The 56,929-nt window shown below is 69.7% G+C and carries 52 protein-coding genes (2 of these 52 only partly in view); 35 read left to right on the top strand and 17 right to left on the bottom strand.

Going from position 1 to position 56,929, the window contains the following annotated elements; all coding sequences use genetic code 11:
• From O7605_RS22060 to O7605_RS22105, 10 genes are all read left to right on the top strand, one after another.
• Positions 1 to 396, top strand: the final stretch of a protein-coding gene (locus tag O7605_RS22060; protein WP_269740912.1) for an ABC transporter substrate-binding protein. 882 nt of this gene lie to the left of the window's left edge; the window shows 396 of its 1,278 coding nt (coding positions 883-1,278); its start codon lies off the left edge, out of view; it ends in the stop codon at positions 394 to 396.
• On the top strand, positions 393 to 1,343 hold the full coding sequence (locus O7605_RS22065) for a carbohydrate ABC transporter permease (RefSeq protein ID WP_269740913.1): 951 nt from the start codon (positions 393 to 395) through the stop codon (positions 1,341 to 1,343). The genes O7605_RS22060 and O7605_RS22065 overlap by 4 nt, the downstream gene beginning before the upstream one ends.
• Positions 1,340 to 2,218, top strand: a complete 879-nt coding sequence (locus O7605_RS22070; protein ID WP_269740914.1) for a carbohydrate ABC transporter permease — start codon at positions 1,340 to 1,342, stop codon at positions 2,216 to 2,218. The genes O7605_RS22065 and O7605_RS22070 overlap by 4 nt, the downstream gene beginning before the upstream one ends.
• A 47-nt stretch (positions 2,219 to 2,265) precedes the next feature.
• On the top strand, positions 2,266 to 3,792 hold the full coding sequence (arfA, locus tag O7605_RS22075) for an arabinosylfuranosidase ArfA (protein WP_269740915.1): 1,527 nt from the start codon (positions 2,266 to 2,268) through the stop codon (positions 3,790 to 3,792).
• 342 nt (positions 3,793 to 4,134) lie between these two features.
• Positions 4,135 to 5,676 carry a family 43 glycosylhydrolase gene (locus O7605_RS22080; RefSeq protein ID WP_269740916.1) on the top strand — a complete coding sequence of 514 codons (1,542 nt, stop codon included), beginning with the start codon at positions 4,135 to 4,137 and terminating at the stop codon, positions 5,674 to 5,676.
• A gap of 69 nt (positions 5,677 to 5,745) precedes the next feature.
• On the top strand, positions 5,746 to 7,140 hold the full coding sequence (locus O7605_RS22085; protein ID WP_269740917.1) for a glycoside hydrolase family 43 protein: 1,395 nt from the start codon (positions 5,746 to 5,748) through the stop codon (positions 7,138 to 7,140).
• Positions 7,141 to 7,172: 32 nt separating this feature from the next.
• The gene (locus O7605_RS22090) at positions 7,173 to 8,672 is read left to right on the top strand and encodes a family 43 glycosylhydrolase (protein ID WP_269740918.1); all 1,500 of its coding nucleotides are present in this window, start codon (positions 7,173 to 7,175) and stop codon (positions 8,670 to 8,672) included.
• A 145-nt stretch (positions 8,673 to 8,817) separates the two neighbouring features.
• Positions 8,818 to 10,329 carry a family 43 glycosylhydrolase gene (locus O7605_RS22095; RefSeq protein ID WP_269740919.1) on the top strand — a complete coding sequence of 504 codons (1,512 nt, stop codon included), beginning with the start codon at positions 8,818 to 8,820 and terminating at the stop codon, positions 10,327 to 10,329.
• 57 nt (positions 10,330 to 10,386) lie between these two features.
• On the top strand, positions 10,387 to 12,054 hold the full coding sequence (locus O7605_RS22100) for an RICIN domain-containing protein (RefSeq protein WP_269740920.1): 1,668 nt from the start codon (positions 10,387 to 10,389) through the stop codon (positions 12,052 to 12,054).
• A gap of 436 nt (positions 12,055 to 12,490) precedes the next feature.
• Positions 12,491 to 13,513, top strand: coding sequence for a LacI family DNA-binding transcriptional regulator (locus tag O7605_RS22105; RefSeq protein WP_269740921.1), 1,023 nt, complete (start codon positions 12,491 to 12,493; stop codon positions 13,511 to 13,513).
• A 725-nt stretch (positions 13,514 to 14,238) separates the two neighbouring features.
• Here O7605_RS22105 and O7605_RS32205 read toward each other — a convergent pair.
• Positions 14,239 to 14,796, bottom strand: coding sequence for a site-specific integrase (locus O7605_RS32205; protein ID WP_443083960.1), 558 nt, complete (start codon positions 14,794 to 14,796; stop codon positions 14,239 to 14,241).
• Between the two features lie 63 nt (positions 14,797 to 14,859).
• Positions 14,860 to 15,228, bottom strand: a complete 369-nt coding sequence (locus O7605_RS32210) for a phage integrase central domain-containing protein (protein WP_443084000.1) — start codon at positions 15,226 to 15,228, stop codon at positions 14,860 to 14,862.
• Positions 15,229 to 15,789: 561 nt separating this feature from the next.
• Between O7605_RS32210 and O7605_RS22115 the strand changes: the two genes are divergently transcribed.
• On the top strand, positions 15,790 to 16,269 hold the full coding sequence (locus tag O7605_RS22115; RefSeq protein ID WP_269740922.1) for a YfbM family protein: 480 nt from the start codon (positions 15,790 to 15,792) through the stop codon (positions 16,267 to 16,269).
• 854 nt (positions 16,270 to 17,123) lie between these two features.
• Here the strand turns inward: O7605_RS22115 and O7605_RS22120 are convergent.
• Positions 17,124 to 17,939: a tetratricopeptide repeat protein gene (locus tag O7605_RS22120; RefSeq protein WP_269740923.1), complete on the bottom strand. Its 816-nt coding sequence runs from the start codon at positions 17,937 to 17,939 to the stop codon at positions 17,124 to 17,126.
• Positions 17,940 to 18,060: 121 nt separating this feature from the next.
• Here O7605_RS22120 and O7605_RS22125 point away from each other — a divergent pair, with 121 nt between their 5' ends.
• From O7605_RS22125 to O7605_RS22135, 3 genes are all read left to right on the top strand, one after another.
• Entirely contained in the window at positions 18,061 to 18,282 is a 222-nt protein-coding gene (locus O7605_RS22125) for a hypothetical protein (protein WP_269740924.1), read from the top strand.
• Between the two features lie 97 nt (positions 18,283 to 18,379).
• Positions 18,380 to 18,892, top strand: a complete 513-nt coding sequence (locus O7605_RS22130; protein WP_269740925.1) for an HAD domain-containing protein — start codon at positions 18,380 to 18,382, stop codon at positions 18,890 to 18,892.
• Positions 18,893 to 19,025: 133 nt separating this feature from the next.
• On the top strand, positions 19,026 to 19,553 hold the full coding sequence (locus O7605_RS22135; protein ID WP_269740926.1) for a hypothetical protein: 528 nt from the start codon (positions 19,026 to 19,028) through the stop codon (positions 19,551 to 19,553).
• 63 nt (positions 19,554 to 19,616) lie between these two features.
• Here the strand turns inward: O7605_RS22135 and O7605_RS22140 are convergent, their stop codons facing one another.
• Positions 19,617 to 20,096 carry a barstar family protein gene (locus O7605_RS22140; RefSeq protein ID WP_269740927.1) on the bottom strand — a complete coding sequence of 160 codons (480 nt, stop codon included), beginning with the start codon at positions 20,094 to 20,096 and terminating at the stop codon, positions 19,617 to 19,619.
• 118 nt (positions 20,097 to 20,214) lie between these two features.
• On the opposite strand from O7605_RS22140, the gene O7605_RS22145 reads away from it, so the two are divergent.
• Positions 20,215 to 20,571: a hypothetical protein gene (locus O7605_RS22145; RefSeq protein WP_269740928.1), complete on the top strand. Its 357-nt coding sequence runs from the start codon at positions 20,215 to 20,217 to the stop codon at positions 20,569 to 20,571.
• A gap of 181 nt (positions 20,572 to 20,752) precedes the next feature.
• On the opposite strand, the gene O7605_RS22150 is transcribed toward O7605_RS22145, so the two are convergent.
• Together O7605_RS22150 and O7605_RS22155 are read right to left on the bottom strand one after the other, a co-directional pair.
• A complete protein-coding gene (locus O7605_RS22150) occupies positions 20,753 to 20,962 on the bottom strand; it encodes a hypothetical protein (RefSeq protein WP_269740929.1) in 210 nt (69 codons plus the stop codon).
• A gap of 29 nt (positions 20,963 to 20,991) precedes the next feature.
• Positions 20,992 to 22,122 carry a PucR family transcriptional regulator gene (locus O7605_RS22155; protein WP_269740930.1) on the bottom strand — a complete coding sequence of 377 codons (1,131 nt, stop codon included), beginning with the start codon at positions 22,120 to 22,122 and terminating at the stop codon, positions 20,992 to 20,994.
• A 126-nt stretch (positions 22,123 to 22,248) separates the two neighbouring features.
• Here O7605_RS22155 and O7605_RS22160 point away from each other — a divergent pair, with 126 nt between their 5' ends.
• The 6 genes from O7605_RS22160 (at position 22,249) to O7605_RS22185 (ending at position 28,894) form a co-directional block, all read left to right on the top strand.
• Positions 22,249 to 23,592, top strand: a complete 1,344-nt coding sequence (locus O7605_RS22160; protein ID WP_269740931.1) for a flavin-containing monooxygenase — start codon at positions 22,249 to 22,251, stop codon at positions 23,590 to 23,592.
• Positions 23,589 to 24,416: an SDR family NAD(P)-dependent oxidoreductase gene (locus O7605_RS22165; protein ID WP_232511420.1), complete on the top strand. Its 828-nt coding sequence runs from the start codon at positions 23,589 to 23,591 to the stop codon at positions 24,414 to 24,416. The genes O7605_RS22160 and O7605_RS22165 overlap by 4 nt, the downstream gene beginning before the upstream one ends.
• Positions 24,413 to 25,756 (top strand): MFS transporter, encoded by a 1,344-nt coding sequence (locus O7605_RS22170; RefSeq protein ID WP_269740932.1) that lies wholly within the window; start codon positions 24,413 to 24,415, stop codon positions 25,754 to 25,756. The genes O7605_RS22165 and O7605_RS22170 overlap by 4 nt, the downstream gene beginning before the upstream one ends.
• 368 nt (positions 25,757 to 26,124) lie before the next feature.
• Positions 26,125 to 27,024, top strand: a complete 900-nt coding sequence (locus O7605_RS22175; protein WP_269740933.1) for a hypothetical protein — start codon at positions 26,125 to 26,127, stop codon at positions 27,022 to 27,024.
• Positions 27,021 to 28,370, top strand: coding sequence for a methyltransferase (locus O7605_RS22180; protein WP_269740934.1), 1,350 nt, complete (start codon positions 27,021 to 27,023; stop codon positions 28,368 to 28,370). Before O7605_RS22175 ends, O7605_RS22180 begins: the two co-directional genes overlap by 4 nt.
• Positions 28,265 to 28,894, top strand: coding sequence for a TetR/AcrR family transcriptional regulator (locus tag O7605_RS22185; protein ID WP_269740935.1), 630 nt, complete (start codon positions 28,265 to 28,267; stop codon positions 28,892 to 28,894). Before O7605_RS22180 ends, O7605_RS22185 begins: the two co-directional genes overlap by 106 nt.
• 188 nt (positions 28,895 to 29,082) lie before the next feature.
• Here the strand turns inward: O7605_RS22185 and O7605_RS22190 are convergent, their stop codons facing one another.
• Positions 29,083 to 30,543: an SDR family NAD(P)-dependent oxidoreductase gene (locus O7605_RS22190; RefSeq protein WP_269740936.1), complete on the bottom strand. Its 1,461-nt coding sequence runs from the start codon at positions 30,541 to 30,543 to the stop codon at positions 29,083 to 29,085.
• A 563-nt stretch (positions 30,544 to 31,106) separates the two neighbouring features.
• Entirely contained in the window at positions 31,107 to 32,231 is a 1,125-nt protein-coding gene (locus O7605_RS22195) for a LacI family DNA-binding transcriptional regulator (RefSeq protein WP_332317144.1), read from the bottom strand.
• 163 nt (positions 32,232 to 32,394) lie between these two features.
• Between O7605_RS22195 and O7605_RS22200 the strand changes: the two genes are divergently transcribed.
• On the top strand, positions 32,395 to 33,363 hold the full coding sequence (locus tag O7605_RS22200) for a glycoside hydrolase family 6 protein (RefSeq protein WP_269740937.1): 969 nt from the start codon (positions 32,395 to 32,397) through the stop codon (positions 33,361 to 33,363).
• Between the two features lie 374 nt (positions 33,364 to 33,737).
• Here O7605_RS22200 and O7605_RS22205 read toward each other — a convergent pair whose 3' ends face one another.
• The 4 genes from O7605_RS22205 to O7605_RS22220 are packed head-to-tail and all read right to left on the bottom strand — an operon-like array spanning position 33,738 to position 39,001.
• Positions 33,738 to 34,499, bottom strand: a complete 762-nt coding sequence (locus tag O7605_RS22205; protein WP_269740938.1) for an ABC transporter permease — start codon at positions 34,497 to 34,499, stop codon at positions 33,738 to 33,740.
• Positions 34,483 to 35,490 (bottom strand): ATP-binding cassette domain-containing protein, encoded by a 1,008-nt coding sequence (locus tag O7605_RS22210; protein WP_269742721.1) that lies wholly within the window; start codon positions 35,488 to 35,490, stop codon positions 34,483 to 34,485. The genes O7605_RS22205 and O7605_RS22210 overlap by 17 nt, the downstream gene beginning before the upstream one ends.
• 2 nt (positions 35,491 to 35,492) lie before the next feature.
• A complete protein-coding gene (locus tag O7605_RS22215) occupies positions 35,493 to 37,232 on the bottom strand; it encodes a condensation domain-containing protein (RefSeq protein WP_269740939.1) in 1,740 nt (579 codons plus the stop codon).
• Entirely contained in the window at positions 37,229 to 39,001 is a 1,773-nt protein-coding gene (locus O7605_RS22220; protein WP_269740940.1) for a condensation domain-containing protein, read from the bottom strand. Before O7605_RS22220 ends, O7605_RS22215 begins: the two co-directional genes overlap by 4 nt.
• A gap of 331 nt (positions 39,002 to 39,332) precedes the next feature.
• Between O7605_RS22220 and O7605_RS22225 the strand changes: the two genes are divergently transcribed.
• The 9 genes from O7605_RS22225 (at position 39,333) to O7605_RS22265 (ending at position 49,532) form a co-directional block, all read left to right on the top strand.
• Complete coding sequence (locus O7605_RS22225; protein WP_269740941.1) at positions 39,333 to 40,292, top strand: 3-oxoacyl-[acyl-carrier-protein] synthase III C-terminal domain-containing protein; 960 nt, start codon at positions 39,333 to 39,335, stop codon at positions 40,290 to 40,292.
• Between the two features lie 11 nt (positions 40,293 to 40,303).
• Positions 40,304 to 41,695 (top strand): ATP-binding protein, encoded by a 1,392-nt coding sequence (locus O7605_RS22230; RefSeq protein ID WP_269740942.1) that lies wholly within the window; start codon positions 40,304 to 40,306, stop codon positions 41,693 to 41,695.
• Positions 41,688 to 43,067 (top strand): alanine racemase, encoded by a 1,380-nt coding sequence (locus O7605_RS22235; RefSeq protein ID WP_269740943.1) that lies wholly within the window; start codon positions 41,688 to 41,690, stop codon positions 43,065 to 43,067. Before O7605_RS22230 ends, O7605_RS22235 begins: the two co-directional genes overlap by 8 nt.
• A 91-nt stretch (positions 43,068 to 43,158) precedes the next feature.
• Positions 43,159 to 43,416 (top strand): acyl carrier protein, encoded by a 258-nt coding sequence (locus O7605_RS22240; protein ID WP_269740944.1) that lies wholly within the window; start codon positions 43,159 to 43,161, stop codon positions 43,414 to 43,416.
• 37 nt (positions 43,417 to 43,453) lie between these two features.
• The gene (locus O7605_RS22245) at positions 43,454 to 44,302 is read left to right on the top strand and encodes a hypothetical protein (RefSeq protein WP_269740945.1); all 849 of its coding nucleotides are present in this window, start codon (positions 43,454 to 43,456) and stop codon (positions 44,300 to 44,302) included.
• A complete protein-coding gene (locus O7605_RS22250; protein ID WP_269740946.1) occupies positions 44,299 to 44,901 on the top strand; it encodes a hypothetical protein in 603 nt (200 codons plus the stop codon). The genes O7605_RS22245 and O7605_RS22250 overlap by 4 nt, the downstream gene beginning before the upstream one ends.
• Positions 44,894 to 46,126, top strand: a complete 1,233-nt coding sequence (locus tag O7605_RS22255) for an acyl-CoA dehydrogenase family protein (protein ID WP_269740947.1) — start codon at positions 44,894 to 44,896, stop codon at positions 46,124 to 46,126. The genes O7605_RS22250 and O7605_RS22255 overlap by 8 nt, the downstream gene beginning before the upstream one ends.
• Positions 46,110 to 46,478 carry a holo-ACP synthase gene (locus tag O7605_RS22260; RefSeq protein WP_269740948.1) on the top strand — a complete coding sequence of 123 codons (369 nt, stop codon included), beginning with the start codon at positions 46,110 to 46,112 and terminating at the stop codon, positions 46,476 to 46,478. Before O7605_RS22255 ends, O7605_RS22260 begins: the two co-directional genes overlap by 17 nt.
• A gap of 57 nt (positions 46,479 to 46,535) precedes the next feature.
• Positions 46,536 to 49,532 (top strand): helix-turn-helix transcriptional regulator, encoded by a 2,997-nt coding sequence (locus tag O7605_RS22265; protein ID WP_269740949.1) that lies wholly within the window; start codon positions 46,536 to 46,538, stop codon positions 49,530 to 49,532.
• A 309-nt stretch (positions 49,533 to 49,841) separates the two neighbouring features.
• Here the strand turns inward: O7605_RS22265 and mhpA are convergent, their stop codons facing one another.
• Entirely contained in the window at positions 49,842 to 51,341 is a 1,500-nt protein-coding gene (mhpA, locus tag O7605_RS22270; RefSeq protein WP_269740950.1) for a bifunctional 3-(3-hydroxy-phenyl)propionate/3-hydroxycinnamic acid hydroxylase MhpA, read from the bottom strand.
• A complete protein-coding gene (locus O7605_RS22275; RefSeq protein WP_269740951.1) occupies positions 51,338 to 51,691 on the bottom strand; it encodes a DoxX family protein in 354 nt (117 codons plus the stop codon). Before O7605_RS22275 ends, mhpA begins: the two co-directional genes overlap by 4 nt.
• A 151-nt stretch (positions 51,692 to 51,842) precedes the next feature.
• Between O7605_RS22275 and O7605_RS22280 the strand changes: the two genes are divergently transcribed.
• From O7605_RS22280 to O7605_RS22295, 4 genes are all read left to right on the top strand, one after another.
• Complete coding sequence (locus O7605_RS22280) at positions 51,843 to 52,916, top strand: L,D-transpeptidase family protein (RefSeq protein ID WP_269740952.1); 1,074 nt, start codon at positions 51,843 to 51,845, stop codon at positions 52,914 to 52,916.
• A gap of 274 nt (positions 52,917 to 53,190) precedes the next feature.
• Positions 53,191 to 53,898 (top strand): AzlC family ABC transporter permease, encoded by a 708-nt coding sequence (locus O7605_RS22285; protein ID WP_269740953.1) that lies wholly within the window; start codon positions 53,191 to 53,193, stop codon positions 53,896 to 53,898.
• Positions 53,898 to 54,197 (top strand): AzlD domain-containing protein, encoded by a 300-nt coding sequence (locus tag O7605_RS22290; RefSeq protein ID WP_269740954.1) that lies wholly within the window; start codon positions 53,898 to 53,900, stop codon positions 54,195 to 54,197. The genes O7605_RS22285 and O7605_RS22290 overlap by 1 nt, the downstream gene beginning before the upstream one ends.
• A 112-nt stretch (positions 54,198 to 54,309) precedes the next feature.
• A complete protein-coding gene (locus tag O7605_RS22295) occupies positions 54,310 to 55,050 on the top strand; it encodes an alanyl-tRNA editing protein (protein WP_269740955.1) in 741 nt (246 codons plus the stop codon).
• A 34-nt stretch (positions 55,051 to 55,084) separates the two neighbouring features.
• Here the strand turns inward: O7605_RS22295 and O7605_RS22300 are convergent, their stop codons facing one another.
• The 3 genes in view from O7605_RS22300 to O7605_RS22310 are tightly spaced (at most 37 nt apart) and all read right to left on the bottom strand, a layout consistent with a single transcriptional unit that may run on beyond the window.
• On the bottom strand, positions 55,085 to 55,690 hold the full coding sequence (locus tag O7605_RS22300) for an O-methyltransferase (protein ID WP_269740956.1): 606 nt from the start codon (positions 55,688 to 55,690) through the stop codon (positions 55,085 to 55,087).
• A gap of 37 nt (positions 55,691 to 55,727) precedes the next feature.
• A complete protein-coding gene (locus O7605_RS22305; RefSeq protein ID WP_269740957.1) occupies positions 55,728 to 56,306 on the bottom strand; it encodes a dihydrofolate reductase family protein in 579 nt (192 codons plus the stop codon).
• Positions 56,303 to 56,929, bottom strand: the 3' portion of a protein-coding gene (locus tag O7605_RS22310) for an RNA polymerase sigma factor (protein ID WP_269740958.1). It continues 573 nt past the right edge of the window; only the last 627 of its 1,200 coding nucleotides appear in the window; its start codon lies beyond the right edge, outside the window; its stop codon occupies positions 56,303 to 56,305. Before O7605_RS22310 ends, O7605_RS22305 begins: the two co-directional genes overlap by 4 nt.

Raw genomic sequence — 56,929 nt, forward strand, 5'->3', positions numbered from 1 at the left:
GGCTCCTCGTTCGCGGTGACCGACCAGACGAAGCACCCCGAGCAGGCCACCACGGTCGCCATGGAGATCTTCGGAGCCGACAAGGACGCCTGGAGAATCGGCATTGACGAGGCATTCCTCTTTCCAACCGCGACGTCGATCCTCAACTGGGACTACTTCCGCACGAAGGAGTACGACTTCTTCGGCGGACAAAAGGTCAACGAGGTGTTCGTGCCGGCGTACAACGGCATCGAAGAGTTCGAGTGGAGCCCGTTCAACAGCTACAGCTTCAACCAGCTGACCACCGCTGTGGGACAGGCGGTGGAGAAGAAGACATCGTGGCCCGCGGCGCTGGACACCGTCCAGCAGAACATCACGGCGTACGCCTCGAACCAGGGCTTCAAGGTTTCACAATGACCCGGACCCGACCTGTTCCCGCGGCTGCCACCACGGTGGCCGCGGGGCCTGCTGTGCCCGGCGGTGACGGGCGGCTCGCAGCCGGGAAGCGTCGCTTCGATCGGCAGGCGGTCGTCGGATGGTTGTTCGTCGCGCCGTTCGCGGTGCTGCTTGTCGTCTTCCTGCTGCTGCCGATGGGATACGCGTTCAAACTCAGCCTGTACCGCTCCACCCTGGTGGAGGGTGAGGTGTTCGCGGCGTTCGACAACTACCGGCAGGCCTTCGGTGACCCCGAGTTCCGGTCGGGTGTGGTGCGGGTGTTCGTCTTCGGGCTCGTGCAGACGCCGGTGATGATCGGTATCGCCCTCGTGCTCGCCCTGTTGGTCGACGGCGCCAGTTCGCGCTTCGCGCGTACGCTGCGGCTGGCGGCGTTCGTCCCGTACGCCGTGCCGGTGGTCGTCGGCACCCTGATGTGGGGTTTTCTCTACAGCCAGAACACCGGCCCGTTCCGGTTCACCGGGATCGACTTCCTGGCCGGTGACACCGTCCTGGCGTCACTGGGCAACCTCGTCATCTGGCAGTGGGCCGGCTACAACATGATCGTGCTGTACGCCGCCCTTCAGGGCATCCCGCGAGAGGTGTACGAGTCCGCCAGGATCGATGGTGCGGGGGCGGTCCAGATCGCGCTGCGGATCAAGACTCCGATGATCTCCGCAGCCCTGGTGCTGTGCACCGTCTTCACGATCATCGGCACTCTGCAGTTCTTCACCGAGCCGCTCATCCTGCAACCACTCAACCCGGGGGCGATCACCAACAGCTACACACCCAACGTCTACGCCTACAACCAGGCGTTCTCGTACCAGCAGTACAACTACTCGGCGGCGATATCTTTCCTGCTCGGCGCGGTGGTCTTCGTCGGTTCGTACATCTTCCTGTTCGCCACGCGGAAGAGGAGTTCGCTGCGATGAGCACCCCGGCCGCCACGACCAGCCAGCCGGCGCGGCGCAGCGGCGGCAGCATCGCCGCCCACGCGGTGATGGCGCTGTTCGTCATCTACTTCCTGCTGCCGTTCTGGTGGCTGCTCGTCGCGGCGACCAAGGACAACGACGGGCTGTTCGGCTCGGACCCCCTCTGGTTCGCCGACCTGCACCTGCTCGACAACCTTCGGCTGCTGTTCACCCAGGACGACGGCCTCTACCTGCGCTGGCTGGGCAACTCGGCCCTGTACGCCGTCACCAGCGGCATCGGGGCCACCGTGATCGCTGCCCTGGCCGGCTACGCCTTCGCCAAACTGCGCTTTCCCGGCCGTAATGCGCTGTTCGCGCTGCTGCTCGGACTCATCATGGTGCCGGCCACGGCCCTGGTCCTGCCGACGTACCTGCTGATGGCCGAGGCTGGGCTCATCGATTCGGTATGGGCGGTGATCCTGCCCTCGTTGCTCAACCCGTTCGGGGTGTACCTGTTGCGGGTCTACGTCCATGACTCGGTGCCCGACGAGATGCTCGAGGCCGCGCGCATCGACGGCGCGGGGGAGTTCCGGGTCTTCCGCAGCGTGGCGCTGCCCGCCATGCGTCCGGCTCTGGTCACCGTCCTGCTGTTCACCATGGTGGCCAGTTGGAACAACTTCTTCCTGCCGCTGGTGATGCTCAGCGACCAGAATCTCTACCCGCTCACCGTTGGCCTGCGGTCCTGGTACCTCTCGGCGACCATCGGCAACGGTGGCCCCGCTTTGTTCAACGTCATCGTCGTCGGCTCGCTGGCGGCGATCATCCCACTGATCGCTGCCTTCCTGCTGCTGCAACGGTACTGGCGCGGTGGCCTGACCATCGGCGCCCTCAAGTGACTGATCCGTGCGGACACCGCTACACCTTGACCCCTCAGGAGAAGGACGTGCACCTCGCTCACGTCACGCTTGATCCCGTCGCCGTGGTCGCTCCGGTCAACCGCCGTACCTTCGGAACGTTCGTCGAACACATGGGACGATGCGTCTACACCGGCTTGTACGAGCCCGGCCATCCGTCCGCCGACGAGGACGGGTTCCGCACCGACGTCCTGGCCCTGACCCGCGAGCTCGGTGTCACGCTGGTCCGTTACCCGGGCGGCAACTTCGTCTCCGGGTACCGGTGGGAGGACGGCATCGGGCCGAGGGAGCAGCGCCCGCGCCGGCGTGACCTCGCCTGGCGCAGCATCGAGACCAACGAGGTCGGCATCGATGAGTTCGCGCGGTGGGCCGCCAAGGCCGACATCGAGATCATGTACGCGCTGAACCTGGGTACCCGGGGCGTGCAGGAGGCCCTTGACGTCCACGAGTACCTCAACCAACCTGCCGGCACCCACCTGGCGGACCTGCGTCGGACCAACGGCGCCGAAAAGCCGTACGGAGTGCGGATGTGGTGTCTGGGCAATGAACTCGACGGCCCGTGGCAGCTCGGATACACGAGCGCCGACGCGTACGGGCAACTCGCCGCGGCCACCGCCCGGGCGCTGCGTGCGGCCGAGCCGGGTCTGGAGCTGATCGTCTGTGGCAGTTCCAGCTCCGCCATGCCGACGTTCGGCGCATGGGAAGCCACAGTTCTCGAACACACCTACGACCTGGTGGACTACGTCTCCTGCCACGCCTACTACGAGGAACACGACGGCGACCTCGGCTCCTTCCTCGCCTGCGCGGCCGACATGGACCACTTCATCGACAGCGTCGTAGCCACCGCCGACAGCATCGGTGCCCGACTGCGCAGTAAGAAGAAGATCCAACTGTCCTTCGACGAGTGGAACGTCTGGTACCTCTCCCGCTTCCAGAACCAGCCACCCACCGACGGTTGGCAGGTCGCTCCCCGGGTCATCGAGGACGAGTACAACGTCGCCGACGCGGTCGTCGTCGGCAACCTGCTCATCTCCCTGCTACGCCACAGCGACCGGGTCACCGCGGCCTGCCAGGCCCAGTTGGTCAACGTGATCGCCCCGATCCGCACCGAACCGCGCGGGCCCGCCTGGCGACAGACCACCTTCCACCCGTTCGCCCGCACGGCGGCACTTGCCCGCGGCGATGTCCTGCGCACGGTGGTCGACAGCCCGTCCTACCAGACGGCGCGCTACGGCGAAGCGGCGGTGCTCGACGCGGTCGCCACCCACGACCCGGCTACGGGCGACGTCGCGATCTTCGTCGTCAATCGCGACGACACCCGACCGGTGCAGCTCACCATCGACCTGACTCGCTTCGGCCTCACGGTGCGAAGCGCAGAGGCCTCGACACTCTCGGACGACGACATCCGCGCCACCAACACCGCCGATCAGCAGGACCGGATCATCCTGCGACCGAACCGGCAACTCACCCCGAACACCAGTGGGGCACAGATTGTCCTGCCGCCGGTGTCGTGGACGGCCGTGCGCCTGTCCACGCAGCCGCGCCCCGTGGGCTGAAACTTAGCAGCTCGCCTGCACAGTGCCCGACGTCCGGCTCCAGCGAGACCGAGGACGCGGGTGAGACTTCCGCCGGCTGTGCGCCCTGGCCGGAGTGCCCTCGCGGTGCCGGACCGTGCTTCTCGGTGAAATTGCATACTCCTCAAAAATTCGATTGATTCGATGGCGCAACGCTTGACGAACGTCGATGTTAACGCGAACATCTATTTGTGACATCGTAGCAACACATTCGTCATACGTATGTGCTCATACGTAAACATCGATTCTGTCCGGGCGCGACAAGCGGTCGATTGTTCCGTCGGGTCAACGGGCGACACGACCCGGCAGTCAAAGGAGGTTGTGATGACGAAACGTGATGAGTTGTCGCCGGTGGGTGCACGGTGGCGTGGTTGGTGGTCTGGCTTCGTGGTGGCTGTCGCGGCGGTGCTGCTGGCCGGTTCGGGGGTGTTCGGGTTGCCGTCGGCGTCGGCGGCGACGGTGGACACGTCGGCGTCGTATGTGTTCGTGAATCGGCACAGTGGTAAGGCGATGGATCTGTATGACTGGTCGACGGCGGAGAACGCGCCGGTGAATCAGTGGGCGCGCAATGATCTCGCGGTGCAGCAGTGGCAGTTTGTGGATGCCGGTGGCGGTTTCTACAAGGTGCGGTCGCGGCACAGTGGGAAGGTGCTGGAGTTGCCGAACGGTAGCGACGGTACGCAGTTGGTGCAGTCGACGGATCGGTCGTCGGCGACGCAGCAGTTCCGGTTGCAGGATTCCGCGGGTGGGTTCGTGCGGTTCGTGAACCGGCAGTGGAGCAAGGTCATTGATGTGTGGGAGTGGTCGACGGCGGATGGGGGTCGGTTGGCGGGTTACTCCGACCTCGACGGTGCCAACCAGCAGTGGCAGTTGATCCGGCTGGGCGGCGCGACACCCACCACCCCACCCGGCGGCAGTCGGACGTTCACCAACCCGATCAAGCGGAACGGCCCCGACCCCTGGCTCCAGGTGCACAACGGCGTCTACTACCTCGCCACGACGACGTGGAACTCGACGATCACCATGCGTCGCTCCACCACCCTCGCCGGGCTGGCCACCGCCCAGGATCAAGTGATCTTCAATCTGGCCGGCCGACCGAACGGCTGCTGCAACATGTGGGCCCCGGAATTCCACCTGATCAACGGGCCGAACGGGCCACGCTGGTACTTCTACTACACCGCCGGGCAGAACGTGCCCGACTTCAACCCCACCCAGCGGCTGCACGTGCTGGAGAGTGCCGGCACCGACCCGATGGGTCCGTACACGTTCAAGGCCGATCTCGGCACCGACTGGCAGCTCGACGCGAGCATTCTGACGGTGAACAACCGGCTCTACCTGATGGGTACGTACAACGCCGGTGGCAACTACGGGCAGAGCCTGTTCATCACGCCGATGAGCAATCCGTGGACGCTCAGCGGCAGCCGGGTCCGGCTGAGTTCCCCGACCCTGTCCTGGGAGCGGCAGACCCACCCGGTCAACGAAGGCCCGGAGCCGCTCTACCGCAACGGCCGCACGATGATCGTCTACTCGGCGAGCGCCTGCTGGGGACCCGACTACAAGCTCGGCCTGCTTACCTTCACCGGCAGCGATCCGCTCAACCCGGCGCACTGGACCAAGGCAGCCAGTCCCGTCTTCCAGCGCAACGACGCCAACGGCGTCTTCGCCCCCGGGCACAACGGGTTCTTCAAGTCGCCCGACGGCACCGAGGACTGGATCGTCTACCACGCCAATGATTCCGCCGGCGGCGGATGTGACATGAACCGATCCACCCGGGCTCAGAAGTTCACCTGGAACGCCGACGGCACCCCGAACTTCGGCACGCCCGCCCGGCTCGGGGTGACCCTCACCGCTCCCTCCGGCGAATGAAGCCTGCCCAACCGTCCCGTTCCCAATCTGCAACCAGGCCCGCACGCCGGGCCGGAAATGAATGATCCGATGGTCTCTCGACGCACCCTGCTTGTCGCCGGCGCGTCCGTGGCGGCGGCCGCCGGCACGGCTCCGCTGTCCCGTGTCGCGCCTGCCCAGGCGGCGCCCGTGTACGGCGGCTACGTGATGGGCTATTTCACCGAGTCACCCAACTCGGTGGCCAACAACTACGGTCTGCACCTGGCCATCAGCACCGATGGTCTCAACTGGACTCCGCTGAACCAGAACAACCCGGTCGTCACCCCCACCGCCGGCACCGGCGGCCTGCGTGACCCGTTCATCATGCGCAAGCAGGACAACACCTTCGTCGTGCTCGCCACCGACCTCAAGGGCACCGACTTCACCCAGCAGAACCAGTACATCCACATCTGGGACTCCCCGGACCTGCGCAGCTTCACCGGCTACCGCCGGGTGCGGTTGCACAACATGCCCACCCACACCTGGGCGCCGGAGGCATTCTGGGACGCCTCACGTGGCCAGTACGGCATCCTGTACTCGGCCAGGAACAACAACCGGGACGCCTTCTACGTCAACTACACCAACGACTTCCGTACGGTCAGCGCGCACCAGCTCTACTTCGACCCGGGCTTCGACGTGCTGGACGCCACCATGCACGTCGGCAGCGGGACGAACTACCTGTACTACAAGTGTTTCACCGACGGCCGGCTCTACGGCGCCCGGTCGAGCAGTCTCGCTCCGCGCAGCTTCGACCGGGGCACGTACACCAGCGGCGTGATCAACGGTGGCATCGAGGCACCGATCGTGGTCAAGGCCAACGACCGGAACGAGTGGTTCCTCTGGGGCGACTCGTTCTCGCCGAACAACGGCGAACTGTACGTGTGGCGCAGCGGCGACATCAACAGCAACAGCTGGACCCCGCTGGGCAAGGAGCGCTACACCCAGCCGCTCAACGCCAAGCATCCCACGATCGCGCCGATCACCGCCGCCGAACATGCGGCGATGCTGTCCCGGTGGGGAGCGCCGTCCTGGAACCGGATCAAGTCGTACAACTTCCCCGACCACCTGATCCGGCACGCCGACGACGCCGCCCGGATCGATCCCTACCCGTTCGACCCCTACGCCGACGCCCAGTGGCGGCTGCGGCCCGGCCTGGCGAACTCCTCAGGCCTGTCGTTCGAGTCGGTGAACTACCCCGGCCGGTACCTGCGGCACAGCAACTACGTCCTCGTCCTGGCCGCTAACGACGGCTCCTCCGGGTTCGCCGGTGACGCCACGTTCTACCGGACCGCCGGGCTCGCCGACGGTGGGTGGACCTCGTTCCGGTCGCACAACTTCGCCAACTACTACATCCGGCACGCCAACTACGTCCTGCGGATCGATCCGCTGAGCGCCTCGTCGAGCGCCGTCGACCGGGCGGACGCCACCTTCCAGGTCGGCTACTGAACCGCGCCACTTCCACCACCAAGGAGGTTTCGATGACAGGGACGGATCAGGTGCCGCGGGTGAGGTCGCGGCGCTGGCGGACGGGAGCGGTCGTGGGCGCGACGTCGCTGCTGCTCGGCACGGGAGTGCTCTACGGGTTGCCGTCGGCGTCGGCGGCGACGGTGGACACGTCGGCGTCGTATGTGTTCGTGAATCGGCACAGTGGTAAGGCGATGGATTTGTATGACTGGTCGACGGCGGAGAACGCGCCGGTGAATCAGTGGGCGCGCAATGATCTCGCGGTGCAGCAGTGGCAGTTCGTGGATGCCGGTGGTGGTTTCTACAAGGTGCGGTCGCGGCACAGTGGGAAGGTGCTGGAGTTGCCGAGTGGCAGTGACGGTACGCAGTTGGTGCAGTCGACGGATCGGTCGTCGGCGACGCAGCAGTTCCGGTTGCAGGATTCCGCGGGTGGGTTCGTGCGGTTCGTGAACCGGCAGTGGAGCAAGGTCATTGATGTGTGGGAGTGGTCGACGGCGGATGGGGGTCGGTTGGCTGGTTACTCCGACCTCGACGGTGCCAACCAGCAGTGGCAGTTGATCCGGCTGGGCGGCGCGACACCCACCACCCCACCCGGCCCCACCACGCCGCCCCCGCCGACCGGCACCCCTCCGCCGGCCTATCCGCAGCCCGGCAGGGTCGCCGGGGACATCGGCGTCCACGACCCGACCGTGGTCAAACGACCCGACGGCACCTACCTGCTCGCGCACACCGGTGACAACGTCGCGTTGAAGACCTCCACGGACCGGGTCACCTACCGCAACGCGGGCGCGGTCTTCCCCGGGGGCGCGCCGTGGACCACCACGTACACCGACGGTGCGCGTAACCTGTGGGCTCCGGACCTGTCCTACCGCAACGGGCGTTACTACCTGTACTACTCGGCGTCGACCTTCGGCTCCAACCGTTCGGCGATCTTCCTGGCCACCAGCACCACCGGGGCCTCCGGAAGCTGGACCAACGACGGGCTGGTCATCGAGTCGCGGACCTCGGACAACTTCAACGCCATCGATCCGAATCTGACCGTTGACGACCAGGGCCGCTGGTGGTTGAGCTTCGGCTCGTTCTGGTCCGGCATCAAGATGATCCAGATCGATCCGGCCACCGGTCGCCGGCTCGGCAACGCCATGCACAGTCTCGCCAACTACGGCCCCGGCATCGAAGCGCCCGTCCTGGTCAAGCGGGGATCGTGGTACTACCTGTACGTCTCGTTCGACCGCTGCTGCCAGGGCGCCAGCAGCACGTACCGGATCATGGTGGGCCGTTCGGCGAGCCCCACCGGGCCATTCGTCGACCGCGCCGGCCGGGACATGCTCGCCGGGGGAGGCACCCAGATCCTGGCCTCGCACGGCGCCATCCACGGCCCCGGCCACCAGGCGTTCCTCGCCGACACCGACGGCGACCACCTGTTCTACCACTACTACGCCGACAACGGTCGGTCGCTGCTCGGCATCAACCGCATCGGCTACGACGCCGCAGCCTGGCCCTACGTGTACTGAGTCGGCTGCCCGTGGACGGGCGGGCGGGGCGCCCGCCCGTCCACGGACTGGCTCGCACCCTGGACGCCGGGTGCGGGCACGCCGATCGAGGTGCCCGCAGGCACACCTCCACGTTCCGACCACGAACTCGCACCCAGGAGGGCGCATGCTGCATCCGCACTTTCTCCATCCGGCCGACCACCGGGCGGTCAGTCCGGCGCTGGCCGACGGACCTTCCCGCCGGCGCCTGCGGTGGATGCTGGCCGCGGTGCTCGCGATACTCGCCATGTCGGCCGGCCTGCCGGCGGCCAGGCCGGCACAGGCCGCACCCGCGGTGACCTACACCAACCCGCTGGCAAATCAGCGGGCCGATCCGCACATCGTCAAGCACACCGACGGCTACTACTACATGACCGCGACGGTGCCGCAGTACGACCGGATCGTGCTCCGCCGGGCGACAACCCTGCAAGGACTGGCCACCGCCACCGAGTCGACGATCTGGCGCCGGCACACCAGTGGAGAGATGGGTGCCCACATCTGGGCTCCGGAGATCCACTTCATAAACAACAGGTGGTACGTCTACTTCGCCGCCGGACGGACCGACGACGTGTGGCGGATCCGGATGTACGTGCTGGAGAACGCGAGCGCGAACCCGCTGTCCGGCTCCTGGACCGAACGCGGCCGGATCAGCACGCCGTGGGACACGTTCAGCCTGGACGCCTCGACCTTCATGGTCAACGGAGTGCGATACCTGACCTGGGCGCAGCAGGAGCCCGGCATCTCCACCAACTCCAACGTCTACCTCGCCCGGATGGGGACCAACCCGTGGCAGATCACCGGTGCGGTGACCAGGCTGGTGGTGCCGACGTACGACTGGGAAACCCGCGGTTACCGGGTGGCCGAGGGCCCGGCAGTGATCCAGCGCAACGGGCGGGTCTTCATGACGTACTCCGCCAGCGCCACAGACGCCAACTACTGCCTCGGCCTGCTGAGCGCGTCCGCCACCGCCAACCTGCTCGACGCCGCCTCCTGGCGCAAGAGCCCGACCCCGGTGTTCGCCAGCAACACGGCCACCGGCCAGTACGGCCCCGGACACAACTCCTTCACCGTCTCCGAGGACGGGCAGAGCGACATTCTGGTCTACCACGATCGCAACTACCGGGACATCGCCGGTGACCCGCTCAACGACCCGAACCGCCGGACCCGGATTCAGAAGCTGTACTGGAACGCCGACGGCACCCCGAACTTCGGCATCCCGGTGCCCGACGGGCCCACCCCGGTGCGGCTACGCTCGCACGACCTCACCGCCAGCTACGTCCGGCACTACGACTATCGGGCCCGGGTCGAGCCGGACGTGACCAACCTGGCCGACTCCCAGTTCCGTATCGTCACCGGGCTCGCCGGCGCGGGGACCGTGTCGCTGGAGTCGACGAACTTCCCCGGCCACTTCCTGCGTCACCGTGACTTCGCCCTCTACGTCGAACGGGACGACGGGTCGACCCTGTTCGACTCGGACGCGAGCTTCCACCGGCGGGCCGGCCTCGCCGACAGCGCAGGGCTCTCCCTGGAGTCGCAGAACTTCCCGGGACGGTACGTGCGCCACCGCAGCGGTCTGCTCCACGTGGAGACGGTCAGCTCGAGCGCGGACCTTTCCTCCGCCACCTTTCACCTGGAGTAGCCCGGCGCGAGCCCACCACGACCACCCTGCCGTCACCGATCTTTTGGAGGTTCAACGATGCGCAACCCCGCACTGACATCACCCCCCGACCGGCGAGGTCGCCGAACCCGGCGTGCCGGCCTGGTGCTGACCCTGGTGGCGGCGCTGGCCGGCGCGACAGGTGTCGCCGTGGTGGCCGCGCCGTCGGCGCAGGCGGCCACCATCGACACCAGTGCCTACTACGTACTGGTCAACCGGAACAGCGGCAAGGTCCTCGACGTCCGGGACACCTCCGTCGACGACGGTGCGGCGATTCAGCAGTGGTCCCGCAACGACGGTGAGTGGCAACAGTTCCAGTTCGTCTCCTCCGGCAGCGGCTACTACCGTCTGAAGGCGCGCCACAGTGGCAAGGTGGTGGACCTGTGGGAGTGGAACGTCGCCGATGGCGCGGAGTACCGGCAGTGGCCCGACCTCAACGCCACCAACCAGCAGTTCCAGGTCCTCGACTCCGACGGGGGCTACATACGGCTGATCAACAGGCACTCCGCCAAGGCACTGGAGGTCTGGGAGTGGTCGACCGCCGACGGTGCCCGGATCAGTCAGTACGCCGATCTCAACGGCGCCAACCAGCAGTGGCAGATGGTCCGGGTCGGCAGCGGCGGCACGCCGACCACGCCGCCACCGAGCACCGGTTGCGGTAGCGGCTCGTTCCAGGCCGAGGCCGTGCTGAACGGAAGCACCTGGACGTCCCGCAACGGGTCGTCGACCGTGTACTCGGGCTCGAACATGCTGTCGGCGATGCAGGCTGCGGTGAATTCGCTGCCGGCGGGACGAACCACCAAGCAGCGGGTGGTGGTTCGGGGCTCTGGTTCGATGAGCGCGGGATCGCGGTTGTCGCTGCCGTCGTACACGACACTGGCGGTGTGCGGCACGATCAACGTGACCGGTTCAGGATCGGGTGACTACGCACCGGTCTACTCCCGGGGAACCACCGACATCGAGGTGCAGAACCTGACCCTTACCGGATCGCCGCTGTACGGGATTTTCATGCGCAACGTGAACAACCTGACCCTCGGGCAGATCGACATGCGGCTCTCGGGCGGGCTGGGAGTACGGGTCGACAACCACGGCGGCGACCGGGCGGTCAAGGTGCGCAATGTACGGATCGACAACGTGTACGTCTCCGGGACCGGCGCCCACGGGGTGGAGACGTACGGCGTGGACGGTCTGACCGTCGGCACGGTCACCGCGCGAGACACCGGCTACTCCGGACTGCTGCTCAATGACACCATCAACGCCACGGTGGGCACAGTCGACGCACAGGGTGCCGGGACCGGCACCGGGTACGCGGCGTTCCGGATGGCCAACCGCAACGGCCGGGTGGGTAGCTCGTACCCGACCAACATCCGGGTCGGGAACGTGATCGCGTCCGGCGGCGGCCGGGGGATCTTCTGTGTTTCGGAGTCCGGCGGCGCGGTCATCGACCGCGTGACGATCTCGAACACCGGGAACAACTCGATCCTCATGGAGAACTGCTACAACGTCACCATCGCCGGAGTGTCCGGCACTGTGACGGGCGGCGGCGAGGTGCGGATCTCGTCGCGGACGGAGTTCCCGATCTCCTCGGGCATCCGGTTCCAGAACCTGACCGTCACCAACACCAACATCACCCAGAGTCCCTGTGGCGGATCGAACAACACGATCAGCAACGTCACCCGGGTCAACTCGACCTTGACCTGGTGTTGACTGGCGGCCTCACCGTCGTACACCGCCTGCTCGAGCAGGCGGTGTACGCAACATTCGCGGTAACTCATGCGCACCTCTTACCGAAAGGGTTCTCCCGCGTAAGGGTGGCGGGCTGGCCCGGCGCTCCCTCCCGGTCGTCGAGGGCACCGCGTTCACCGACTACGACCGGTTCGTTATGCCCGACGGGCTCGCGGCACTCTCCGGGCAGGCATTGCCGAAATCCTCCTGGAGGTCATTGTCAGGGGATGGGTGACGGCGTGGCCCGGCGACGAGGCAGGACTGCTGCGGCCGAGCGTACGTCCGTGGATCTTCGCCGGCCGGCGAGGGAGAGATGGCTTTGATTGAGAAGCATGACCTCGCCGTGGCGGACGGAGCGCGTCCGCCGTCCGTCCCGCCCCGCGGTGAGCGGCCGGCCCGCCGAACGGGGCGGTCGATCATGCGCGATGTGGCGGAGCTGGCTGGCGTTTCCGCGCAGACGGTCTCCCGGGTGATCAACGGGCATCCGCACGTTGCGGCCGAGACCCGGCAGCGGGTGACCGCCGCCATGCGGGCACTGGACTACCACATGAACCTGGCGGCCCGGGCGTTGGCAACCTGCCGTTCCGGCACGCTGGGCATCGTGGGTTACGAGAGTCCGCTGTACGGGCCGACCTCCATGCTGTACGCGATCGAGGGGGCGGCCCGGGCCGCGGGTTACGTCGTCAGCGTGGCAAGCGTTCGTGATCTCGACCGGCGGTCGGTGCTCGACGCGGTGGACTGGCTGCGTTGTCAGTCGGTCGAGGGAATCATCGCGATCGCGCCCAAGGCGGCCATGGCCCGCGCGCTGGTCGAGGTGTCGACCGAGGTGGCGTGCGTGACCGTGGGCGGAGGATGCAGCGAGGCGGTACCGAACGCGCGGATCGACAACGTCGCCGGGGCGCGAGCGGCCACCCGCCACCTGCTCGCTCTGGGGCACCGGACCGTCCACCACCTGTCCGGCCCGGACGACTGGCCGGAGGCGGGCGAACGGGTCGCCGGCTGGCGGGAGGCACTCCAGGCCGTGGGTGCACCGGTGCCGCCACTGGTGCCCGGTGACTGGAGCGCCCGTGCGGGATTCGAACAGGGCGGCCGACTGGCGGAGGACCCTTCCGTCACGGCGATCTTTTGCGCCAGTGACCAGCTCGCCCTGGGCGTGCTGCGGGCGCTGCACGAGGCCGGCCGGGAGGTCCCGGCTGACGTCAGCGTGGTGGGCTTCGACAGCATCCCCGACGCGGCGCACTTCCTGCCACCGCTCACATCCGTACGGCAGGACTTCGCCGCACTCGGCCGGTGCAGCGTGCGGCTGCTGCTGTCGCAGCTCGACCGGACCGTCGGCGGGCGGACCGCAGCGCGCGAGCTGCTGGTGCCTGAACTCGTCGTTCGGCAGAGCACGGCAGTCGCAACCGGCACGACAGCGTCACCGGAGCAGCGGACCGGGTGACCGCCGGACGCCGATGATGGTGGGGCAGTGGCGCGACGACTCCTTTACTCGGCTGGCGTGGCGGTTCTATCGCCCGATCGTCGGGCAAGGGGGCTGCCTGGGTTCGGCGCTAACCGAGGATCTCCCAAGTTAGCCGGCGCGCACCGTCGCCTAGCAGGGACGGATTCCCCTCGATCAGCGCCGCTATGGCTGCCCGGAGCTGGTTGGCGGCGAGCGCCTCCACCGTGCTGCCCGGTGCCAGGAGACAGATGCTCGCCGAGCTCGAGGATCCCGATGCGGGCATACTGCCGGACGAAAGAAGCGTGGCTGGGACGCGCTGAATCGATCGGAGGGGACGCGGCGGCCGGAAGTGGCGACGGCCTACGGCGTTGTCGTGATCGAGGGAGTGGCGCTGGTGATTGCGCCAGCGCCACTCCAATCCGACTGCCGTGATATCTCACGCTCGTCTCACGGATGGTCCGGGAGGGCTCGATAGAGCCCGACCTGTACCAGACCGCCACCTGCCCCTTAACCTGCATGTCCGGCACGAGCCGGTACCGCCCGGCAGGCCTCGGCAGTCCTGCTGGTTCTCTGGGGGTCAAGGGGTCGTCGGTTCGAATCCGGCCGTCCCGACAACAAAAAAGCCCTGACCTGCGGAAACGCGGTCAGGGCTTTGACTTTCTTCGATGGAGATTTGAACCGCCCCCCGAAAACCCCCCGTTTACCGGGTGCGGCAACCAAGTTTGTCATCGATGTGCATCGTTGTGCGGGGCTGGTGAGTGCGGTCGGTTCGGGTTGGCGGCGAGGCGTTCCAGGACGTCGGAGACGTCGGGGGCTTGGACGGGCTTGGCGATGTAGTAGGTGGTGGTGATCTCTTCGCTGCAGTGGCCGAGTTGTGCGGCGGCGCTCTTGGTGTCGGCTTCCTCCTTGATCAGGGTAGCTACGGTCTTGCGGAAGCTGTGCGGGGTGACCCAGTCGAGGTCGGTGTCGGCACGGGCCTGGCGCCACTGACGGCGGACGTTGTTGGGGGAGAGCCAGGTGCCGCGCCGGGAGGCGAAGATCGCGTCGTGCGGGTTGTCCGCGGCGCCGACGTTGCGGGCGATGAGCATGCCGACGGCGAATCGGGGCAGGACGAGCATCCGGTAGCCGGCGTCGCTCTTGGTCCAGGGCTGCCGGAAGATGCCCTGGCCTTTGACGTAGACCAGGGTGCCGCAGATGGTCAGGGTGGGACGCGCGGCGGCGAGGTCGAGGTCTTCCCAGCGCAGGGCGAGGATTTCACCGATGCGGGCGCCGGTGGCGAGCATGAGGTCGACGACATCGGCCAGGTCGCCGGTGTGCCGAGGCCCAGGTTTGCCCGGGATGGGTTGCTACCAGTCGCGGATCGCCGCCCGGACGGCGTGGAGATGCTCGCCGCTGAGGACGACGACGGTGCGGCGGGGTTTACGGAGCCGGCCGGTGTCGCGTGCGGGGTTGCTCGGGATCGCGCCGTGCCGCACGGCGAGGGCGAACATCTGGCCCAGGACGACCTTCACGCCTTTGGCCGCGGAAGGCCGGTCCTTGGCGATCTCGCGGAGCAGCCGGTCGATACGTCCGACGCTGGCTTCTCGGATACGCAGGTTGCCCAGGGCGGGCAGGATCGTGGTACGCAGGCTGGCTTGGTAGCGGTGGATGGTCTGGGCTGCGATCCGTTCCTCGGCGGTGATCTCCTCGACCCGCAGGTCGGCGAGGGCGCTGATGCGGGTCTCCCGGCTGACCTCGTCGTCGTTGGGGGTGCTGCAGGCGAGGTTTCCCGATCTTCAGCGCTCAGTCCCAGGGAGCAGCATTCGGATTTTCACCGAGCATCCGCGCGCACTCCAGGCACAAATCTCTTCCGAAGAGCTGGTTGCCTCGGGACTCGGTGCCCCATGCCTGGTCGGCGGCTGCAGCGATCGCACGCCACGTGTAGCCTTCGGCCCGCCATTGCCTGACTTGCCGCGCAATGTCCGTGGTCAGAGTCAGTCCCCACGCCTCCAGCACGTGCCGAACCTACGCTTCGCACCTCATGGTGTCACCTGCGTCCGGATCTGCCGCGGTCCCCCAGACTCGGCCCGGCTCGAACGGGCTGCCACCCTCTCCTGCAGGATCGCGGGTGCGGTCATCCGGAGCCACCGCACCTTGGACTGGGACGGGAAGAGCTTAGGGGGCGGCCACGACGCACGCACATGCCGCAACCGGCGCGCCGCCCTTGCTGCTCCGTCATGCCGTGGTTCGAGGTGAACCTCGGCAACCACTGGTGAAGATCAGCATAGGATCTCTGCGTGTTGGGAGTGCACTTCGCGATCACGCCGGAGCAGGAGCGGTCGCTGCTCGCGGCCGCCGATGACGGCGACGGCGACGCGGTGGACGAACTCATCGAGGAGTCGTGGACCGAGGACGGCCTGAAGGTCGACACCGACAAGGCATGGGACGCCATCCACCGATGCCTGACCGACGGCACCCTCGAACCCGACGGTGGTGAGTATCCGTTGAGCCATGCGGTGCTCGGTGGGCGCCGGCTGCACGAGGAGTACGTCGTGGTCTACCTCACGGCGGACGAGGCCCGGGACGTGGCCGCCGCTCTGCAGCACGTCGACCGAGGCCAGCTGCGCCAGCGGTTCGACGCCATCGACGACCCCGACTATCGGGGTGCCCTCGACGACGCCGACTTCGACTACACCTGGGACAACTTCGTCGACGTTCGGGCGTTCTACCAGCGGGCTGCAGCCGCGGGGCGTGCCGTGGTCTTCACTGCCACCTGAACTGGGGCACTGATCTGCCGCCGAGGCGGGCGATGAGGAGACCGACCCCTTGAGGGAGTCTTCCGTAGCTGGTCGACGGCAGAGTCTCAAGGACCGGTCGTGACGATGGCGGTGAGCGCCAGCAGGACGCCGATCGTGATCTGTGCGAACAAGGCACCGAAGAAGAGCTTTGGGTGGTTGACGAACAGGCGAAGCACTCGGGATGGTCCCGGCAGTGTTCTGCCTGCTCGTAGCCGGCGCGTGGCCCACAGCCGCAGGACGACGTTTCCGAGGGCGAACGTCAGGAACAGAACCCCGAGGACCCCGAGCGGAGCCTGCGGTGATGCGCCTGCGGAGTTGCCAAGGCCAATGGGAAGCACAGACCGACGCTCGCACGGCCTTCGACTCTTGTAAAGATCATCAGCGCGTCACCATGGCTTAACGACCGAACAGCGGCATCCGTCCCGGCGATCCACGCGGACTGGCTGATTGCTGTACTGCGTTACCGCTTCTGTGCTCGGTACTTCCGGAGCAGCGCCGTGATCTTGGCGTAGTCACGGGCACCGTTCAGCTCATTGAGCAACTCGTCTGGCAGAGCTAATAATGGTCGCCCCACCACCGGCAGGCCCGGTTGTCCCAGATCCGGTAGCCGCCGTCAACGCCCCTCGCCACGTACCTTCGCCTCGCCACCAGTGGCAAGGTAGCAATGTCGTTACCCGACTGCATGCGGATTGCGGCTACCCAGCTGGGCACGCTCATCTGCAGCCGCCGATAGAGCGAACCCGCCGGTCACCTCGACCAAGCCTGGCCGGCTGCGGTCGTATCACGAGTAGATAAGTAGCCGCCGACCGTGCGCGCCGGTCTCCTACGGCTCGTCACCGTGCCTGAATGGACGGGCGAGGCGGGCAACCAGGGCCGGCCTTCGAGACGGCGCCGGACTCGCGTACATCGAACCGTGAGATGTCCTGGGTGCCGTGAGCGTAGGCGTAGTCGATGAGCGTCTGGCGGTAGGGTTCGGGCACCTTCGGCGTTAGTTCGGTGAGCGTGTTCAGGTCAGCGACCGATCCGGTCGAGCGGGCACGGTACGCGGCGGCGGCTGCCCGCATCGTGACGTCGTCCGGCTCGAGTTTCTCGCCGCGAGTGGCCAGCGCAGCGGCCTCGGCGAAGTCGCCTTTCTCGGCGGCCAGATCGGCCAGGTCGAGGTGCAGCGACCAGTTGGCCGGATCGAGCGCCAGGGCGCGCCGGAAGGCCGCGGCCGTCTCGGCACGGTTGCCGATGTGGCGCCAGGTGCCCGCGCGGACAACCTCGGTGAACGGGACGCGTCGCACGGCGTCGGCCTGGTCGCACAGGGCGAACGACGCGTCGGTGCGGCCGCACACGCGCAGCAAGATCGCCATGCGGGCCATTGCGTCAGGGTCCGCATGCCGGTCGCAGACCGCCTCGATTGCCTGGAACCACGGGGCCAGGCACTCGCGGACCGTGTCGGTGTCGAGGTCACGGTCGTAGTCGTTGATGCGCATCGTGGCCTCGGCGACGGCGGCCGGGGTCACGGCACCGAGGAATCGCTCGTCGCCGAACCACGGTGCGGACGCCCACGGTACGTCTGGCTGGTAGCCGGTGACCGCGCCGAGCGACATCGCAGCCTCGTCCATGTCGCCGTCGACGAAGGACAGGTAGGCCCGGGCCAGCATCGGTCCGATCGTGTTCGCCGCCGCGACGACGGCCGTGACCTCGGCGGGCAGCTCGCGCCGCAGGTGTTCCAGCGCCGTGTAGGGCTCAGGGTCGCGCGGATCGGCGGCGACCGCTCGCGCGATGAAGCTCGTCGCCGCGGCGGGCGAACCGCCGCAGTGGGCCATCACCTGGGCGAGAGCGAGCGCTCCTGTCGTCGACACGATCGACACTTTAGCGCCGGCCGACAGCGCCGGCGACGAGGTCCGTACACCGCCAGGCGGTGCAGGCCCAGGCCAGACGAACGCTGCACAGGGCGGCTACGGCCAGAAGCGGCACGGTCGCGACGACTACAGCCGCCGATGATCGGGGTCACTCATTTGCCGCGCCCGGTGCGCTGCGTCACGTACGGGGCGGCTGACGCCGAGGACCGCTGACCGCCAATGAGCGGTACGGTTCGGCGGTGTCTGCCACCGACAGGCAACCGTTGATCTTCATTGACATCGACGGTGTGCTCATTCCGCTGCGGGCCCGACCTATCGGTGCCGGCCGTCAGCGCAGCGGCAGCGTGGGCGACGGTCACGGCAATCCTCTGCTGGATCGCCTCGAACCCGACGACGGTCGCCGGCTACTGGCCCTGCCGGGTGAACTGGTGTGGGCGAGTACGTGGATGGTCGAGGCGAACGAGGTGGTGGCACCTCGGCTCGGCCTACCCGCTCTACCCGTGGTCGACTGGATCGACGACGAACAACCACCGTACGGCGTGCACTGGAAAACCGCCTCGTTGGCGCGGTGGGCGGCAGGGCGTCCGTTCGTCTGGCTCGACGACGAGATCACCGACGCCGACCGGCGATGGGTCGCCGCCCACCACCCACACCCGGCGCTGCTGCGCAACGTCGACCCGCACCTGGGATTGACCGGCACCGACCTGACGGCAGTGCAGCAGTGGCTCGACCACCGTGACAAGGCAGCGTGATCCGCTGCGCTGTCCATCGTGAGATCGGCTCGTCGGCTCATGCCTGCGAGCCGCCGCTGTGCAGTGTCCCGCCGAGCCGGTCCGGGCTCCGGTCCGGACGTGGCCGATGGGCGTGCGCCGTATCGTGTTGGCCATGATCGAGGCCGCTGCGCCGAGGACGCGTAATCGCAGAGGCACGATCGCCCTCGTGCTCGCGTGCGTGAGTCTGCTTCTGTCGCTGATCGCCTGCGGCGTGGTGGGGCTGTCCGTCGGCAGCAACGGCATAGACCTGCTGCCAGTGCAGTCCGGGCCGCAGGTCGCCAGCGCGGCCCAGGTGGAAGCCTTCGCTCAGGTGACCCTGCCGCCCGGCAGCGTGCTGCTGGTCGCGGTGTACCGCAACGGCCTGGAAACCCAACTCTCGGCCAAGTTCCGCATACCCCGCACCGAACTCGACGCCTTCGTCGCCACGGCGAATTTCACGACGGCTCTCACACCAGGGCTTCGGGCAGTCGACGCCACACACAACATCGGTGGCGGCAACACATGGGACCCCGAAACCGCCACGACCATCGCCGGCCTCGACGAGGAACAGCCACTCGCGGACGGCACCAGCCGAGCGCTCCTGGTCGACCTCGACGCACCCGATGCAGTCACCGTCTACCTGTACGCCAGCCGCGGCTGACCCCCTTCAGGAATACCCTTCGCCGCAAGCAGCGGACGCCGGACACCGGGTACGGTTCGGACTTCAGTGCCCACCGGAAAGTGCCTGCGTGATGTCCTGCCGTAGCTGCACCGCCTCGTCGTCGCCGTCGACCAGCAGCAACACCATGAACGGGGCAACCTGCCCTTGCGGTCGGCCGAGTGGGCTGGCCCAGTGGCGAACTGCCTGGGCGAGAACACGGAGGAGCGTGTGCCGGTCCTGGATACTGTCCGACAACAACTGGGGTGCGTTGTCGACGATCACCAGGTAGCCGTCCGCCGGCAGCCAGCGCAGATCTCGGAGGCAGTCGGACAGTGCGTTCCAGTTCCAGCCGAAGTAGCTGGGAAAGAACAACGCGTCCGAGAAGTCGTAGAAGACATGGCCGGCATCCGCCATCCTCGTGCCGTCAAGGCGGGCGACGACGAACCTGCCGGACGCTGGTAGCACCGCCGCCAACTCCACCACGGAGCCGTGTGAGCAGACCATGAGCGGATCACTCAAGCCGTGCCACGCGTCGTCCGTCATCCTGTCCACCTCGATCGACGTCCTCCCCAGCTATCGCGGCCCTATGGTGTCACCTACGTCCGGAGCTGCCGCCACGCGTGCGGTCCGGTGGAACAGTAGGGCCGGTATGCTCGGTCCTGTGATCGAGCTGGGTAGCCGAATGCGGTCCCAGCCGGCGCCTCCCCGAGTTGTCTGGGCATCGCTGGTCCGGCCTCGTGATCCCGCGGCTCGGCAATGGTTGGACCTGCTTGATGACGAGGTCGACCCACAAATCCTGGACAGCCTTGAACCGAGTCTCGTGGTCTGGTCGTCTCTTTGGCCGGACAGGCTCGACGAACGGATCCGGTTCGATATCGAGCAGGACGGATATGAAAGTCGACTGCGCTGGGCGCTGCTGACCCCGCGACCGGAGCCAACGGCCAGCAAGATCGGGCACATGCGGTTCCGGCTCAACGTCCTCATCAACGCACAGCTGCGTCGCTCGTACGGTCAATAACGAAGCGCCGTACCGGGGGCAGAGCACATCGTGGCCGGCACGGACCAGACCAATCTCCCGATGGTCGCCATGTTCGCGAGTGCTGGCTATCCGATCGTCCAGGAACGCGTCGACCTGATCTGAGTGGGAGCGGGCCAGGCCATTACTGACGGTTATCCGTGGTGGTGTGGGGCGGGCGGTGTCAGCGGCGTTCAGCAGTCGGCGGAGTTCCGGGATCGATAGTGAGATCCCAGCCGGGGAGGTCTTCGTCGTCGTTCGGTGTGAGCGTGGGCCTGTACCAGGTCGCGGCGGGCAGGCCGGCGTGTTCCCACTGGTCGAGCCAGCTCCGCAGCTCTGCCAGGGATGGGGAGCGTGGGCTGTCGACGATGATGGTGGAGTTGGTCAGGATCATGGCCGCTGAGGGCGCCGCACGGTGCGAGATCAGGTCGCGTCGTGCAGCCAGGTTCGGCAAAGCCACCAGGCGGTCATGGCACCGAAGGTGCCCGCCGGGTCGATGCCGGTGACGGCGGCGAAGCGCCGGACCCGATTGCGAACTGTGTTGGGGTGCACGAAAAGTCTCGCCCCGGCGAGGTCCACATCGCGGTCGCTCTCCAGCCAGGCGAGCACAGCGTGCGCCACCGATTCGGCAGTCGGTCCGAGTGTCGCCCACGCGGGCGCGTACCGGTCGAGCAGCACCGTTGCCAGGTCTGCCCGCTCGGTCAACGCCGCCAGCCAGGCCACATCGGCAATGTGGATCAGTCCGGTGCGGCCGGTGGACTCGGCGGCGGTCAGGGCCGCGGTGGCGAGCCGTTGCACCGGCGCGAGTTTCTCCGGTTCGGCTGGGCCGGCGAGTCCTGCCACGGCCCCGGTCGCCTTCAGGCGGGCGGACGGAGCCCGGGACAGAACTCCGACCATCAGGTCGTCCACGGTTGCGCACAGCACCGGCGGGTGCTCGCGCACGGCTCGTTCGATGCCGGCGGCGGTCTCCCCGGGCCGGGCGACGAGCACCCACAGCCCGTCGGTGACCGGAAGGCCGGCCTCGGCGGCTGCCAGCGTGGCCGCCGAACCACCCTGGAGCAGCCGCCGCAGCAGTGCCGTGTCCCGGCGCCCGGGAAGCGGATCCGTGCTGGCTCCGGTAGCCCGATGCGCGCTGATCAGCCGGGCCCGGACGGCCTCGGCCCAGTCGTCGTAAAGGTCCCGGACGTCCAGCAGTTGCTCGGCGCTGACGCCTTGGTCCCGGGCGAGTTCCCGGGCCCGAGCCCAGATCGCGCGCTCGGCGAAGTGGATCGCGCCCAGCACCGATTCGATCGGCACGCCCTGCCGGGCACGGGTGACACCGAGGTCCGCGACGAACGACAGCTCAGCTTCGGTGGGGCCGCGCCGTGCGGCCAATGCGCGGGTTGCGGCCACCAGCAGAGCGCGGGTGTGCCCGGCGATGTCGGAGGTGGGCAGTGCGGAGACCTCCCGCACGGTGGTACGGACTCCGGCGACCACCGACGGCAGCAGTTCGTCATCGCCCACGACGCGTTCGATCAGGTCCACCACCGTCGTCCAGCCGTCCGGATGCGTCATCCTGTCATGCTCCCCGCCGTTGTGGTGCGCTACAACAAGAACCCGAAACTGCGTGGTCCACGCCATGTATTCGCCCCTGTACCAGGCCCTACGGTTTGGCGGAAGCTACAACCGTCGAGGAGCACCATGGCCGTTTCTTTCAGTCGGGTGGCGGTGATCGGTGCGGGAGCGGCCGGTCTCGCCACGGTGAAGGCGCTGCTCGACGCCGGTTGTGCGGTGGTGGCGTACGAGAAGGGTGACCGGCCTGGTGGCCTGTGGGTCAGGGACAACAGCAGCGGCCTGTCTGCGGCGTACGCCTCCCTGCACTTGAACACCAGCAAACGCCGCACCGAGTTCGCGGATTTTCCGATGCCGGCGGACTGGCCCGACTATCCGTCGGCCAGTCGCGTCGCCAGTTACCTGGCCGACTATGCGCAGTCGTTCGGGCTCATTCCGCACATCCGGTTCGGGAGCACGGTCACTCACGTCGAGCGTGGCCGGCTCTGGGCGGTGACGACCGAGTCCGGTGACACCGAGCGGTACGACGCCGTGGTGGTCGCGAACGGCCACAACTGGCATCCGCGCTATCCGGATCCGGCTTATCCGGGGACGTTCCACGGCACCCAGATGCACGCCCACGACTACCGCACTCCGGACGTCTTCCTAGATCGGCGGGTGCTGATCGTCGGCATGGGCAACTCGGCCATGGACATCGCGGTGGACGCCTCGCACGTCGCTCAGGGGCCGGTCCTGCTCTCCGCCCGGCGCGGCGTCCACATCGTCCCCAAGTACCTGTTCGGCCGCCCGGCCGACGCGACCGGCGGTGCCCTCGCCGCCCTGCCGTGGCGGCTGCGGCAGCGCATCGCCGAGACCCTGTTGCGGCTCGCCGTCGGGACCCCGCAGAGGTACGGCTTACCCGCCCCGGCCGGTGGCCTGTTCCAGAACCATCCGACGATCAGCGACACGATCCTGCACCGGCTCACCCACGGCGAGGTGACCCCACGTCCCGGCATCGAACGGCTGGAAGGGGAGCGGGTGATGTTCACCGACGGCAGCGCCGACCCGGTCGACGTGATCGTCTGGGCCACCGGGTACCGGGTGAGTATCCCGTTCCTGTCCCCTCGATGGCTGGGCCCCGACCCCCAGCAGCTGCCGCTGTACCAGCGGGTCTTCCATCTCGACGACCCCAGCCTGGCATTCGTCGGCCTGATGCAGTCCACCGGTGCCGCCCTGCCGGTCGTGGAGGTCCAGGCCAAACTGGTCGCCGCGTATCTCTCCGGCGGCTATGCCCTGCCCAACGCCGACGAACAGCAGCACGCCGTGCAGCGAGCCTTGCGCGCCGCCATCGAGCGGTGGGGCACGAACGCGCGGCCGCACATGCGTATCGATTTCGACCGGTACGTCGCCGACCTGCCCAGGGAGATCGCGGCTGGTCGGAATCGCCTCGCCCGGGGCGGACGCACCTTCACCGCCGAGGAGAGTGTGGTTTGAGCGCCCGAGACCCCCGCGGATTGCGTGTCCTCGTCACCGGTGCCTCCGGCACGTTCGGCCGGGCCATCTGTGCCCGGCTGGACGAACTCGGGGCCCAGGTCGTCGGGTTGGACCTGGCCCCCCGTGCCGATGACCCGGTCCGGGTCCTGGCCTGCGACATCACCGACGACGACGCGGTGCCGGCGGTGGTACGCGAAGCAATTGACCAGCTCGGTGGGCTCGACCTGCTGATCAACAACGCCGGGATCGGTGGGCCCGCCCCGGCCGAACTGGCGCCGGGCGCGGAAGTACGCCGCCAGCTCGACATCAACCTGCTGGGCACCTGGCGGGTCACCGCCGCATGTGTGGACGCGCTGGTCGCCTCCGGTGGCCGGATCGTCATGCTCAGCTCGCGGATGGCCGTCATGCAGTTGCCGCTGGCCGCTGCGTACGGTGCCTCCAAGCGCGCCCTGGTCGCGTACGCGGACGCGCTGCGTCTGGAGCTCGGCACCCATGTCGGCGTGACCTGCGTGTACCCGTCGGCGGTACGAAGCCCGATCCACGACTCGACGGCCGCGGCCGGGCTCTCGCTGGAGGGCATGAGCCAATACGAGCCGCTGGACGGGGTGGTCCGGACCGTGCTGCGCGCCGCGCTCAGTCGTCGTCCTCGCCGTGATCTACCCACCACCCGGCGGGGCGCGGTCGAGTTCTTCCTGGCCCGTCACCTGCCCGCGCTGACCGATCGGATCGTGGCGCGCATCCTCGCCGGCCGGGTCCGCTCCGGCGCGTTCCAGGGCGCCGAGCTGGCTGCGGGTGTGGTCGCACGGCACGAGGCGACCCGATGACGGCGCTGCGCGGGGCGGCGGGCGAGGTGCGGACCAGGGCAGGTGACCTGATCGCGTACGCCACCGGTTCGGTCGGGATGGGCGTCTGGGTGACCGTTCCCGGCCTGCTGTTGCTCTACTTCCTCACCAATACGCTCGGTGTCCCGCCGTTCCTGGCCGGTCTCACCCTGCTGCTGCCGAAGATCATCGACATCATCGTGCATCCGATGCTGGGCAGCCGATCCGACCGGGAAGCGCGCAGCAGCGGACACCGGCTCAGCATGCTGCGGGTCGGTCTGCTGCTTCCGGTGGCCATGGTGGCGATGTTCTCGGTGCCCGCCGGTTTCTCCGGCGCATCGGCGGCGCTCTGGGTGGGCGGCTGGTTCATCGCCGGCAACCTGCTCTTCGCGTGTTTCCAGGTGCCCTACCTGACCACCCCGTCCGATCTCCGAGTCGGGTACCACGAGCGCACCCGGGTGTTCATGTTCCGGATGCTCTTCCTCACCCTCGGGTTGCTTGGTGCCGGTGTGGCCGCACCGGCGCTCGTGGAGTCGGGACGGCGCGGCGACTACGGCTGGATGGCCCTGCTGCTCTCCGGCGTCATGGTGATCTCCGGGCTGGTCGCACTGACCGGGGTACGGCGTCTCACCGCCCACGCCGGTTTCCGGATGCCCGACCAGCAGGCGGCCCACTCGACCATCGGTGACATCGCGGTCGCCTGGCGGGACCCCGACTTCCGCGCGCTGGTGCTGTCCTACCTGTTCACCGGCACCACTACTCACCTGTTCCTCGCAGCGCTGCCGTTCTACACCAACTACGTCTTCGACAACTCTGGGCTAACCGCGGTGTTCATGGGGGCGTTCCTCGGTCCAGCGGTCATCGCCGGTCCGGTGTGGATGCAGGTGTCCCGGCGCATCGGCAAGCAGCGTGGCCTGCTGATCTGCCAGGCGGTCTTCGTGGCCGGTTCGCTGGCGCCGCTGCTCGGCTACGGCACCGGGCCGGCTGTCGCGGTGGTCGGAATCCTGGGCATCGCGTTCGCCGGGCTGCAGCTGTTCGCGTTCTCGATGGTCCCGGACGCGGTCGCGGCCGCCGAGCAGCGCGGTACCGTCCGGGCTGGCGCCTACACCGGTGTCTGGACTGCCACCGAAGCCACCGGCACCGCAATCGGCCCGTACGTGTACTCGGCCGTGCTCGCCCTGGGCGGCTTCATCGCCACCACCGAGGGGCAGACCGTGACGCAGCCGGAGTCCGCCCACACCGCCCTGTTGATCGGCTTCACCGTGGTCCCAGCGGTGCTGATGGCCGCGGCGCTGACATTCCAAGTGCGCTGGAAGCTGGATCGGACACGCCACACCGGTTGAGCGTTGCGTGCTCCGGCCGGGCACCGGTCGCCGAGCGAAAGCTCGCATGGCCAGCGTCCCGAGCATCGGGCGGGGAGCCAGCAGCCAGAATGGGGGCTGACGTTGCCGGCATTGCGCCGGTTCGGGTTCGGCGATCACGCGGTGCCACCGCTGCCAAAGCGTCCCGCACCGCCGCACCGACGGCTGGTCAATCGACGACGCGTTCGATGAGAACCCGGCGCACGCCGGCGTCGAGCAGCGCCTGGGCGCGGTGCTGGCCGTTGTTGTAGCCCTCCCGGCTCGGCCAGCTCGACCGGGCCACCTCTTGAGCGACCGCTCAAATCGGCCTATCCTCTGTTTGAGCGGTCGCTTAAAACCTGGGAGGAAGCATGACCAGTGAGCCCGAGCCGGAGCCGAGGCGCACCTGGGCCAACTGGATGCTCGCCGGCCTCATCGCGGCCTTCGGGATCGTCGTCTACGCCGTCACCGTGGCCCAGGGGCGTGCCGACAGTGCCCTGCTCTTCGTCGGACTGCCGGTGCTGCTGGCCGCCGCCCTCGCCCTGACCCCGGGCCGTACCACCCACGGCCGGGTCTTCGCCGCCACCACGATCGCGCTGCTGCTGGCCTCGGTGGCGCTGCACGAGGGCGCCATCTGCGTCATCCTGTCCGCGCCGCTGGTGTACGCCGTGGCCCACGGCACCACCGCCCTGATCAGGCTGGCCCGCCGCGACGCCACCCGGTCGTACTCGCTGGTCGCCGTGCCCCTGCTGCTCCTGTCCGGGCTCGAGGGCACCGGGCTCGCCCCTCGGATTGCCCCGGAGCAGTCGGTCGAGGTGGTCCGGGTGGTTACCCTGCCGGCCCACGCGGTCGGTGAGCGGCTGGCGACCGGTCCTCGCCCGGTGCCGGTCCGGTCGGTGCCGCTGCGCCTGCTCGGCGTACCCGTGCCGACCCGGGTCACCGGCGACGGCCTAGCCACCGGGGACCGTTGGATGTTCGCCTACCACGACGGGTCGCACGGGCCGGGCGGGCATCTGCTCACCGAGGTCACCGCCACCGCGCCGGGCCGGGTCGGTTTCCGGTTCGTCGAGGACACCGCCATCACCGGCCGGTGGGTTACCTTCCGGCACGCGGAGGTGACCTGGCAGGCGGTGGATCGGGAACGTACCGAGGTGCGCGTCCGGGTGGCGTACGAGCGCGGTCTCGATCCCTCCTGGTACTTCGGGCCGCTCCAGGGCGGCCTGCTCCACGAGGGCGTGGGGCACCTGCTCGACATGCTCGTCCTGCCGTGACCGCCGCCCGCTGGCTCGCCCTGGGGGTGCCCCTGCTGGCGGTGCTGGCCGCAGCCCGGATCGAGCGCGACCGGCGGGCACGGGCCGCCGCCCTGCTCGCCGCCGTGGCCGTCGCCCTGGGCGTCGCCGCGCTGAACGAGTCGGCCCGCCGGACGGGCTGGTACGCGTTCGCGCCGGTGCACGGGGCCTACCGGGGGATGCCGGTCGACCTGTGGCTGGGTTGGGCGGCGCTCTGGGGTGCGCTGCCGGTGCTGCTGCGCCGGTTCCTGCCCCTGCCCGTCGCGCTGGGCCTGCTGCTCTGGCTCGACGTGGTGGCGATGCCGGCGCTGCACCCGCTCGTCCTGCTCGGGCCGCACTGGCTGGTGGGCGAGGTGGTGGGGCTACTCGCCGTGGCCCTCCCCGCGCAGCTGCTCGGCCGGTGGAGCGCCGACGGCCGGCACCTGCGGGCCCGGGTGCTGCTCCAGGTCGTCGTCTTCGCCACGCTGCTGCTGTGGCTCGTGCCCGGTGTCGCCTTCGAGCTGGGTGGCGGTTCGTGGGCCCCGCTCACCGGGCTGTCCCGGGCCGCCCTTCTGGTCCTGGCCCAGGTCGCGCTGCTGGTGGCCACCCCGGCGCTCATCGCGGTACGCGAGTTCGCCGCGCGAGGCGGCGGCACCCCGTACCCGTGGGATCCGCCGGCCCGGCTCGTCAGCACCGGGCCCTACGCGTACCTGGCGAACCCGATGCAGGTCGGTGCGGCTGCCCTGCTCCTGCTGACCGCGGCGGTCACCCGCAGCATGGCGCTGCTGGCCGCGACCGCCCTCGCCGTGGCCTTCAGTGCGGCCGTGGCCCGGCCGCACGAGGAGCACGACCTGGCTCGCCGGCACGGGGACGCCTGGCGGGACTGGCGACGGGCGGTACGCGACTGGTGTCCGCGCTGGCGACCGTACATCGCGGGCGCGCCCGCGGTGTTGCGGCTCGACGCCGGGTGCGGGCCGTGCGTGGCGGTCTGGCGGTTCCTGGCGCGGCGGGACCCGGTGAACCTGGCGATCGCGCCGGCCGAGGCCGGGCAGCTGCGGGCCGGGTACACGGGCGGCGACGGCCACTCGGAACGGGGGGTGGCCGCCGTCGCCCGTGCTCTCGAACACCTCAACCTCGGCTGGGCCGGGGTGGGCTGGGCCCTGCGGCTGCCCGGCATGACCTGGCTGGCGCAACTGGTGACGGATGCGATGATCGCACCGCCGCACCCGGCGGGAGGAGAGCGATGTTCGACACCAAGCGACGCCTGCTCGACGGCACCCTCGCCGCGATCCGCCAGCATGGCATCGCCGGCGTCTCGGCCCGCACCATCGCCGCCGCCGCCGGAGTGAACCAGGCGCTGGTCTTCTACCACTTCGGAACGCTCGACGAGCTGCTGGCAGCGGCGTGCCGGACCGGCACGGCCGAGCGGGTCGCCCACTGGTCGGCCCGGCTGCGCCAGGTCGGGTCGCTGCGCGAACTGCTCGACGTGGGGCGCACCCTGCACGAGGAGGAACGCGAGCTGGGCAACGTGTCCGTGCTGGCCCAGATGCTCGCCGGCGCACAGGCTGACGAGCGCCTCGCCGCCCCCACCGCCGAGTCCCTGCAGCTGTGGGTGGACGAGATCGAGCTGGTACTACGCCGGCTGCTGGCGGGTTCACCGTTCGCCGAGGTCGCCGACGTGCCCGGGCTCGCCCGCGCGGTGTCGGCCGCCTTCATCGGCCTGGAGCTGTACGACGGCGTCGACCGGCCCTCAGCCGAGCGCGCCATCGAGGCGCTGGACCAACTCGCCGTGCTCATCGAGATCGTCGACGACCTCGGCCCGATCGCCCGGCGCGCCATCAACAACAAGATCAGCAAAGCGACCCGACGCTAGACCACAATGCCGGCCGAGCGGTCGGGAGCGCCTGGCGGCGGCTCTTGACGCAGCGGTAGAGCTGTCTGGCGAGGACTTGATTGAGGATCCCCCCGAACTTCGATGGCTCGACCACCGGGTCGTCTGGTCCTCGCGGCCAGTGCTTCGGGTCCCTTCGTGGGATGAGGTTTTCGGCGGGGCAGCAGCGATCACCAGGCGCAGGGTGTGTAGTCCTTGAGGAAGCAGCCGTACAGGTCTTCGCCCTGTTCGCCGCGGACGATCGGGTCGTAGACCCGGGCCGCGCCGTCGATCAGGTCCAGCGGGGCGTGGAAGCCGGCGTCGGCCAGCCGCATCTTCGTCGGGTGAGGCCGCTCGTCGGTGATCCAACCGGTGTCGACGCTGGTCATGAGGATGCCGTCGGACAGCATCTCCTGGGCGCTGGTGCGGGTCAGCATGTTCAGCGCGGCCTTGGCCATGTTGGTGTGCGGGTGTCCCGGTCCCTTGTAGCCGCGGGCGAACTGGCCCTCCATCGCCGACACGTTCACCACGTACTTGCGGCGGGCGGTCGCTGCGGCCATCGCCGGTCGCAGTCGGCTGATCAGCACGAACGGCGCGGTCACGTTGCACAGTTGCACTTCGAGCAGCTCGACCGGGTTCACCTCGTGCACCCGCTGCACCCAACTGTTGACCGGGTCGAGGTCCGGGACCAGGCCGCCGGCGTCGATGGCGCTGGCTGACGCGATCCGTTCCGGTGAGGCGGAGCCGCTGGTCAGCGCCAGTGCGGTGAGCGCGTGCGGGGTGATGGTGGGCGAGTTCAGTGGGGCTGTCAGGCTGCCCGCCGGGTCGGCCCGGTCGGTCGGTTTGCCGAATGTGATCATCTCCGGCAGTGGGCCGTCCGGCAGGGCCGCCGCCTCCGCGGCGACGAGTTGCGCGTACGCGGCAGCCGTGCGGCGGACGGTCTGCGCCGCGTTGTTGATCAGGATGTCCAGTGGTCCCTGGCCGCTGACCGAGTCGGCGAGGGCGATCACCTGGGCGGGATCGCGCAGGTCGATCCCGACGATCCGCAGGCGGTGGAGCCACTGCCCGCTGTCGGGCATCGCGGCGAATCGGCGGACCGCGTCGTGGGGAAACCGGGTGGTCACCGTGGTGTGCGCGCCGTCGCGCAGCAGCCGCAGCGCGATGTACATGCCGATCTTCGCCCGGCCGCCGGTGAGCAGCGCGCGTCGGCCGGTCAGGTCGGTGCGGGCGTCGCGGCGCTCCCGGTTCAGCGCGGCGCAGGGCGGGCAGAGCTGATGGTAGAAGGCGTCCACATCGCGGTAGCGCTGCTTGCAGATGTAGCAGCCGCGCGGTTTGTGCAGGACGCCGGCCGTGGCACCTACGGTGGGGGAGGTGAGCGGGTTGCCCTGGGTCTCGTCGTCGATGCGGCCCGGGGCGCCGGTGGCGGTGGCCGCCGTCACCGCGCGGTCGGCCGCCGCGATGGCATCCCGCCGTTCCTCACGTCGCCGCTGCTTGATCGTTTTGTAGAGCTTCGCGGTGGCCCGCTGCACCCGCACCACGTCGGGGTGATCGGGAGGCAGGTCCTCCAACGCCTCGAAGACGCTGAGACAGGTCTCCAGCCGGGCCGGGTCAATGCGGTATTGACCGTTTTCCCCAATTTTGTCCGTCGTCATGCTGTCGCTGTCTCGTCCCGTTCCCTGTGCCGGAACCTGCCCGGCCCACCCCAAGTCCGACCCGGAACTGTACGCACCACGCGGCCTCCGACGCATCCCGCGCCTGTTGACGGGCCAGCAAGTCCCATACCGGAGCCGATCAACGGGCCGACCAGCTGTGTCGACCTGCGCCCTTCCCCGGACGGAGGGAGATCGCCAGCTGGCCCTTGGTCCGGGCGCCAGCCCATGCGGTAGTCCCATCCCGGCTGCGGTGCGCGGGTCGGTGAGGCGCCCTGTTCTTCCACCTGGAGCGCACCGACAACCTCGACCCCACGGCCCTCGCGATCAAGCGGGATGGACTCCGTTGGGACGGCTCGATCGTGAGCTGAGGGCTTTGTCGCCATGGTGCAGGCCGAGGCCACCCGGCGATGTCTCGGCACCGCGCCAACCGACGTGATTGCCACGTGCGACCTGGCGGCAACGCGCACGAGCGCTCGGCCAGCCTCTACTGCGCGTTCGTCACCCCCGCGGCCGCCCTCACCTGCCACGAACGCTACCTCGAACTCACCACCTGAGACACGCTCCTATGCCGAGTCGCGTAGCACCAACTTCGTGGGCAGGATGACGGACGAGGGTTCGTGTCCCGCGATGAGTTCGACGAGCATGCGGGTCATCTCCTTGCCCAGGGCTTGGACCGACTGGTGGACGGTGGTCAACGGCGGATCGGTTCGTTCGGCTGTGCCGAGGTCATCGAAGCCCACCACTGCCACGTCGGCTGGCACGGAGCGGCCGGCGTCGATGAGGACGCGTAGGGCGCCCGCCGCCGTGTCGTCGCTGGCGGCGAAGATGGCGTCCAGGTCGGGGTGGCTGTCCAGCAGTGTTTTCATCGCTGCGGCACCACCGGTCTCGGTGAAGTCGCCTTCCGCCGTCGCGTACGGGGTCAGCCCTGCCATGATCATCGCCTCTCGGTAGCCGCGGTGGCGAGCACGGCCGACGTCGGTGGACAGGGGGCCGGTGATGCTGACGATCCGGGTTCGGCCGAGGCCGATGAGGTATTCGGTGGCAAGTCGCGCACCGCCGAGGTTGTCGGAGTCGACGTAGAACTGTGGCTCGAAAGTCAATGGCCGCCCGCCGTACACCGCCGGCAGGCCGGCCCGACGTACAATGTGCGTCAGCGGGTCGTCGCCGTGCAGGGCCATCAGCATGATGCCGTCGACGCCGCGCGTGTGCAGCAGGTTGGTCAGCCGGGACCGGCCCCGGCCGGAGCTGGCCAGGCACAGCAGCAGGTGAAGATCGGTCTCCTCGAGCGCTGCGGACACGCCGACGATGACCTGGGCAAAGAACGGGTCAGCGAACAGCTCGGGATCGTCATGGGAGACCGCGAGCGCGACGATCCCCGTCTGTTGGGTGGCCAACGCACGGGCGGTGCGGTTGGGGAGATAGCCCATCTCCTTGATGGCGCGCTCCACGGCATCGCGCGTGGCGCGGCTGACATGCGGTGCCTTGTTGATCACACGGGACGCGGCGGAACGTGACACGCCGGCGCGTTCGGCCACCTCGTCGAGGGTCGGTTGCCGCCGGGGCCGCCGCGCTGCCATCGCGATGCCGAGTCCTTCCCTGTCCGACGTCGGGCAGCCGCTACCGCCGGCCGGTGCCGTTACCGCCGACCGATCGTATCGGTCGGCATCGACGGCGTCGAGGTGGTCCATTGTCCTCGTCGGGCTGGAAGCGGTCCCAGAAATCTCTGAACCTGATCTTGTGATGGGGGTGGTCTCTCTTGACATCTACTTGAAACTTACCGACCATCGGACGGCAATGCATGGATGAACATCGCTGGAAGCGCTTCCAGTTTCACCCAGAGGAGAGCTGTCCATGAAACGCTTTACCCGCCCCTGGGGACTTGCCGCCGCTCTGGCGTTGGCGGTTCCCGCGATCCTGCTCGGGGCACCAGCTGCGCACGCGGATCCGATCAGCCAGACCAGCGGCTTCTACGTCGACCCGAACTCGAGCCCCGCGAGGTGGGCGGCCGCGAACCCGGGCGACGGACGCGCCGCCGCCATCCGCACCGAGATCGCGCAGAAGCCGATGGCCAGATGGTTCGGCAACTGGAGCGGCGACATCGGGAGCGCGGTCAGGGGCTATGGGGGAGCCGCAGACGCTGTAGACAAGCTTCCGCTGCTGGTGGCCTACAACCTTCCCGGCCGGGACGCGTGCGGCGGCCACTCCGGTGGCGGCGCCGGCAGCGTCGCCGCGTACGACTCATGGATCGCCTCCTTCGCCTCCGCCATCGGCAGCCGTCCTGCCGTAGTGGTCCTCGAACCGGACTCCCTGGGCGACTTCAACTGCATGAGCCAGGCGCAGATCAATGACCGAGTGGGCATGCTCTCCCGCGCCATCGGCCAATTCCGGTCCAAGGCGCCCAACACCTGGGCCTACATCGACGCCGGCAATCCCCGCTGGGTCGACGCCCAGACGATGGCGCAGCGGCTCGACATGGCCGGCGTGCGCAACGCACGCGGCTTCGCACTGAACGTCTCGAACTACTTCACCACCGGCGAGAACACCAACTACGGCAATCAGGTCGCTTCCGCGCTATGGAGATTCGGATACAGCAAGCCGTACGTGATCGACACCAGTCGCAACGGCAACGGCTCCAACGGTCAATGGTGCAACCCTGGCGGGCGCCGGATCGGCACACCCAGCCGGATGGGCGGCGGCGGGGAAATGCTGTTGTGGCTCAAGACGCCGGGGGAGTCCGACGGCAACTGCGGAGTCGGCGGCGGATCCAGCGCCGGGCAGTTCCTGCCCGAGGTGGCCTACAAGATGATCTACGGTTACTAGCGCAGCGCACGGAGAGCTTGACGTCGCACGCGGCCGATGCTCTCCGTGCCCTGCCACACCAACGGCGCCTCTCCGTGTCCAGGCATTGGGCCCAGAGAGGCGCCGAGCACGCCCACCTGTGGCGTGGGGACTGGATGACTGCTACCACCCGTTCGCGCGGGGAATGGCGCAACGGCCCCGGAACGCGGAAGTGGTGATCGCCGCCTCGGAGATCCGCCGACTGCGACGACTACACCTCCGAGGCCGCGCGGTGCGATCCATCAAGCTGGTTGGTACCTACGGTCGCCTCCCGTCGGTACGTCTCCGGCAGCTGCGGCCCACTCCGGGGGACCCGTCGGTGCGACATTGGCCGGGAAGTCGTCGACCCGACCGGGTCAGGCGCTCTGCCGCAGGTAGGTACGTACGCCGAGCAGCACCGACAGCACGCTGATCGACAGCGCGACCAGGACTGTCGACAGTACGGTTACGCTGAACACCTCACCCTGGAACGCGCTGCGCATGCCGTCCACGATGTACCGGAACGGGGTGAGCCGGGAGACCAGGTCCAGCCAGCGGGGAGCGAAGGACATCGGTAGCAGCACCCCGGACAGCAGCAGCAGCGGCATCAGGCCGGTGTTGAGAGTGGGGCCCAACGTGTCCTCGCTCTTGACGGTCAGCGCGAGAGCGCAGGACAGACAGGCCAGGCCGAGCGAGAGGAGCGTGACCACACCGAGCGCCACCAGCACGCCCGGCACCGACGCGCGCAGACCCAGCGGCAACGCCACCACGACCAGCAGCACCGCCTGCACCACCAGCAGCGCGACGTCACGCAGCACCCGGCCGAGCAGCAGCGCGACCCGGCTCACCGGAGTGACCCGCAGCCGCTCGATCACCCCTCCGCGCCATTCGGCGATCACTCCGAACCCGACGAAGGCGGAGCCGAAGAGGCAGAGTTGCACGAGCACCCCCGGCACGTACGTCTGCCAGGCGCGCTCCGGCGCGACGCCGGTGATCGACAGGGTGCTCGTCATCAGCGGGCCGTAGAGCACCAGGAAGGCCACCGGCTGGGAGAGCCCGATGACGATCCACAGCGGGTTGCGCAGGGAGATGCGTAGGTGGCGCTGGAACACCAGCAGGATGTCAACGAGCAGGGACATGGTCCGCCCCCTCGGTGGTCGGGATGGGAAACTGTTGGTCTTGCGGGTCGTCGCGCAGTGCGCGGCCGGTGAGGCTGAGGAAGACGTCGTCCAGGCTGGCCCGCGCCAGTTGCAGGGCACGGACGCCGATGCCCGCGCCGGACAGGGCGGTGATCACGTCGGTGATCCCCTGTTCGGCGTCGGCCAGGGTGACCTGGATACCGCCCGTGCTCGTCACCGCGGCCTGCCGGACGCCCGGCAGTCCGGCCAGCAGCCGTTGGCCAGCTGCCGGATCGCCGACCACCTCCACGGTCAGCACGTCTGCGGCCAGCTGGCGCTTGAGGTTCGCGGGGGTGTCTTCGGCGACGATCCGCCCGTGGTCGATCACGAAGATCCGGTCGCAGAGCGCGTCGGCCTCGTCGAGGTAGTGGGTGGTCAGGAAGACGGTGGTGCCGTGGTCCTCGCGGAGCCGGCGGGTGTGCTCCCACAGGTTGTTGCGGCTGTGCGGGTCCAGGCCGGCGGTGGGTTCGTCGAGGAAGACGATCTGCGGATCGTGGACCAGGCCGAGCGCGATGTCCAGGCGGCGGCGCTGGCCGCCGGAGAGCGAGCCGACCGGCCGCTTACCCAGCCCACCGAGGTCCAACTGTTCGAGTAGTTCGGCCACCCGGCGCCGGGCGGGTGCGACCGGGATCCGGTAGAGGCGCGCCTGCAGGAACAGTTCCTCGTCCACCAGGGCGTTGGGGTCGGTACCGCCGTACTGGGCGACGTACCCGATTCGGCGGCGTACCTCGCGGGGAGCCGTGGCGAGGTCCGCGCCGGCGATCCGGGCCGTGCCACTGGTCGGGCGGAGCAGCGTGGTCAGCATCCGCAGGGTCGTGGTCTTGCCGGCGCCGTTGGGTCCGAGGAAGCCGACGATCTCGCCGGCCTCGACCCGCAGGTTGACGCCTCGGACCGCCGCGACGCTTTGCCGGCCGGACCGGAACGTGCGGGTCAACTCGTTGGCTTCGATGATGCTCATGTGCCTGCCTCACTTCCCGCGTCCGTAGCCCGGCCGTCGCCCTCGGCCAGCACCGCCAGCTCCCGCCACGCCTGCGGATCAGTCGGATCGGCGGGTGCGTCCCGGTGCAGGACGTATCGGTGTGGGGTGATCGCCGTGGGTGAGTCGACGAGCCGTCGCAGGCAGGCCAGGTGTGCCCGCGCGGGGTCGGTGATCTCGGCTCCGGCGGCCAGGTGGGCGACGATTGTCGCCCCCTCGGGTCCTTCGTCGGTCACGAAGGCTCGGGCCGGCCCGGGCAGGGCTGCTCGCAGTACCCGGTTGACCTCGCTGAGCTGGATCCAGCTGTGGTCGACGAAGTGCCAGTCGCCGTCGCGGGGGATCGGGTCGATGCCGGCGAGGGCGCCGAGGTCGTCCAGGGCGACGTTGCCGGTGGCCGCCACGGCGAGCACCCGTTCGGTGCCGAGCAGCAGCGCCTCCATCTCCGCGTCGGGAAGGTACCGGTTGTCGCCGGTGATCAGTTCCAGGATCAGCGCCTGCTCGGTCCGGACCAGGTGGAACAGCAGCAGGTTGGTGAAGCCGGTCGGCGTCCACCAGTCGATGAACGTCTCCGTGGTGGCTACCGTCGGCAGGTCCGGCGGGGCGTTGCCGGAGATGTTGTTGAAGACGCCGTCACGGACCATCGGCATGCCGCGCTCGTGCGCGATGCGGTCGTGCGCGCGTTGCAGCGCCTCGGCGTCGAAGACACTGTTCCGGTTCGCCCGCAGCAACGCGGTCCCGGCGTGCCGCACCAGCGCGTCGTAGTCGGGCTGGTCGACGTCGAGGCTGATCAGGCCGTCCTGGGAGACGGTGCCGACATAGTCGCGCAGCGGTACGCCGAGCCGGTTGGCGGCGGGGGAGTAGAGCGCCACGTGCCGCTGGCCGGTGCGGAGGGCGAGCACGGCGGCGAGCGCGGCGAGCACCGCCATGGCCCGGCTCGCGCCGGTGCGGGCGGTGATCCGGTCCAGCGCGGCGGCTACCCGTGACGAGTGCAGGTCCGCGCTGCGCGGCGTGGGCGTCGTCGACGGCTCGACACCTGTGGTCGGTCGGGGAAGTACGCAGCGGGGACGCCGCCGCAGGATTCCGGACCAGTACCGCAGCGCCGCGTCCGCCTGCCGCAGGCCCTTCGGTGAACGTTCCCGATCGGCCCGGTCCAGCGGCTGGTGCGGTGGTGCGTCCCCGTCGGTCACGGTCCCGGTGAGCAGCCCGGTGAAGCGTTCGGCCAGCACTGTCATGCTCACGTAGTCGGCGGCCATGTGTGAGTAGACCGCGACCACCGCGTGCACGAGGTCGCCCTCGGCCGCCACGGCGAGGCGCAGTGGCAGGTCTTTGGCGAGGTCGAATGGGTGCGCACGCAGCTGGGCGATCAGCTCCCGGGACAGCGTCGTGCCGTCCGGCTGGGCCGGTCGTTGGTGTATCTTGATCGGCAGGTAGACGGTACGCGCCACGCGCTGCACCGGGCCGTCCGGCCCGTCGTGGTAGGTGGTGCGCAGCGACTCGTACCGGCGGACCAGCGCGCTCAGGGCGGCGCAGGCGCGCTCGAGTGTGGTCCCCGCCGGCACCTTGAAGATCCACTGCACCAGGCCGAGGAAGTGGTCGTCGGTGAGCGCGGAGATCCATTGCAGCGCGTTCGCCTGACCTAGGGTCAGTGGGCCCTGCGCCTCGCGGTCGCCGTCGACACGCAGGCGGATGGTACGGACGGTCTCGCTCGGGGCGGTCATCGGTGGTCCTCCGTGGATGCGCGGCCGTCACCGCGGGCCAGCACTGGCCGGGAACGCCAGGCCGTCAGGTCGGTGAGGTCGGTCGGAGCCGAGTCGTGCAGGACGTAGTGGTGCGGGGCGGCCACGGCGTACCGGCCACCGAGGTGGGCCATGCACGCGGTGTGCGCCTGGCGCGGGGTCCGGACGCCGTCGGTGGCGAGCAGGTGCGCGGTCAGCCGGTGCCCGTCACCTTCCGGTTCGGCCGTCGCGTACGCCGGGGTGCCGAGTGCCTCGCGTAGCAGGGTCTGAACCTCACTGAGCTGCACCCAGCTGACCCCCACCCGCACCCAGTCGCTGTCGCGGGGCACCGTGGTCAGTCCGCTGAGGTCAGGTACGTCCGCCAGGCGCAGCGGCCCGGCACCGGCGGCGACGAGGACGCCTTCCATCCCCCGCAGCAGGCCGGCGATCTCGGGCTGGGGCACGTGTCGGGTGTCTCCGGTACTCAGGCCGACCACCAGAGCCGGCTGGGCGGCGATCAGTTGGAGCACCAGGCGGTTGGGAAAGGGTGGCGCCGGCATCCAGGTGAGAGTGCTGTGCTCGGCGGCCTCCGCCGTTGGCGACCAGCGCAGATCGGGGGGATCCAACGGGGGCAACTGGACATTTGTCGTCTCGTCGGTGCCCGAGGGCAGGTGGGCGCTGATGTTGTTGAAGACGCAGTCGCGGCTGAAGTCCATGCCCTGCTCGTCGTTGATCTGGACGGCATGGGTGACCAGTTCGGTCACGTCGAAGATGCTGCTGCGGTTGGCTCGCAGCATGGCCGCGCTGGTCCGCCGGACCAGGTCATCGAAGGTCGGTCCGGTCACGTCGACCACCACGAGGCCGTCCTGGGCCAGTGTGCCGACGTAGTCGCGCAGCCGGGAGGTGAACCGGTTGCTCGACAGTGAGGCGAACACGCAGCGGGACTGGCCGACTCGCACCGACACCACAGCGGAGAACGCGGCCAGCACGGCGGCCGCCGGACTGGCCTGCGTCCGGGCGGCGATCCGGTCGAGGGCGACGGTGGCGGACGAGGAGCGCAGGGCGGCGCTGGCCGGGCCGTCGCCGTCGCCGACCGGCGGCAACGCCATCAGGCACTGGGGTATCTGGCGCAGGTGTCGGGTCCAGTACCGCAGGGCCGTTGCGGTTCGCCGCCGCCCGCGCGGTGCGGCCTCCTCCGCCGCCTGGTCGAGCGGCTGGTGCCGAGCGGCTCCGACGGACCGGTTGCCGGCGGCGCCGATCAGCTCGGCGAACTCCCGACCAAGAATGGCCATACTTCCATAATCGACCGCCATGTGTGAATAGACGGTAACCGCTGCCAGTGCTCTATCCTCTACCAGCGCGATCGCCAGGCGTACCGGTAATTCATTGACCAAGTCGAACGGTTTCTGGCGGAGCTGGTCGATCATCCGCTGGGATGTCAGTTCCGTGTCGGCGGATGCGTCCACCTGGTGAATTTCGGCCGCGAGGACCCCGCTACGCAGGACCCGTTGACGCATCTCCCCGTCGTGCTCGTGAAAGGTGGTACGCAGCGACTCGTGCCGGGCGAGCAGGATGGCGAAGGCCTCCACGACGTCCGCGACGGGGGTGTCGGCCGGCAGCGGCAGCTTCCACTGCAGAGTGGCCATCGGATTGGACACGTCTGTTCGCATCCACTGCCAGGTGTTGGTCTGGCCGCAGGTGAGAGGTCCTTCGCCGGCCCGGAGACCCTCGAATGCGATCTTTATCCGGTCGGCCAGCGTGGGACTGGACATCGGGTCTCCCGTTCGTCGGCGATCGGCGTGACTGTCGCCCACCCTCGCCCGCGCGGCTCCGTCGTAGGTAGTCGGGAAAACCCCATTGTTCGCCGGGCGTGGGGCGCGAACGCGGTCCGTACGTCCCGTTCGGTACGAATTGCCAGGGGTTTGGCGATGAACGGTCGGCAAAGCGACTGAATTGTCTGCTCTGGATTACAATCGGCAACGTCTCTTTTATCCGGTCTTCTCGGGGTCCTCGGGATACTGGGGATTCCCCCATTGCTCGCCCGGTTACCGGCTCCTAACGTAGTGGCGTCTGACGATCAATAAATGACCGGAGGATTGCCCCATGACCACGCTGGCACCGACCCGGTCCGATGTCGTGCTGCGCCGGATGGAGGCGTACGCACCGGAGCGCTCGGTCACCGTGGAGGAGATTGCGGCGGGGCTGGGCCTGAACCGCTACCAGACCCGGCTGTTCCGCCGCATCCGCGGGCTGGACCGGTTGCGCATCGACCCCGACCTCGGGCTCTTCGACCTGGTCTGCCCACCGGCCCAGGCCCTGCTCTCGACCGTCGAGGAGCGCGACCGCATCCGTTACCTGATCTTCGCGCACACCGCGCAGGACCTCACCCCGACCACCCTGGTCGCGGCCGACACGCTGCGTGAGCGCCTCGGCCTCACCGACGCCGAGGCGTTCGCGGTGACGCAACACGCCTGCGCCAGCGGCCTGCTCGCTGTCGAGATCGCCGGCGAGCTGTTGCGCGCCGACGGGGATCCCTCCGCCCTCGCGCTGGTGCTCACCGGCGAACAACCGTTCACCAGGGCGATCCAGGTGCTCTGGAACACCTCGATCATCGGCGAGGCGTCCTCCGCCTGCCTGATCGGACTCGGCGGTGCGGGCACCCGGGTGCTGTCGTACGCCTCCCGCACCGTGGGCGAGTTCTTCGACGGGTACCAACTCGCCGGGGAGGCACTGCACCGCTTCGGCAGCACGTACCACACCCACCTGGCCGAGGTGATCCGGGAGGCGCTGGACGACGCCGCGCTGGACCTGGACGACATCACCATGGTCATCCCGCACAACGTCAACATCTCCTCCTGGATCACCATCTGCGCCACCCTGGGGCTGGACCGGGACCGAGTCTTCCTGGACAACGTCGGCGAGTACTCGCACTGCTCCTGCGCCGACCCCTTCCTCAACCTCGCGACGCTCGCCGGCCGTGGCGCGCTGGTCGCGGGAGGCCGCTACCTGGTCACCGCCGTCGGCCTGGGCGCCACCTATTCCGCCATGGTCGTCGAGTGCTGAGGGAGCCGAACATGTCCACTGGATACCTACGCAAGCTGAAGCGCGCCCTGACGGGTTCGGCCGATACGCCGCTGGTGCTGCTGTGCAACTTCGAGGCCGAGGCCCGATGGGCCCGCAACCACGTGGGACTGCCCGTACCGTCGGGTGCCACCAGCCCGGTGGTGGCCGCGATGGAGGAGCTGGGCGTGCTGCTCGCCGGCGCGGGCGACGCGATTCTGCTCAGCCGTCCACCCGACCCGGACTACCGGGACTACCTGACGCGGCAGGGCCTGGCGTTGCCCACCATGCTGGTACCCGAGAACTGCCGGCCCGAGCGCTCCACCACCGCGAACGCGCTGGACTCGCCGTTCCTGCTCGATCGGCTGCGCCAACTCGGTGCGGCCGGTGCCCACCTCCTGCCGATGGGCACCACCGCCGACGAGGAGGAGTTGGCCCGGCGTGGCGGCCTCACCCTGGCCACCCCGGCCGCCGCGGTGGTCGAGCGGGTCAACAGCAAGATCTACGGTCGGCGGCTGGCCGAGGCGGCCGGCCTGCGACCGGTACCCGGCGTCTGCTGCGAGACCCGGCAGGAACTGGCCGAGGTGCTGACCCGCCACCGGCTCCGGCTGGAGTCGGGCGAACCACTCGTCGTCAAGGACGCCTACGGCGTCTCCGGCAAGGGACTGCTGGTGCTGGAGAACCCCGGGCGGGCGGCGCAGTTGCTGCGCATGGTGGACCGTCGGGCCGCGCGCACCGGCGACGACCGGATACACGTGGTGGTCGAGGAATGGCTGCCCAAGCGGTGCGACCTCAACTACCAGATCACCATCGCGCGGGACGGGCGGGCCGAACTCGACTTCGTCAAGCAGGCGCTGACCGCGCAGGGTGTGCACCAGGGCCATCTCATGCCGGCTGAGCTGAGCGACGGGCAGTACCGGCAGATCGAGTACGCCGCCGGTGCGGTCGCGGACCGACTGTACGCCGACGGCTACCACGGCGTGGTGGGTGTCGACGCCATCGTCGGCGCCGACGAGACGGTCTACCCGGTGCTGGAGATCAATGCCCGGCTGAACATGTCGACGTACCAGGGCGGGGTCACCGAGCTGTGCCAGCCGCCCGGAACCGTCGCGCTGGCCCGGCACTACCCCCTGCGGCTCGACGCGTCCCTGGAGTTCGACGCCGTACGTCGGGCACTGGCCACGGTGGCCACCGCGCGGGACACGGAGCGGGTGCTGGTCACCTGCTTCGCCACCGTCGCCGCCAACGCGCTGCTGCCCGTCGGTGCCGGTGGCCCGCCGGAGCCGTTCGACGGCCGGCTGTACGCCCTGCTGGTCGCCGCTGACCGGGACCGGCTCGATGACCTTGACCGCGCGGTCCAGGCCGCCGTCACCACCTTGTCCGTTGCGGAGGAGAGCCATGCCTGAAGCGGCCGTCGAAGGCCACACCGTCCAGGGCCTGCCCGTCGCCGAACTGGCCGAGCGGTACGGCACGCCGTTGTACCTCTACGACGGTGGGGTCATCCGCGAGACGTACCGACAGCTGCGGGAGCTGCTCGACCCGTCGGTCGAGATCTACTACTCGCTGAAGGCCAACCCCAACATCAGCATTTGCGCGTTGCTGCACTCCCTGGGCGCCGGCGCCGAGGTGTCGTCCCTGGCCGAACTGGTGACCGCCCGCCGGGCCGGCGTGCCGGGGCGGGACATCATCTTCCTCGGCCCCGGCAAGTCGGCGGCGGAGTTGGCCGCCTGTATCGAGCAGCGCATCGGCGCGATCGTGTGCGAGTCGCTCGAGGAGGTCAGCACCGTCGACGCGATGGCGGCGGCGCTGCCCGACGTCCCCGGCGAGCCGGTGCGGGTCATGTTGCGGGTCAACCCGTCGTTCGCCACCAAGGGCTCCCGGCTGGCCATGGGCGGCAAGCCCCGGCAGTTCGGCATCGACCAGGAACGTGTCGCGGAGGCCGGCTCGGCCCTGCGCGCGCTGCGCCACGTACGGGTGATCGGTCTGCACGCCTACATGGGTACCCGCATCCTCGACGGCGCTGACATCGCGCACAACACCCACAGCGTGCTCACCGCGGCGGCGGAGCTTTCCACCGCGCTGGACCTGCCGCTGGACGTCGTCGACGTCGGTGGCGGTTTCGGCGTCCCCTACTTCGACAACGAGTCCCCCCTCGACATCGAGGCGGTGGCCGAGGGGGTCAACCGCGCCGTGGCGCGATTCCGCGACGAACACCCCGACACCCGGGTCATCACCGAACTGGGCCGCTATCTGGTCGGCTGGGCGGGGACCTACGTGGTCCGGGCACGCTACGTCAAGGCGTCGCGCGGCGAGTGGTTCGTCGTCGCCGACGGCGGCACCAACCACCACATGGCGGCCGTCGGCATCGGCAGCTTCGTCAAGCGGAACTTCCCCATCCGGTCGCTGAGCCGTCCCGCCGACCCGCCGGCGCGCGACTACACCGTCACCGGTCCGCTCTGCACTCCCAACGACGTCATCGGCAAGAGGGTGCCGCTGCCCGAGGTCCGCCCGGGCGACCTGATCGGTGTCGAGCGCTCCGGCGCCTACGGACCGAGCGCGTCTCCGGTGCTCTTTCTCAGCCACGGTCACCCGTCGGAGGTGCTCGTCCTCGACGGCGTGGCGCACCTGGTCCGCCGCGCGGACACCGTCGAGGACCTGCTCCGGCCGCAGCACCTCGTCGTGCCGGCCGCGAGCGTGTCGCCGCCGGGCCCACCGTCAGCCGATGCCCCACCGCGGCCGTCGTCCGCACCGGTGCCCGCCGGACGGGCAGCGACCTGAGCCCGTCCCACCGCCGTCGGGGTGACCGCCGCCGACCCCAGCAGTCCCGCGTCACCCGGTCCGCGGACCGGGTATCCCGAGAGGAAGAAACATGGAACGCCACGAGATCGTCGAGAACATCCGGGCCGCGCTGACCGAGGTGCTGATGCGCGACTTCGGTCCGCTCGCCGAGGGAACCCGGCTCTTCGAGGACATGCACCTGGACTCCACCGCCATTCTCGAACTGCTCATGGCGCTGGAGGACAACATCGGCATCGAGGTGGATCCCGAGAACCTGGACATGGACGACTTCCGCACGGTGGGCACCCTGACGGACTTCCTGGAGCGGGCGCGGAAGGTGCGTTCCTGACCGCCGCGCCCACCGCCCCATCACCGAGGACGTGGTCATGTCCCTGACCCTGCGCGGCGCGGCGGCGCTCGTACGCCCCGACGGCCTCCCCTACGAACCCGACGAGGCTCTGCTGGCCTACCACCGGGACCTGCTCGCGCCGTACGGCATCGAGGTCGACGAGGACCTGATGAAGCAGTCCCGGAACATCGGGTTCCGCGAACTGGCCGAGGAACTGATGGACCGGCGCCCGAGTCCATTCGGGCCGCCGGACCTGTTGATCCTGGCCTACGGCCTGCCCGACCGATATCCCCTCAAGACCGTCACCACGCGGCTCAACGCCCTGTTCGGCGGGCGCAGCCACAGCTTCGCCGTCTCCGAACAGGGCCTGCGGGCGCCGTTCACCGCGTTGCGCGTCGCCGACGCGTACACCCGGTCCGGTAAGAAGGCCAGCCTGGCCCTGTTCGTCTGCGAACAGACCACGCTGCCGTACCGGGATCCGCTGGTGCACGACACCCCCCTGCTGGACACCGGCGTCCTGCTCTACTTCGACACCGACTCCCGATCCGGTTTCCGCTTCACCGCAAGCCGGGCGGCCGGCGTGGACGTACCGCTGGGTGACCTGCTGGCCGACCACCGCACGGCGCTCGCGCCGGGGCCGACGCTGCTGGTCGCCGGCCCGTGGCCAGCGGACGATCAGCTCAGCGGCGTCGATCTGCCGGTGCACCGCTGCCAGCCCGGCGGCTACTGCACCAGCGTCTGGCTGGACCTGGCCCGTCACCACGAGGAATGGGCCACCCGCTACGCCAACCTCGTCCTCTGTGACACCGATCCGCGGACCGGGCGCAGCCAACTCGCCGTACTGTCCAACGCCGGCGCGCCCGAGTGCAGGGAGGCCCGACCATGAAACCCGCACCCCCCGTGTCGCCGCAGGCGGCGGGGACGCCCTACCCCCTCGTCCTGGACGCGCTGCACGGTCGGGTGGCACCCGGCCGGCTGGTCGCGTCTCCCACCGGCCATGTTCTCGCCTCCACGGTGGCGCTGCCCGACGCACCGGCCGGGCCGCTGACCCGCTTCGGCCTGGCCGTCGCCGAGGCCACCCCCGAGTCCGCCTTCGGCGAAGGGCCGGCCGCCGACCGCTTCGCGGTGGCCCTGTTGGCGACGCACCGCGAACTGCTCGACGTCACCCTCACCCACACCTTGCGTCACCTCGAAGGACGCACCTCAGCGAACACCACGCTGCTGGCCAAGCAACTCGTGGCCGGACAACTGGCCGACATCGCGCTGCGGCTGGCCGAGGACACGGCCGTTCCCGAGGCGCGTCGGCACGCCGACCGGGACGCCCGTTGGCGCTGTCACCTGAGGCTGGTCGACATCGGCCGGGACCTGCTGCGGTTGCTCGGCGCCAGCGGTTTCCTCGCCGACGGCCCCGCCGGCGACCTGCACCTCGCCGAGGTGGTCGGCAACGTCTACCTGCACGCCGACACGGAGAACGCCGATGAATGAGCTTCGCGAGGCCGCCGCGCCCGCCGGGACGGACCTGCTCGACGAACGCACCCGGGAGCTGGCCGACTACTGCGCGGCGATGGCCGGCAGGTTACGCGCGATCGGAATGCGGCTGGACCAGGACCCGGACGTCATCACCGAGTTCCTGCACGCGCCGGAGGTGCGCTTCCCCGTTCAGGGCATGCTGCCGCCGGAGTACCGGTCGGTGGGCGAGTTCCCGGCGCGGCTGGTGGAGGTGAGCAGCACCGTCCTCGGTCAGGTGGTCGCCACCGAGCAGGTGTCCTACGGCGATCCCAACGTGCTCCTGGCCAGCCCCGGGCCGTCGCTGTCCGGCGGGGCCGTCCAGGCGCTGGCCGACGAGCAGCAGCGGAAGCGGTACTTCGGTCGGCTGGCGTCCAACCCCACCCACACGTTCTTCGCCCTGACCGAGCCGGGCAAGGGCTCGGCCGCGACGGAACTGGAGACGACGCTGACCCCGGCGCCGGGCGGCGGGTGGCTGCTCAACGGGGTGAAGTGCTACATCGGCAACGGTGCACGCGCTCAACTCGGTGTGGTGTTCTGCCGGCGAGCACCCGGACCGTGGGGCATCGAGGCAGTGCTGCTGGACACCAGCGCGCCGGGGTTCAGCGGCGAACTGCTGCCCACCGTCGGCCTGCGCGGCGCGCGGATCAGCCGGCTGCGCTTCCAGGACGTCACGGTGGCCGACGAGGACGTGCTCGGGGCGCAACGCTCACCCAGCCGCCGAGGGCTCTACGGTGCCACCTACATCCTCTACCGGTTCCGCCCGGGCATCGCGGCGATGGCGATCGGCTGCGCGCAGGCCGCCTGCGACTACCTGGTCACGCACCGCCCGACGTTGCCCCGGCGCGACCGGCACCGACTCGACAACATCCTGGACCGCATCGCCGCGGTCCGGCACCGGACGTACGCGGTGGCCAGCGACATCGACGCCGGTGTGATCGACGTGGCCGGCATCGGTGCGGTCAAGGCGCGGGCGGCGCGGGTCGCCGAGGACGCCACCCGCCTCGTGGCCGAGCTGCTGGGTCCGGCCTGCCTGATCGAGCATCCCTGGGTCGAGAAGACCTACCGCGACGTGCGGGCGTTCGAACTGATGGAGGGAACGACGAACCTGCACGCCATGTCGGTGTTCCAACGACTGCTGCGGGACCGGGCCGCCCAGCGGCCGGTGACGGAGCGGGCGGTCGACGGTGCGGCTCGGCATTGATCTTGTCGCCCTGGACGAACTGGACCGTCTCCTGCGCCGGGGCTGGTTCCTGCGGTACTTCTTCGCGGCCGAGGAACTGGCCCAGGCCGCGGCGCTGGGCGACAGCCGACGTCGGGAGTACCTGGTGGGGCGGTTCGCCGCGAAGGAAGCCGTGCTCAAGGTTCTGGGCACGGGCCTGTTCGAGGGGGTGGCTCCCCGGGACATCGCGTTGCCGCGTCAGCCCGGCGGGTCGCCCAGCGTCACGTTGCGGGGCAGTGCCGCTCAGGCAGCGCGGTCGGCCTCGATCACCCACGTGACCGTCTCCGTCACCCACAAGCGGGACCTGGTCGCCGTGGTCGCCGCCGGATGGTGACGCCTGTTCGGTGACCAGCACCACCACCCCGCCGTACCCGTCCCTGAGGAGCACACATTGACCCGGTCCTCGATCCGTTCCGGCCATCGGCACCAGCGGAGGTCGGAGCTGTCCCGACCGGCAGGCTGGGCGTCGTCGTCCCTGCCGCCCGGCTCGCCGGCGGTGGCCGACGAGCACCGCCGGCCGTTGGTGGGCCGGGAACGGGAGAGCGCGGCGCTGGCCGCGGCCGTGGCCGCCCTACTCGACGGCACGGGACGAATCGTCGAGGTGACGGGGGAACCGGGGATCGGCAAGAGCCGGCTGTTGGACCAGGTGGCCGCAGTGGCACGAGAACACGGAGTACAGGTGCTCGCCGGCCGGGCACCGGTACCCGGTTCGGACGTGCCGATGGCGGCGATCGTCGACGCGCTGGACCCGTACCTGCCCCAGGTCTCCCCGGCCCGGCTGGCCGAACTCCGCTCCGATCACGCGCAACTGCTCAACGACACCTTTCCGTCGCTGCGCCTGCCGGGCGCCCGCTCACTGGCGCCGGCCGGGGTGCCGGCGGGCGCCCGGCAGTTGCGCGCCGTACGGCTGTTGCTGGAGACGCTGGCCGCCGAACGGCCGCTGCTGATCACGATCGACGACCTGCACAACGGCGACCGGGCCACCATCGACCTGGTCTGCCACCTGCTCGACGCGCCCCTGCGTACGCCGTTGCTGCTGGTCATCGCGCATCGCCGTCGCCAGTCGCCGGCCAGGCTGCGGCTGGCGTTGGACACCGCCGGACAGGTGACCCGCATCGAGGTGACGCCGCTGCAGCGGGCGCACCTCGACGAGTTGACCGAGTTACCGCTGTCGGCCGGTCAGCGTGCCGTGCTGCACGAGCTGTCGGAGGGTAACCCGCAGTACCTGTCGGCGTTGCTGGCCGGCGCGTTGCCGCACGGCCCGGCGAGTGAACACGTGGAGCTGGGAGCGCTCCCAGCCGAGGTGGAGGCCGCGTTGGCCGCCGAACTCGAACTGCTGTCCCGCGCGGCCCACCAGGTGGCCTCGGCCGCGGCGGTGCTCGGGCCCGAACCGGTCGACACCGGCCTGCTGGCCGCGGTGGCCGGGATCGCCGCCGAGCAGGTGCCGGCCGCCATCGACGAACTCGTCGCCGCCGACCTGCTGCGCCCAGTGACCGGCAGTGGGTGCTTCGCCTTCCGACATCCCGTGGTCCAACACGCGGCGTACCTCACCACCGACGCCGGCTGGCGCCTGACCGCGCACGCCCGCGCGCTGGCGGAGCTGCGTCGCCGCCGGAGCAGCGCCGCCGCCCAGGCACCGCACCTGCTGCGGTTGGCGGTGCCGGGCGACACGGTCGCCGTCGAGGTACTCAGCGAGGCGGCCACCGCCGTGCTCGACCGGGCCCCGCACACCGCCGTCCGGTGGCTGGGTGCCGCGATCCGGCTCTCGCCGAGCAGCGCGAACCCCAGCGAGCCCCGCGTGATGCTCACGGTGCGACTCGGCCAGGCGCTGGCCGCAGCCGGCCACCCGAGAGCCGCCCGAGCGGTACTGCACGACGCCCTGCGGCTGCTCGACAAGCGCCCGTCCGCGTACCGCACCACGGCGAGCCTGCTCTGCGCCCAGGTCGAACGTCAGCTCGGCCGGCACGGGGCAGCGGCGGCGTTGCTCCGCACCGGTCTGACGCGACCCGACGAGGCCCAACCGGCGGACTGGGCGGCGCTGGCACTCGCGCTCGGTGCGGTGGAACTGACCAGCGGCCGGGCCGGGCAGGCACGCCGGTGGGCGGCAGCCGCGTTGGGCGCCGCCCGTCGCGCCACGACCATCCCGGGGGCGGTACGGGCGCACGCGTTGGGTCTGCTCGCGGCGGCGAGCCACCTGCGCGGTAACCGGGCCGCCGGCGGCGAGACCAACCAGGCCGCGTTGCAGCTCAACACCACGCTGGACGCCGAACTCGGTGACGAGCCGGAGAGCGCCCTCTGGGTCGGCTGGAGCGAGATCCTGCTGGACCGCTCCGACGCCGCGGTGCACCACCTCAGCCGGGCCATCGACGTCTCACCCGGAGCCCGGAGCTACTTTTCCCTGCTGCACCTGTTGTGCACCCGGAGCCTGGCCCACCGGTGCGCCGGGCGGCTGGCGGAGGCGTCCGCCGACTGCGCCGAGGTGCTACGACTGGCGTCCGGCACACAGTTCCGGGAACTGCACGTCGCGGCCGAGGCGATGGGTCGACTGCTGACCGTCTGGAGCGGAACCGAAGAGGTCGAACCAGCCGTGGTTCCGTACACCCTGGATCTGCCCGCCTCCGGCTGGCCGGGCAGGCTGGCGCTGAGCGCGAACGCCGAGACGCTGCTCGCGCTGGGGGATACCGCCGGGTGCCTGGCCGTGGCCGCGACCGCCGGACTGCCCGAGCTCGAACCCTGGGCGCAGGTCGGCTGGTACGAACTGTTGACCCGGGCCACCCTGGCCGAGGGCGATCCGGACGCAGCGGAGGAGTGGGCACAGCGCGCGTACCAGTTGGCCGAGCGACTCGGTCGGCCGGGCCGCAGTGCGCTGGCCGCGTCCGCGAGGGCCCGGGTGCTGGCGCTGCGGGACCCCGCCGCCGCCGCCGAGGCCGCGGCGGCCGCCGCGGAGACGCTCACGCGGGTCCGAATGCCGCTGGACGCCGCGCAGGCCCACATCGTGGCCGCGAGAGCGCTGGTGACCGACGGCGATCCGGATCGGGCCGTCGCGACGCTGCGGCTGGCCGAGGAGATCTTCGACCGCTGCGGCGCCGGTCTCTTCGCCCGCCAGGTGAACACCGAGCGACGGCGGCTGCTGGCGGACCGCTCGGGCGGCGCCCGGCGGGCCCGCCGTCAAGGCGGCTCGCCGACCCTGACTCGGCGGGAAACCCAGGTGGCGGCCTTGGTCAGCGAAGGACTGACCAACCGGCAGGTGGCGGCCCGCCTGTTCGTCACCCAGAAGACCGTGGAGATGCACCTGTCCCACGTGTACGCCAAGATGGGCGTCACCAACCGGGCCGCCCTGGTACGCCGCTTCCACCTCGGCGGGCTCGCGTCGGCACAGTCCTCCTGACGCGTTCCCGAAAACTCGAACGGTGAACTCGGCTGAGGTTCCAGCCACCGCCCATGGGCGTACGACGATCAAGCGCCATTGCCGCCTACCGTGCGGCCGCCACCCACGGCAACGTTGGCGTCGATTTCGGTGCGAGTGCGGTGAGGCTCGGCGCCGCCTCGACTGGACCTGAGCCGTGCAGGGTTGATACGGCACTGTTGCCGGAGCGGCGGGCACGCTTCGAGCCGTTCCGTCGGCTCGCTCGCCGGCTCGGGGCCCGTGAACTCGGTTACGGCGAGCATCATGCCCGATCCGGCTCCGGCCGATGGACTAGTGGTACCGATCCGGCTCGGTGAGGCTGACTAGCTGCCTGGCGGCAGCAAGGACGGTGCCGTCGGGGCGGACGATGGCCGCCTGTGCGTGACCCTTTGTCAGCCATTGGTGTAGTTCGCTGCCCGGTGCGGCACTGATGACGGCTGCGCCCTGGCGTGTCATCTCGGCCCGTTGCGTTGCCGACGGCTCGACGGATGTGACGATCGCGAAGCGACCGGCGGCCACGTCGTCGAAGCGGAGATCGCTGTCGATGACGGCGTTCGGGCACAGTCGGCCCGCGAGGCTAGGGCGCAGGCGTGGCCGGATCACCAGGTCGGACCGGCGCAGCGGGGGTGTCTGGCTGTCTGTGGCCAGCTTCTTGAGACCGGGTACGAGGTGCAGCCGTGGCGCCACGGCGCGGCGGATGAGGTTGCCCAACTCGCCGCCGGCCGTCATCGCCGTGCCGATGAACTTCGCCAGCTTGATCATGGCGTGGGCGTGGTGCCTGCGTTCGACCTGGTAGGTGTCGAGCACGGTCTCGGCGAGGGTTCCGTCGAGCACGCCGGCGAGTTTCCAGGCGAGGTTCATGGCGTCGCGCAGCCCGGCACACATGCCCTGGCCGATGAACGGTGGGGTGAGGTGGGCGGCGTCGCCGAGCAGGAACACCCGCCGGTCGCGCCAACGGTCGGCGAGCTGCGCGCGGAAGGTGTACTCGGCGGTGCGAATGATCTCCAGCTCCGCGACGGGGAGGGTGCCGGTCCACGGCGAGATCAACGGATGAAGCCCGGCCGGGTCGCGATAGTCGTCGGCGGTCTCGCCGGGCCTCAGCTGGAACTCCCAGCGGTAGCGGGTCTCGCCGATGCGCATGTACGTGCCAGCGCGGGCCGGGTCGGAGAGCTGGTGCACCCCCTCCCACTGATCGAGGTCGGCTTCGGTGGCCACGTCGATGACGAGCCAGCGCTGCGTGAAGCCCAGGTCCCGCATGCGCGCGCCGATGGAGGCCCTGGTCAGGCTGTTGGCGCCGTCGCAGCCGAGGACGTACGCGGCGCGGACGGACTCGGGTACGCCGGTGGCGGTGTCGGTGAACTCGACCCGCACCCCGTCGCCGTCCTGGGTCACTGCGGTGACCTCAACGTTGCCTCGCAGGGTGGCGCTGTCGTACCGGGCCAGGTTCCCGCGCAGGATCGCCTCGAGTTCCGGCTGGTCGAACATGCTCCCCTGGGGGTGGCCGTGCCGGCCCGATGCGACGTCGCGCCGGAACTCGGCCAACACCCGCATGTCCCGGTCGAGCAGGCGCAGACCCAGGTGCGGCCGGGAGATCGCGGCGAACTCGTCCCCGAGCCCGAGCCGCGCCAGGATGCGGTGGACCTCGTCGTCGAGGGCGACGGCCCGGGGCTGGGGGTAGATCGAATCCCACCGTTCGAGGATCAGGCACTCGACGCCGTACTGGGCGAGCAGCGTCGCGGCGGTGAGCCCGGTGGGGCCAGCGCCGACGATCACCACCGGAACCGCTGTCATCGCGTCAGCAACTGGAGGACGAGGTAGGCGGCGACGAGGAGCCCGCAGACGAGGGCCGGTGCGTACTTCTGAGGGCCGTCTCCCTTGCGCAGATGCACCGCGAGGGCCCCGATCAGCAGGAGCAGCAGCCCGGCGCCGGCGAGGGCGCCGATGGGCGGCACGATCAGGCCGACGAGCAGTCCGACCGCACCGGCGACCTCGAGCAGGCCGATGCGGCGATAGGCGGCGACGGAGAAACCGGCCTCCGTGGCACGTTCGTGCATCGGTCGCAGGGCCAGGGTCTTGACCGTGCCCAGGATGAGGAAGACCAGCGCGAGCAGCACAGCGAGGATGGTCGCGACGAGTGTCATCAGACAAGTTCCAATCGCCATTCGATGGCATGACGGCCCAGGATCGCCTTTCCACCCCAAATCCGTCGTGCTCCTGGCGGTCGCCGGGCGCCCGCGCCCGTAGCGCTCCCCGCTGCCGGACTCGCCGGTGCCCGCCCGCTCGCGAGGGCTGGTGACCAGCAGCGGCCGGCGGCACCGGCCCGCGGTGGTGGCGCGACTCGCCGCCGTTGACGCGGTGGTCGGAGCGGCCGTGGGTGGTTTGCTGGGGTGGCTCGACCTCGACCTGAACAGGGTGATCGTCGGTGCGTTCGCGCTGGTGGACGGCGCGGTGTTGGCGGCCGGTCAGCCCGAGACGAAATCGGAGGAGGCACCAGCGATGCGAAGGTTCGCCGGGTGGCTGGCGATCGTCGGGACGACTGTGCTCGTCGGGACCAGCGGATGCGGATCGGACAACGGGCAGCAGGCCGGGCCGACGGGTCCGCCCACCGTGGCGACGCCGAGCGCCACGACGCCGAGCGGTACGCCGCCGCGTACGAACCCGCCAGCCACCACGCCACTGACCACCACCATGCCTCCGACCACCACCGGGCCTCCGACCACACCGCCGGAAGCGCCGCCTGACGAACCTTCGCCGACCCCGTCCGGCACGGAGCTGCTGCGGCGTGGTGACAGCGGCGAGGCGGTCGAGACGGTGCAGCGGCGGCTGCGCGAGCTGGGGTACTGGGTCGGCCCGGTGGACGGGGTCTTCGGTGAGTTGACCGAGCAGGCGGTCTACGCGGTTCAGAAGGCCGCCGGGGGCAGCCGGGACGGCATCGTCGGGCCCGAAACCCGGGAGGCGTTGGACGAGGGCACCCGCCCGTCGGCCCGCAGCGACAAGGGCCGGGTGGTGGAGGTGGATCTCGATCAGCAGCTGATGATGCTTGTCGACGACGGCACTGTCGAGCAGATCTTCAGCACCTCGACCGGCACCTGGGAGTACTACACCCACGACGGTGAACGCTTTCTGGCGGACACGCCACGCGGGCGTTGGAAGATCGGTTGGCAGGTGGACGCCTGGGACCCGGGCCCGCTCGGCCGGCTGTACCGGCCGAAGTACTTCCACAGCCAGGGGATCGCCGTCCACGGCTATCCCGAGGTTCCGCCCTACCCGGCATCGCACGGCTGTGTCCGGGTGACCATCGCCGCCATGGACTGGCTGTGGCGTACCGACCAGATGCCGATCGGCACCACGGTCTGGGTCTACTGAGGAGCGCCGACCGTGGTCGGCGCCCGGTGACGCGGCCGGTCGCTCGGGTCGGCGCCCCCCACAGCGGTACCTACCTCGGTATTCTGCTTGGCGAACGCCGTGAGGGCTGCCCGCGGACCGTCGCCACCCTCGCCCGCTGCGTGGAGTCGCCTGTCGAGGTGCGGCTCCGCCGGATTCTCGGTGCCACCGACCTTCCGGCCGCGCCCGCCGCGATCCGGCGCGCGAGCCGGTGCGGTGTAGGGCTCACCGAGCAGGTACGCGAAGGGACGCCGACGTGAGTACGACAGGCATGATCGCGGATCGAGACTGGCCGAGAGCGCGTACCGCCGTCCTCCGCGACGCGGTCGGAGTGGGCGTGGCCGTCGGTGCGCTCGGCCTCTCGTTCGGCGCGCTGTCGGTACTTGCCGGTTTCTCCGTCGCGCAGACCTGTGCGCTGTCGTTGCTGATGTTCTCCGGCGCGTCGCAGTTCGCCGTCGTCGGGGTGCTGGGTGCCGGTGGCGGCGCACTGACCGGCGCGGCCACGGCAACCCTGCTGGGGGTACGCAACAGCCTCTACGGCCTGAACCTGGCGTCCCTGCTGCGACTGCGGGGGGTGCGGCGCCTGGTCGGCGCCCATCTGGTGCTGGACGAGAGTTCGGCGATGGCGATGGCCCGCACCGATTCTCGCGAGGCACGGCTGGCGTTCTGGGCCACCGGGATCAGCGTCTTCGTCCTCTGGAACATCGCCACGCTGGGCGGCGCGCTCGGCGCGCACGTGCTGCCCGACCCGGAGGCGCTCGGTCTTGACGTGGCCGCACCGGCCGCGTTCGTCGCCCTGCTGCTGCCGCGGTTGCGCGGCCGGCGGCTGTGGGCGCTCGCGGTCGCCGCGGCCGGGCTCGCGCTGGTCATGGTGCCGCTGCTGCCGGCCGGGACACCGGTGCTGGTGGCCGGGCTGACCGCCGTCGTCGCGGCGTTCGCCGCCCGTCGCACGGGTGGCCGCTGATGTGGACGGCGGTCCTGCTGGGCACCCTCGGGGTGTACCTGCTCAAGCTGGTCGGGCTGTGCGTACCGAAGTCGATGCTGGAGCAGCCGCAGGTGCAGCAGGCGTCGGCGTTGCTGCCGGTGGCGCTGCTGGCCGCGCTGGTGGCGGTGCAGACCTTCGCCACCGGCCACGATCTGGTGCTCGACGCGCGCGCCGCCGGATTCGCCGTCGCCCTGGTGGCGGCGTTGCTGCGGGCACCGTTCCTGCTGGTCGTCGCCCTGGGCGCCGGTACCGCGGCGCTGCTGCGTCTGATCACTTAGCGACACCGGACGTTCGTTGCCGGTGTCCACCGTACGAGTAGTCCTGATGACCATACGAGTGCTGAAGGGAGACGGAGTGGCGGGTCGGTGACGGCCGCCCTCCCATCAACCTATGGGTATTGATCACCACGGCCGGACCCAACGGCTGGACTGGGCGGACGTCACCCTCCGTGAGTGGGACTGCACGGTCCTGTGGTCGGATCCGGCGGATCCCGAGCAGGGCATCGTGTTGGACCGCTCCGCGTTCTATCCCGGCGGTGGCGGTCAGCCGCCGGACCACGGCGTGCTGATCTGGCAGGGCGTACAGACGCGGATCGTCGGCACCCGCAAGGGCGACGACCTCTACCTGTTGCCCGCTCCGGGGGACCCGGTGCCGCCGGCCGGCGCCACGGTGACCGGTGCGATCGACGACGAGCGCCGTAGCTCGCTCATGCGTACCCACTCGGGTTTGCACGTGCTCTGCGGCACCGTCTTCCGCGACTTCAACGTCCTGGTGACCGGGAGCAACATGGAGCCCGGCGAGGCGCGGATGGACTTCAACCTGCCGGAAATCCCGCCGGGCTTCAAACAGAGCCTGGAGGACGCGGTGAACGCCGAGATCGCCGCGGACCGCAAAATCGTCGTGCGGATGCTCTCCCGGGAGGAGGCGGACGCGACCCCCGACCTGGTACGCACCCAGTTCAAGGCCCCACCGGAACTGCCGCAGGTGCGGGTGGTGGACATCGTCGGCCTCGACGTGCAGGCCGACGGCGGTACGCACGTGGCGTCGACCGCGCAGATCGGCCGGGTCACCGTCACGAAGGTCGAGAGCAAGGGCCGACAGAACCGGCGGGTCCGCATCAGACTGACGTGACGGCGCACCCCGGACCGGCCGTCACCACACCGCACTAGCTGTACCGGCTCCGGGACGGGCGGTGGTCCGGCCGTCGGGTGCCGATGATCAGGCCGGTGCCGGCGGAGATCCGCGCCACGACGAGCCGGGGGTCCTCGGCCAGGGTCCGCTCGACCCGCAACACCGCGGCACGGTGCCGCGGGTCGGTGTACCGGGCCAGCTCCATGTCGTCGACGACGAGCAATCCACCGGGCGCCAGCGCGTCGATCGTCAGATCGAGGCCGGTCCACTTGCCGGCCACCGCGTCCGCGAAGACGAGATCGAAGCGGCCCAGCGTGGGCAGCAACGTCTCGGCGTCACCGGTGTGGACCGTCACGTACGGCGGCCAGTCGTCCGCCCGGACGGCCGCGGCCAGGGACTCGTCCAGCTCGACCGTCTCCAGCCGCGCGTCGCCGCGCTGGCCGAGCCCCTCCGCCAGCCAGGCGGTGCCGACACCCGTGCCGGTGCCCAGTTCCAGGATCCGCCCGTCCGGTGGGACCGCGGCCGCCAACGTCGCCAGCAGCGGGCCCACCGGGTCCTCGCAGACGCCCGGAAAGCCGAGCTCGGACGCGCGGGCGAGCGCGCGGCGCACCCGGGCGGGCACCTCGGTGTGGAACGTCATGGGGTCACCTCCGACGGTTTCGGGCGTGGCCGCGTGGTCAGCCGTGCAGGGTGGGACGGTAGACGAGTTCCTGGGTGTGACCGTCGAGGGTCCGGCTCTCGATCAGCTCCAGGTCGAAGTCGGCCGCGTCCTGGAAGATCGGCTCGGTGCCGGTCCGGCCCGTGATCACCGGGAAGATCGTCACCTGGACGTGGTCGACCAGACCGGCGGCCATCAGTGCCCGGTTCATCGACAGGCTGCCGTGCGACCGCAGGGGCACCTCGGACTCCTCCTTCAGCCGGGCGACTACGTCGACGGCGTCACCGCGCGCGATCGTCGCGTCCGGCCAGTCGAGCGGCCCGTCGAGGGTGGACGACACCACCGTCGCGGGTAGCTGGCGCATCCGGGTGACCCAGGCGTCCCGCACCTCGGACTCGTCGGTGCTCTCGGCCAGCAACCGCGCGAAGACCCGGTACGTGTCGGCACCGAAGACCATGCGCTGCCGCGGGCGGTACGCGGCGAGGCGGTGCGCGAGCAGTTCGGGGCCCTGCTTGCCCCAGTAGCCGCCCCAGTCCCCGCGATGGGTACCGAAGCCGTCGAGGCTGGAGAAGACGTCGAAGGTGTAGGTCGCGGTCATGATGTTCTCCTCGTACGGGTGAGTTCGGTGCGACGCCGCTCCAGGTGGGCGCGTTCGGTCTCGTTGGTGACCAGCGCGATGGCCTCGTCGTAGGCGGCCCGGCTGGCGGTGTCGCGACCGAGCCGGGCCAGCAGCTCGGCGCGGGTGGCGGGCAGCCGGTGGTAGCCGGGGAGGTCGATCTCCGCCAACGCGGCGAGGGCCTGCGCCGGCCCGTGCACCTCGGCCACCGCCACCGCGCGGTTGAGCGCGACGACCGGGGTCGGCACCAGCGCGAGCAGTTGGTCGTACAGTGCCAGCACCTGGCGCCAGTCGGTTGCGGCACCGTCGGTGTGCACCGCGCCGATCGCGGCCTGGATCTGGTACGGCCCGGGCCGGTTGCGGCGCAGGCAGCGGCGGACCAGTTCGTGGCCCTCGGCGATGAGCGTCCGGTCCCACAACGACCGGTCCTGTTCGGCCAGCGGCACCAGGTCGCCGGCCGGGTCGAGCCGGGCCGGCCGGCGTGCCTCGGTGAGCAGCAGCAGGGCGAGCAGGCCGAGCACCTCGGGTTCGTCGGGCATCAGCGCGGCGAGTTCGCGGGCGAGCCGGATCGCTTCGCCGCACAGGTCCGTCCTGATCAGCGGCCC

Origin of the sequence: Verrucosispora sp. WMMA2121 (assembly GCF_027460185.1) — a bacterium.
GTDB lineage: Bacteria > Actinomycetota > Actinomycetes > Mycobacteriales > Micromonosporaceae > Micromonospora > Micromonospora palythoicola.

Coding starts and splice junctions, on each gene's coding strand:
- O7605_RS22065 (WP_269740913.1), top strand. CDS start 393: ATGACCCGGACCCGACCTGTTCCCGCGGCTGCCACCACGGTGGCCGCG.
- O7605_RS22070 (WP_269740914.1), top strand. CDS start 1,340: ATGAGCACCCCGGCCGCCACGACCAGCCAGCCGGCGCGGCGCAGCGGC.
- O7605_RS22080 (WP_269740916.1), top strand. CDS start 4,135: ATGACGAAACGTGATGAGTTGTCGCCGGTGGGTGCACGGTGGCGTGGT.
- O7605_RS22085 (WP_269740917.1), top strand. CDS start 5,746: ATGGTCTCTCGACGCACCCTGCTTGTCGCCGGCGCGTCCGTGGCGGCG.
- O7605_RS22090 (WP_269740918.1), top strand. CDS start 7,173: ATGACAGGGACGGATCAGGTGCCGCGGGTGAGGTCGCGGCGCTGGCGG.
- O7605_RS22095 (WP_269740919.1), top strand. CDS start 8,818: ATGCTGCATCCGCACTTTCTCCATCCGGCCGACCACCGGGCGGTCAGT.
- O7605_RS22100 (WP_269740920.1), top strand. CDS start 10,387: ATGCGCAACCCCGCACTGACATCACCCCCCGACCGGCGAGGTCGCCGA.
- O7605_RS22105 (WP_269740921.1), top strand. CDS start 12,491: ATGCGCGATGTGGCGGAGCTGGCTGGCGTTTCCGCGCAGACGGTCTCC.
- O7605_RS32205 (WP_443083960.1), bottom strand. CDS start 14,796: ATGCTCGCCACCGGCGCCCGCATCGGTGAAATCCTCGCCCTGCGCTGG.
- O7605_RS22120 (WP_269740923.1), bottom strand. CDS start 17,939: ATGCTGGCCCGGGCCTACCTGTCCTTCGTCGACGGCGACATGGACGAG.
- O7605_RS22125 (WP_269740924.1), top strand. CDS start 18,061: ATGAAGCTCGTCGCCGCGGCGGGCGAACCGCCGCAGTGGGCCATCACC.
- O7605_RS22135 (WP_269740926.1), top strand. CDS start 19,026: ATGATCGAGGCCGCTGCGCCGAGGACGCGTAATCGCAGAGGCACGATC.
- O7605_RS22140 (WP_269740927.1), bottom strand. CDS start 20,096: ATGACGGACGACGCGTGGCACGGCTTGAGTGATCCGCTCATGGTCTGC.
- O7605_RS22150 (WP_269740929.1), bottom strand. CDS start 20,962: ATGATCCTGACCAACTCCACCATCATCGTCGACAGCCCACGCTCCCCA.
- O7605_RS22155 (WP_269740930.1), bottom strand. CDS start 22,122: ATGACGCATCCGGACGGCTGGACGACGGTGGTGGACCTGATCGAACGC.
- O7605_RS22160 (WP_269740931.1), top strand. CDS start 22,249: ATGGCCGTTTCTTTCAGTCGGGTGGCGGTGATCGGTGCGGGAGCGGCC.
- O7605_RS22170 (WP_269740932.1), top strand. CDS start 24,413: ATGACGGCGCTGCGCGGGGCGGCGGGCGAGGTGCGGACCAGGGCAGGT.
- O7605_RS22175 (WP_269740933.1), top strand. CDS start 26,125: ATGACCAGTGAGCCCGAGCCGGAGCCGAGGCGCACCTGGGCCAACTGG.
- O7605_RS22185 (WP_269740935.1), top strand. CDS start 28,265: ATGTTCGACACCAAGCGACGCCTGCTCGACGGCACCCTCGCCGCGATC.
- O7605_RS22190 (WP_269740936.1), bottom strand. CDS start 30,543: ATGACGACGGACAAAATTGGGGAAAACGGTCAATACCGCATTGACCCG.
- O7605_RS22195 (WP_332317144.1), bottom strand. CDS start 32,231: ATGGACCACCTCGACGCCGTCGATGCCGACCGATACGATCGGTCGGCG.
- O7605_RS22200 (WP_269740937.1), top strand. CDS start 32,395: ATGAAACGCTTTACCCGCCCCTGGGGACTTGCCGCCGCTCTGGCGTTG.
- O7605_RS22205 (WP_269740938.1), bottom strand. CDS start 34,499: ATGTCCCTGCTCGTTGACATCCTGCTGGTGTTCCAGCGCCACCTACGC.
- O7605_RS22215 (WP_269740939.1), bottom strand. CDS start 37,232: ATGACCGCCCCGAGCGAGACCGTCCGTACCATCCGCCTGCGTGTCGAC.
- O7605_RS22220 (WP_269740940.1), bottom strand. CDS start 39,001: ATGTCCAGTCCCACGCTGGCCGACCGGATAAAGATCGCATTCGAGGGT.
- O7605_RS22225 (WP_269740941.1), top strand. CDS start 39,333: ATGACCACGCTGGCACCGACCCGGTCCGATGTCGTGCTGCGCCGGATG.
- O7605_RS22230 (WP_269740942.1), top strand. CDS start 40,304: ATGTCCACTGGATACCTACGCAAGCTGAAGCGCGCCCTGACGGGTTCG.
- O7605_RS22235 (WP_269740943.1), top strand. CDS start 41,688: ATGCCTGAAGCGGCCGTCGAAGGCCACACCGTCCAGGGCCTGCCCGTC.
- O7605_RS22240 (WP_269740944.1), top strand. CDS start 43,159: ATGGAACGCCACGAGATCGTCGAGAACATCCGGGCCGCGCTGACCGAG.
- O7605_RS22245 (WP_269740945.1), top strand. CDS start 43,454: ATGTCCCTGACCCTGCGCGGCGCGGCGGCGCTCGTACGCCCCGACGGC.
- O7605_RS22250 (WP_269740946.1), top strand. CDS start 44,299: ATGAAACCCGCACCCCCCGTGTCGCCGCAGGCGGCGGGGACGCCCTAC.
- O7605_RS22255 (WP_269740947.1), top strand. CDS start 44,894: ATGAATGAGCTTCGCGAGGCCGCCGCGCCCGCCGGGACGGACCTGCTC.
- mhpA (WP_269740950.1), bottom strand. CDS start 51,341: ATGACAGCGGTTCCGGTGGTGATCGTCGGCGCTGGCCCCACCGGGCTC.
- O7605_RS22275 (WP_269740951.1), bottom strand. CDS start 51,691: ATGACACTCGTCGCGACCATCCTCGCTGTGCTGCTCGCGCTGGTCTTC.
- O7605_RS22290 (WP_269740954.1), top strand. CDS start 53,898: ATGTGGACGGCGGTCCTGCTGGGCACCCTCGGGGTGTACCTGCTCAAG.
- O7605_RS22295 (WP_269740955.1), top strand. CDS start 54,310: ATGGGTATTGATCACCACGGCCGGACCCAACGGCTGGACTGGGCGGAC.
- O7605_RS22300 (WP_269740956.1), bottom strand. CDS start 55,690: ATGACGTTCCACACCGAGGTGCCCGCCCGGGTGCGCCGCGCGCTCGCC.
- O7605_RS22305 (WP_269740957.1), bottom strand. CDS start 56,306: ATGACCGCGACCTACACCTTCGACGTCTTCTCCAGCCTCGACGGCTTC.